The organism is Brakhagea baltica, from assembly GCF_052161605.1.
In the GTDB taxonomy this organism is placed as follows: domain Bacteria; phylum Planctomycetota; class Planctomycetia; order Pirellulales; family Pirellulaceae; genus JBKCUI01.
In genome coordinates, this window is sequence record NZ_CP197409.1 from 6,343,863 (window position 1) to 6,401,533 (window position 57,671).

The window sequence follows — 57,671 nt, forward strand, 5'->3', positions numbered from 1 at the left end:
AAGAGTTAAAAGAAGAAGAAATCGTCAACAAAGTAGGCGGTCGCTTCAAACTCTCGACTTTGATTCAAAAGCGGCTTGTCCAGCTCAATCGTGGCAGTCGTCCGCTCGTTGACTTCAATAGCGATGACAAAATGGAGATCGTGATTCATGAGATCTTGCAAGACAAGATCTACTTGACCACTTCTGGCGAGCTTAAGGTTATCGGCGAAGGGGCCGATCTCGGGGACTTGTTAGACCTGGATTCGGGCGACTTCTAGCTCCGAATCATCTCTCGGCCGTTATAGGTTATTCGAGTGGCACGCCCTGAGGAAACAAGGGCGTGTTGCTTCTCCGCAGGCTTCGATGCTCAGGATGTGCCAAGTCATAAATCTCCTAATTGTTTCCATCGTTTCGCCAGGCCACTAGCTGCTCGCCTTACCGAGGTTGGTGCTTTGATGGTATTGAATCTTTCCACCCACTACGCTCAAACCAATCAGATTCGGGCTTTCTTCCACTTTAGAGTCATGAGTATTCAAATTTTCATGCCCTTGGCAGATTGTTGACGCCCGCTTCCGAGGATAGATTGATCAGATGTAGTTCGGCAAGCAATTTTTGCTCTTTGCCGCATTTGTGTTTAAGGATGATGCTCTAGTGCATAACAAAGACATCATCGAATCTATTCCGTGGAGGTGTGTTATGAAGCTCTCTAAGATTTGTTTGTTGTCCATGTCGTTGATTGGGCTAGCTGTGGCCACAACGAACGAGGCGTTTGCTCAGCGTGGGGGCGGTATGCCAATGGGCCCGCAAGCGTATACTCGTTTTCAATTGGCGACTTTATCGGAAGTTCAGTCGGTTTTGGGGTTGTCCGATGATCAGAAGAGCGCCGCGTCTGATATGACAGCGAAAATGCGCGAAGAGCAGCGAGCTTCGATGCAAGGTGGTGGTGGTGGTGGCGGCGGTGGTGATCGACAAGCTGCCATGGCAAAAATGAACGAAATGCGTCAGAAGATGGACGGTGAATTTGCCGCCAAACTTGACGATAAGCAAAAGGTTCGAATGACGGGCATCATGTTTCAGGTGGTCGGTGCTGCAGCGCTGATGGACACTGAACTACAGGGTATGCTTGGAATTACCGAGGATCAAAAGAAAGGCTTTGCAGACGCTCAACGTAAGAGTCGCGAAGCATCGCGTGAGAGCATGCAAGGGCTGCGCGATATGTCGCCAGAAGAGCGAACCGAGATGATGGCCAAAATGCGTGCTGAGTCCGACAAGGCCTTGTTGGCGGTTCTAAACGAAGAGCAAAAAGCAAAGCTAGAAGAGATTAAGGGCTCTGAGCTCAAGGTCGACTTAGCACCACTGCGAGGTCGTGGCGGCCAAGGTGGTCCTGGCGGCGGACGACAACGACGTGACAACTAGATGAGCCCTTGAGTAGTGGGGTTTGCAGTCTTGCGGTTCCATTGACTTGTGTCAATGGACCGATGACCCAATGGTTAGCAACACTTGAACTCCCGACCCGCCCCATTTCTTTTAGACCATGTGTCGGGGACTCCCGTCGATCGGCTTGCGAAATTTCTCGCTCAATAGCACTTCTGAATATTCGAGATTCGTTTAACTTAAGTGGTTGAGTTGATCCCTGTTGGTCGGCAGCGTGTGTCACAGCTTGGGTTCAACTCGCACTTCATTACAAGAAGTAGCAGCTGTTTTGCAGTCTACTCCGCCGATGTTGTCGACCTAGATGAAACATGAATGCAGATAATGCCACAGAACATACGTTAAAGAGATACGCCGATGTCGTATGGACAGAGGAAATCGATTCGCTGTTGGGCAAGTGCACCGATCGTGAAATTGGTGAACGTTTTGGAATCGCCCCCCGGGCTGTGAGGCTACGCAGAAATCGCCTCGATATCAAATCTGAGGCTGTTTCGTGTTCTGATCCACCGCGATGGACCAAGAAACTAGACAAGCGGCTAGGCACGATGACTGACAATCAGCTGGCGTCAGAAATTGGAACGACTTCGTATCACGTTCGACAACGTCGGTCTGAATTAGGGATTCCAGCATACGTCGCGCCACCGTTACCGGAAGCGGAATTAAACAATCAAACCAAGCTGGTTCTTACAGAAGCCCGAAAAAAGAGACTGGGAAAGGTGCCCGACACGTTATTGGCAGAAGAGTGGGGGTGCAATCCTGGCACAGTGACCAAGCACCGAAACAAGCTCGGCATTCCACCTTTCCAAACCTGCAACGAAGCGGAATGGACCATAGGGATGCTGAATTTGCTCGGCGAGGTTCCTGACGCACATATTGCTAGAGAGTACGAAGTCTCACCGTTGGCAGTGAAAATAAAACGTATTGAGTTAGGAATACTGCCCTTCGGTAAAAAAGTTATGGATCCTGAACCTGAGTTTCCTAGAGGAGTGGTCCCGCTCATTGGCAAAATCACAGACAGTGAGATTGCAAAACAATTTAATGTCAGTCGATCTCGTCTCCGAATTTATCGCGCTTTGCATAAAATTCCGCTCGCGGAATACGTGCAAAAGCCCCTGCACGAATGGACCGCCGAAGAAGAAGCTATATTAGGGACGATGTCAGACGGAAACGTCGCGCGAAAACTAAACGTTCCCGTTACGCAGGTTCACTATCGACGTGTCACTTTAGGGATCGCCCCGTTCGATCGAAAAGCAAAAGTTCGATGGACAACAGACAAAACCGAGCAACTTGGCCAGCAGCCAGATCAGATCCTAGCCAGAAAGTGGAGTTATCCGATTCGCGTAGTGCGAGAAAAGCGAGAATCTTTAGGCATCTCCCCATTTAACAGCCAAGTTAGGCCTTGGACGCAGGACGAAATTGCCAAACTAGGAACCATGCACGATACCGATTTAGCGAAAGAGTTAGGAATATCGCAATCGGCTGTTATAAACAAACGCAATGAGCTTGGGATTTCACCGTTCAAGGCCAGTGGGCCATTTCCATGGAAGGAACGAGACCTCAATCGTCTCGGTAAAGTCCCTGACGATGAGCTCGCGTTAGAGCTTGGATTATCCTTTCAATATGTTAGTCAAAAGCGGTGTGAACTGGGTATTCCCCCATTTCGACGCAGCAAAAAACAATGGACCGCTGAAAGGCTCGCCAAACTGGGAGTTGTGCCCGATGCCGAGGTCGCAGCCGAACTTGGTATCGCTGAAACCATTGTGCGTCAAAAAAGGGAAGAGCTAAACATAGCTACCGTCTCCACCTAGACCCGTCTTGGATGTGGATTATGTAGGAAGGCAGGTAACAAGATCGCTTTTCTCATGCCCGAGTTCGATCAAACCCGAACACGCCTTAGGACGCTCGTTAATTCAATCAGACGAGTCTACTTTGTTAGTCTGCCACGAATGTATCTCCTCTAGCAAGGCTCGGTTTTCATCGTTGAAGTCTAAAGACTCGCTCTGCAAATCCCATTTCAACCGATCGGACAGTGTTGTGGTGATTTTTTCATCTAGTTTTCCGTGCTCCTTCAATCGAATGAGCCCTCGCAAAATCTCTGGATCGCAGTTTGCGAACGCGCTAGTGCTGAACATCGCCCGCAAATTTTCTTTCAAAGTGTCGAGGCATTGCTCTGAATACCAATCTGCCAAGTCTTCTTGTAGAAGGTAGGTCGTCTGCTCAATAGTCTTCAAATCGGCATACCCATAGGTCAATCTAGGGGGAGGAATCCAATGAGGTGGCAGGTCTTTTTCGCTTACGCTATGACTCCACTCGGCGAGTCCCCGGTAATTGGCAGATTTAAGCATCTGTTCGGCTTGCCACCTTTGGTACTGCTCCGCTTGCGTCCATGGAAGTAAAGGCAACCAAATTAGCACCGACAAAACACCGAGCGCATACGCAGTGGAGCTAACCCGGAACGAAGCTGACTGATCATCTTTCCGCAAACTCCAAACCCATCGTCTTTTCATGAACCACACTACGAGAAGACCAATCACCCAAACAGGTGAGCTCATAACGGCCGCGAAGGTGATTTGAAGCCGGGTCGCAACGATGATCTCTTCACTTTGTGGTACGCGAACTCCACCCATCACCACAAACAACGGTACGGGCAACATGAGAATGGCGATATAGCCCACGATCAAACTAAACACCATAGTCGGCATGAGAGCCTCCCAGTAACGACACCCATAAAGGATTTTCAACGATCGCAGCATCAGCGTCACTCGCCAAATCGATACGATTCCGAGTAAACACAAATTAGCTCGTACCGCATCCACCTCCCCTAACATGCGTTCCACAGGGATGGCATACAACCAAGCTAGCGGTGCGGTCATCCAATAGGCATTGAGTATCGCTCCGTAACTGGTAAGCAATCCAACCGTCCTTACACCTCGAATCCAGGCAGTAACCCAAACCAACAGAGTGAGCGCAAAAGAGCCGACTAGCGATGCAACGAGCGGTATGACCAAATACCACCAATCGGCCAGCAAGTACTCGCCATCGTACTCGCGTGCAAAGCCAGCTGACAACACGAAAAGGGCTCCCAGCCATCGCACATCGCGACTTTGCATCACATGCTTATGTGCATCCTCACGAAAGCACAGGAACCGAACTATGGTTGATATGGTTATCATTTCCATTGTACTCAGCCAGATTCCCCTAGAATTCGACTCATTGCTTTTTCTGATTGGAAAACGATGGATGATTCCGCCAAATCGCCAGTCGCCTTTTCTTTCGGGCCTGCGCGACATCCTCAGAAAATATGCCTTGGAGTGCCCGCCTAAAGCCCGCCTCTAAGTCACTCACGGTCAACTGATCCGGCTGGTAGACAACATCGAACAAGTTGAAATGTGACCAAGGCTTACTGAGCAATCTACCTTGCGATTGAAGCCTGCGATACAGTCCCGTTCCCGGAAACGGAGTCTGAAGCGTCAATTGAATCTCAGCTAGAGAACTGTTTCTTGCGAAATCGATCAAGTGGTCGATGGAAGAGGGTGTCTCTCCATCGGCTCCTAGGATGAAACAGCCGTTGACGACGATCCCGGCATCTTGGATGGCATCAATCGCGGCCATGATCCGAGTCAATTGACTTTCCTTTTTTCCCATCCCATGATAACCAAAGGCTAACGATTCGATTCCGATAAGCACTTGTACACATCCCGATTTTGCCAATCGTTTCAGTAACTCGGGATCCTCACCGATGCGATAGTCGTTTTCGGTGAAGTAGCGTATCGATTGGGACTCGAGCGTTTCGAGTAGTAATTCCGCATCAGCTCTACCTGCCAAAGTGTTATCATCGGCGAGTTCAATCCAAGGACTGGCGTCTAGCTGCTTGATGGCGTCGAGCTCTTGATCAATGAGAGCCGGTGGTTTGTACCGTGGAGGCCCCAGCAATCGGCTTGCTCCGCAAAACTCACATGCCCATGGGCAGCCCCGCTGTGTTTGAACCGTCCATCGAGCCACTTGCCCCATGGGGACTAAATCAAAACGAGGCTTGGTAGCGTTTTGTAACGAAAATGGTTTCGCGCTTTTGTAAATGGGCTGCAATTCATCCGCCTCGATGTCGGACAGAATGCCAGGCCAAGAACTCTCTCCATCTCCCACACACACCGCATCGACATGCTTAAGGGCTTCGTCAGGCAAAGCTGTCGCGTGCAATCCTCCGAGCACCACCGGAACTCCGTTACGCCGAATCTCGCGAGCAAAGCTATAGGCTTCGTCAACAGACGCGGTTAAGGCACTCACGGCGACCAAGTCAGGAGAAGTATCCAGAACGTCTCGCACGAGATCGTCTGATCTGGCTGACGGATGGTAGCTGCAACTCCAATGCTCGGGTAGCATTCCGGCGAGCGTCAGTAGTCCCAACGAAGGAAGCTCGCTAATGGCACCAGCTCGTTCCCGAAATCCTGGAAGACTCATGCCAAAAGCCAGCATCTCTGGCTCCGCAACTCTTAAGCCGGTAAATGGGACCAACGCGACGTGTGGCATAGCATGCAGGCTGGAGAATGGAGACTAAAAACGGAAGTCGATTTGCGAGCGTCAAAGCCAATAGGTACTGCTGCCCGCACGAGGAATCGTTACGGTGTGTGTCCCCACCAATGTACTTCACGAGGAATCGTTACGGTGTGTGTCCCCACCAATGTACTTCAAAATTCGATGGATAGGATCACACCGCAAGAGATAAGAGTGACGCAAGAGTTATCTTGCAATCAATCGATCACGAAACCTCTCGCGTTTCTCTAATCTCTCGCGGTGTGAATATCTCAACGTGGGATTTAGCACGGACAGAATGGAAATACAGAAGATACCCCGGATAAACCGGGGCCGCATCGAAACGGTGTGTGTCCCCACGAACGTACTCTGTCCCCACGAACATACTCTTGTACGAACCACTTGGGCTGGTAGACTGCTTGTGTTAAAAGGATTTATGGTGAAACTTATTCCCGCCATTCGAACAGCGGGAGCAGTAAATGAGGTCAATCGAAAGCGATGTCCAGTAATCAATCAAAATTCGAAATGATTTTCGAATTAGTCGAACTCGGCGAAAGGGCGTTTGTTTTCAAGTTGAAGAAAAAAGATCCGCTGATTTCGTCAGCTGCGATCGAAGAAGCCGTTAGAGCTTGGTATCAAGAGCGACCTGGTGCAGAGTTTGGTGATGGAGTGGGCGAACCAGGGGATATCAGTAGGTTCAATCGATGCGACAACTCGAACAAGTAACGAGGGAGATAGTCGCATGGCTTTTGCGAAGTGGGAATCGGTATGCGTTAATCGGCGGCTTTGCTGTCTCGTTTAGAACCATCGAACGATTTACGAAGGACATAGATTTCGCAATCGCCGTTGAGAATGACCAACAGGCAGAGTCGTGTGTTCACGAACTCGCAGGTTTAGGGTTTCAAGTACAAACGTTACTTGAGCAAACCAAGCACGGAAGAATCGCTACGGTTCGTATGATCAAAGCGTCTCAAGGCAGCGTCTTCGTCGATCTTCTATTCGCTTCATCGGGCATTGAAGCGGAAATCGTAGCTGGTGCTGAATCCATTGAAGTCTTTGAAAACCTATATGTCGATGTTGCTTCACTCCCTGGACTTCTAGCTCTCAAAGTGCTTTCAGTTCATCCGGTCGATCGACCTCAGGATGTCATTGACATTCGGAATCTGCTCGGGGAAGCTAACCTCGAAGATCTAAGAGAAGCAAAGCGATTGCTACAACTCGTTACGGATCGCGGCTATCATCGAGGCAAGGATTTGCAGGCGGAGTTCGAACGTTATTGCAATCCTGTTCAATGAATTGTTGCACTATGCTTAGTCATTGCGAAAGGTCAAAATCTGACAGATTTGATGCTTATTGACTTGGCTTCTGCCATCTCGTAATGAGATATGGCGCCCCAGAAGATTGCTTGTGTTGACCGAAAGGTTTTAACAGTTTAAACATGCGTTCCTTCAGAACAATTCCGTTACAACTTCTCTTTCACCTGATCGGTTTGCTCGCTCGTCGGACGGATCAACTCAAAGTACTTGCGAATCGTTTGCCTATGGCCCATCGGGATCGATTCTGATTCGATAGCCGATTCGCTAAGACTCTCGAACTTTTGAATCTGTTCGCGGTAAGCTCGTAACGATTCTTCTTCTTGTGGATTCGATTTCTCCGTCTCGATATCCGATTCCCCTTGCCCCGACTCTTGCCCCTTGAGGTTCATCTTTTGATTCGCGGACAGGGCCAGCGTCTTATCGCCAGGAGTTTTGTCGCCGGAAGAACTTCCCGCTTTGTTGCCGGAGTTCTTCGCCTTGGATTCACTCTGGGATTGGCATTCTCCCTCACATTCGGATTTGCATTCCCCCAAGCACTGACATTGCTTCTTTAGCAAATCGCTGAGCTTCTTCTTGTTTGCAAGTTTCTTCGCCTCGCCACTGAGCCCCTTGGCTCCGTCGCTGAACTTGGATCGGTTGCCTTGGCTCAAGCCTTGTGTCATTTGTTCAGCAGCTTTGTCGATTTGGCTCTCGGGTTTCTTTTGTGACGCAGCACTATTCTCTTGCTGACTCCTAGCCTGTTCGAGCTTTTCCAAAATCGCTTTCTCGGTTTGACGGTCGAGGTCGGGCATTTCGAGTTTCGCTAACTGCTCGGCCGCTTTCTCCATGTCCCCCTTGGCAAGTGCATTGCCCGCTTGGGCCATTGCTGGAGACAACGCGAGTGCTTGTCCAAGCATCTCCATCTTTGCCATGGAGTCGGAGTCTTTGAGCTGCGTCTGCATTTCCATTAAAGAAGCCTCCATTTCGGAAAGCTTGGCCATCGCTTCTTTCGGATCCACTCCAGGCTCTTTCATTTCTTGAAGCAAACTTTGCAATTGCTGCAAGAGTTTCTCAAGCTCTGGATCCTGTTGCTCTTCTTGGATGGCTCGCAACTCTTGAAGGCTTTCGCTAACCTTGTCCGCTTGGCGATTGACCACTTCGTTTACAACAAGTGGTAAAACGGGGCTCTCGGACTGCATCGGCACGAGAAGAATGATGGCGGCACAAATATTAACAACTAGAGCGGTCGGGAACGATCGAGGCATTGCGATAGGTGCCACCTGGATCGGGTCGACACGCGACGCATGTTCCTCGGCATCTCGAAGCTGAAGCATCTGCACGGGATTTAGTTCGCGTCCTTGATTGGTCGAGCGTTGAAAATCCATCGCGGTTACAACTCGATCCTTCAGTCCGCAGCTCTGATCGATTTGTCTCGCGGCGGCATGCAATGATCGAAAACGAATGAGAGCGTAGAGTGCTCCGGCTAGCATTCCCGCAAGCGAGGCATAAGCCACCCAACTCCATGGATACAGACTCCCATCCATCCGTTTTACAAACGCCATGCCGCAGGCGATGACGCCACCGGCGAGCAAACCTGACGAGGCAGACTGCCAAAGCCATGAGAGCTGCTGCCGATTGCGAACGCTACGTACTCTTAACAATAGCTGCTCTGTAACGGCTGGCATGTTAGCGTCGAGCTTACCCATAATTGCTATCCTTCGGAAGAAAACGGACGGAAGTACAAACCGATGCTTAGCACAAAGAAGTATGGTCAAGCTAACATAACTTTTTCGAGAAAGCTATAGATTTAGTGAAATCTGCGCGGAAACGTGTTACATTAAGTGCTCCTTTTTTAAGGCGAACGCAGAAAATATTTCCCGTAGTGGACGAGGCAACGAGTCCTAGATTGCCGGGTAGTGGACGAGGCAACGAGTCCTAGATCGTGATGGCCTCGTTGCCTCGTCCACTACGTAAGATCGTCCCTACGTGGATTTCATCTGCTGATCGCCCCGTCCAAGATGAGACAAATGGAGCCCTACAAATGTCCGCTTATCGCTATATATCCTGGCTTAAACTCACGATAGGGATTGCCGTCCCGTTCTGTCTGGCCGGGTATCTTGTACTTTTCGCCATTCCGCCGAACCCTGTTTTCGCGGAACCTCTGCCTGCCAGCGTCCAAGACACGGACGATGATGCCCCCGATGACGACGAGATCACCGAAGAGGAACGCAGACAGGTAGAAGCGGTCGCCAGATTCGTGACCGTGCTGGAAAAGAACCCGCGTCGTGGGACCGCGTTTGATCGGGTTTACGGGCATCATGTTGAGTTCGGGACGTTGGATAAGTTCGTAGCGGATTTGAAGAAGCAAGCCAACGCTGCCAACGCAAAGGATGAGCACTGGATGATCCTCGGAATGCTCGAGTATCAACGTGGTAACGATGCTGATGCTGTCGAGGCCTTGACCAAAGCCGAATCAATTCGGACCAACGATCCGCTTCCCGCCTATTATCTCGGCCAAGCCCAAATACGCATCGGTGATGGCAATGCAGCGGTCGAGTCCTTTGAACGAGCTCTGCAACGCAAACCGCAACGAGCCGACCAACTCGAAATCTTTCAGCAACTCGGTCGACTTCATCAACGCGCGCAGCGAACAGACGAAGCAATGAAGGTTTGGAAGAGGCTAGAGGAACTCTATCCAGATGACGCGCGAGTTCTCGAACAGATTGCGATCACTCTCTCGGAAGAGAATCAGTTTGCTGAGGCGCTACCGCGATTCGAGAAGCTAGCTGCGATTACCAAGGACGATTACCGACGCACCAGCTTTGCGATCTCCGCCGCAGAAACGGTCGTCAAACAAGGGAACAAAACCGGCGGCATCGCTCGGTTGGAAAAATTGCTCGAGGACCTAAATCCCGAGGGTTGGCTCTACCGCGACGTGCGACGCAGAATCGATGATTGCTTTTTACGATCCGGCGATCAAGACGGATTGGTCGCTTACTATCAGTCTTGGCTAGAAACTCACCCGCAAGACATCGAGGCCATGAACCGCCTCGCACGCTTTCTTAAACAATCGGCTCGCAACCCGGAAGCCGCCGAGTGGCTGAACAAAGCCTTGACCCTAGCTCCGAAGCGGCCTGACATTCGCAAAACGTACATCGACCTCTTGGCCGAAGACAAACGCTTTGAAGAAGCTGCCAAGCAATTCGAGCAACTCATCAATGCTTCTCCGGGGAATACCGACTATCTCCGCGACTGGGGCAAGATGATCCTTCGCAACAAGGAGACGCCCGAGCCAGAACGACGAAAGAAAGCCCTGGCCATCTGGAATCGGATCTTGGAGCCGAACCCAAAAGATGCAGTGCTGGTATCGCAAGTAGCCGATCTTTGCCGACAAAACCAGATGCCGGAGGAAGCCGAGGGCCTCTACCGTCGCGCGATTGAGTTGGCACCTTCGGAGCCGCAGTACCGGGAGTATTTGGGGGAGTTTTTGCATATTCAAAAGCGAGCGGAAGAGGCGAGAGCCGTTTGGCAAGCGATCGCAGCGGGCGAAAGACGCAATGCCATTAACCTGGCTCGCTTAGCGGAGATTTACAATAGCTTCGGATTCAGCGACGAGGCTTGCGACAAGATCGCGGAATCGATCGAGTTGGATCCCAAGGAATTCACGCTGGTTCTAAAGGGAGCAGAGTACCACAACAAAGCGGCCCGTTTTGACGGTGCGTTAAAGCTGGTCGAACAAGCCGAGAAACTGGTTGCGAACGATGATGAGCGAGAGTCAGTTCTGAATACGCGAATTAACGTGCTTCAATCAAGTCAACAGCTCGACGCCGAAGCAGAAGCGATGGAGGCTAGGTTCCTAGCAGATGCCGAAACCACCTCGCGAGATTGGTATCGATTGGCTCGCTACCGAGAAAGTCAGCGTCAATGGGAGGAGGCCGCTTCAGCCATTGACAAAGCGATGGAAAAGGATCCTCAGTCGATTCTGGCATTCACAGCCGCCGCCCGCATAGCGGAGAACGCAGGAGACTTTGGTCGTGCAGCCGATTTGTTCCGCAAACTGACGCAGGTGGATCGTCGCTCAGTCAGCGACCACTGGACGAGTGTCACTCGTCTGGAAACGCAGATGGGACGCAAAGAGCAAGCGCTCGAGGCCGCTAAACAGTTGATTGTATCGGCACCCTCGAAGACAGAGAGCTACGAGTTTTACGCGCAGACCTGTTTCCGACTCGGCGAAACCGACGAAGGGTTGCAAGCTCTTCGAAAGGCAATCCGGATCAATCCGAATGAACCGAGCCTTATGATGGCCTTGGGAACAGCGTTGTCGGAACAGATGCGAACGGATGAGGCGATTGAACTCTATTGGCGGGCCTATGAAAAGTCTGAGGAACTGTCTGACAAATCCTCGATGGTCACCAAGCTCGTACCTTTATATTCGCAGCTCAATCAGATCGACAAACTCTTTGAGCGACTTGAGCGGGAGCGACAGGAAGAAGACAATCGACGTGGAGTTACGATATCGATCGCGCAAGCTTGGCAGACTTTGGGAGATATCGCGGAAGCTCGCAAGGAATTGGAAGGGCTGCTTAGTGAAAACACTCGTGACACAAATTTGCTGAACCAATTGGCGAAGCTTTGCCAAGATGATGCCGATATGGATGCCGCCATCAATTACCAGCGTCAACTGGTTGCCCTAGCACCAGGCGATGAAACCGAATCGCCTCTTGCCAGCATGCTGCTGCGAGCAGGTGAGATGGAGGAGGCTCGCGAGATTTATGCCAAGCTGATTATGTCGGAGGAGGATCCGGTTCGGCAGTTGCGATCGCTCGATGCTCTGTTGAACTCCGGCAACTACGATACCGCGTTGCGGGTCATGGAACCGATGCTGGAGAGGCAACGGGACGACTGGGAGCTTCTCTATCGGTACGGAGTTTGTTGGCAAGGCTTAAAGAACAACGAGGAAGCGAAATCACGTTTTGAACAAATCCTTGCACTACCACTGCCGCATGACACGCTCGGTCGAGCTGCTGCGGCCAAGATGAAGCAGGCTCAGGAGAAAGCTCGCTCGGACAATCTGCGTGGTATCGCGACGACGATGCCTGTGAGAGAGTCAGCGCTCCAGATGGCGAATAGGGCTGCTGTAGTTCGCACGGCGGTAGGATTGATTGTGGAGGATTACTATAGCAATTCCCCGCCAACAGTCTGGACTCCGGAATCATACGGATTGGCGCGCATGGCCGCTTTGGGATGGATGTTGCGTTTGGAACAAGAAGCATCGCTCAATTCTAAGAGAGAAGCTGCGGATGGTCCCGCAGGTAGTTCTGGGGACGGTACTAGTAACGCAATAGTAAGCTTTGCGGACTCGATCAAGGAGAGTGCTTTTGCAGAAGTCCCCTCGCCCCGAGCCGTCCTGGATTGGCTTTACATTTGTGTGCTCAAGAATGACTACCCATCGACTTTTGCATTGTCCAAGAAGATGGCAGCCAACGGCGATCTCGAGGAAAAGCGATTTTTCTTGCAATCCCTTCGGACCCGCGAAACAGTAGCCAACAACTCGCGATCCAACAGCAATACGCTTCCGAAACGCACACCGCTCAGCGATGCCGACTTGGAATTCATGCAGGTGTGCTTCGATAATGTGAATGCAAAGACCAAGGATCAGGATCTGGAAGCGTTGTATGGTCCGAATATCGCTTACGACAACAATGGCCAAGCTTACGTGCTAGTTGGCTCGGGCTATCAGCCCCTGCCCGGAGTTTTTCGCAATTCAGGCGGATTCCAAACGCTACTAATGGAGGAGTATCGCTTCGCAGGAAAGACGGAGCGAATCGAACAGATCATTCAAGAGCAGTTGAAGTCTGCAAAGACGGCCAGCGATTGGATCGCCGTGCTGACTACTCTCCGCAGCGAGGAACGTACAGACGAGATTCCGAACGCAATTGAAAAGTGGCGAGTGGCAGCACTGAAAGAGATTGCCGAACGGCCAGTAGTTGCCAATCGCGGCCGCAACACGCAATCGAAACCGCTCCCGTTATCGACGGCAGTAAATTTCTTACAACAGTGGATTGGCCAACTCGGTAGCGAAGAAGAAAACGAGAGGGTGCTTCAGTTGTTGGCAAACATACTGGAAATCGCGGAAGCAGAAAGCCAATTCCGGGTCAGAGTGGCAGCCGTTTCCTCGGTAGCGAACAATACTCAACTCAATTCCAATCCCTCTTCGAGCAACTTCAATATTCCTATTTACTACGGGAAGACCACCGAGGGCGTGCTCGTGACTTTTCCTCCTGCAACGACTGAGCTAGATACGACTACAATCACTTTGCTCCGACAAGTATTCGGCGTATTGCAGAAGAATAGCGTTAGCGAGGACATGCTTTTGAAGCTCCGGACGCTCGGTGAGTCAAAATGGGAAACCTCCGTCTTCTGGAAGTGGTGCTTGGCGGCAATTCACTGGTGGGGTGACGATCAAGATGGTGCTATGAACCTAGTGGCACGAATTATGGTGGATCGTCCGCAGGATGCTGCTATGCAGTTCCGTTGGATCTGGTTGTTAGAGTCCAGAAATGAGTTCGAAGATGCACTAGCCATCGTCAACCAGATCGCACCGCGAGATCAAAGCCGACTCATTCTTAGGGAGAGTGCGGCCTTGAGATTGGCAGAACGAGTCGGGGATACTGATCGAGCTAGACAGGCTGCCGAGCGATTATTCGGGCTTCGATTGACGAGCGACATGCAGATGCAGCTCGTTCCACAAATGCGGAGGTTGGGGATGGATGCACAAGCGGACGCGATAATGAGCAGGATGGAACGAACGTCGGCACGCCAACCATCGAGTCTGTTATCGCTAATGAATCTATATCAATCGCAGGGTAAAATCGAGAATGCAAACCAGACAGCGATGGCCATCTTGCGAAAAACGACGTCCCCGTACTCAGCAGCACGAAATACTGCCAATTCTTATTCTCCACGAATTCAAACTTCTGAGAACAGTCAACGGCAAGCAGCGGTGCAACAGCTTGTTCGGTCCGGTGCATTAAAGAAGTTATTGGAGCAACTCAAGGAGAAGCTTGATCGGTCACCCGATTCTGTTCATACATTGGAACAGCTTATCGAGTTTTCGATGGCCACTAACCAGAAACGCGATGCAGATGAGTATTTGGCCAAAGCGCTGAACTTGCGACCCGAATCGCATGTTCTACGGTGGAATTTGGCTAGCAATCTTTCCGCTATGGGGAAATACAGTGAGGCATGTGATCAGTACTTACGAATCATGGACGCTCAGCCCTCTTGGATTACCGACGAATACTATGAAGTGCAGCGAGCGTTCTCACAGGCAAAGAGACAAGGTGAGTTATTTGCCAAGCTTGCGTCCCAGGACCTGCGACGTTTCCGCAATTCATGGGGACTAATCAACATGGTCAGCAATGCCTTGCAGCAAAATCCAACTAATGCCGAAGGAATGATTGGTCTGATCGAGCGCATCCATGAATCGCAACCGAATTCTCGCTCGAACTTGATCCGAAACTTAGTCGACAATCCGTCGCTGCTAAGGAACGATCGCGTGTTCGAGCTGGTGAAACGCAGTGTCACTGCCGGGGCTACGTCGGGGGCTGCTTCGAATCCTTGGTCAGGTTTGGACCAAATTCTTAGCTACAGCGAGGATAGTGTTGAGGTTGTTTTTTCCAGTCTGATCAACATGGCTAGGAACAACCCTGCTCGAACCGCAGAAATCAGAAGCTCCATTGAGCTGCAAACGCAAAAGAATCCGAATTGGCTTGCGGGGCACATAATGCTGGGCCTATTGGAGATGAGTTTAAAGAACAAAGAAAATGGGCTAAACAGAATACAAACCCTGCTAGAGGACGAATCGACATGGACTGACATGCCTTATGAAGCATGTTGGTTCCTAGGGTTGCAATTAGCCTCTGATAACTCTGCCAAAGAACTTGCGATCCGTCTACTGAAAGAGGCCGACCTGCGTCAGGGCAGTCGTGGAATGAGCGATCTAACGTATTCTCCGATTTCCGCTTTGGCCAAATTAGTTAGCGATCGCGAGGTGGAGAAAAAATATGTCAAAGAGCGATTAGATGACATTCAAAAAAAGGCTGCTATTAGGATCGCATCCTACAACGATTCGGACTACGAAGTCTATCAGCGCGTTCAAGGTGGAATCGGGATGTCCAGGCTTTACCTTAACCTGGGTTATCCAGTCGACTCCTACTTGGCTGCTAAAGCTATAGAAAATGAGCTTGACTCCGGTGCATTAGAACGGTTCTATGGCGATACAATGTACATAAAATCGGAATGGTCAAGCGTACTTAGTCGAGCGACCAAAGCATTCTCAGACCAGACTCTACCCTTGGCACTGGACCGCCTTCTGCCTGAGAGCGGTCGCCTCGACCTAATGGTGAAGCTCGATAATCCTGCGGCTTCCAAAAATCCTGATGAGAAGTCGGCCTCTGTTCCAAAGATGCAAAGCGAGCTGATATCGGTTCTCAAACGTGCGGCAAAGAAACCTGAAACTCAATCTGTGATTGCGGATCGACTCGCCATTTTGGCGGAGAGTCGGCCCGGGGATATTGAGGTCCGCCTAACGAAAGCTCTATGGATGATAGAGCAGGATTGCGAAGGAGATGTGCTAGCCGAGGAATTATCGAAAATTCTCGAGTTGGCAAAACTCGAACCCATTGCTGAGGGTCGCCGACCCAACAATCGCCAACGCGAACAAGCGAAAACAGTGACTCGTATATGGTTGGTAGCTCGGGAGATCCTGAAGGATAACGCTAGTTCCAGTATATCCGAATCGGAATCGAAAGAAGTTGTACAGAATATCCGTCCCTATAGGTCTCATGCCTCATGTCGAGAATTGGCTTTGAAAGCTGCTGATCTCGCCGTGGAGGCGAGTGAAAGGATGTTAAACCGGGGTGAACAATGCGAGGTCCTTCTAGAGCTCGCGAGTGTGCAAGCGCAGCAAAATCTATTGGAACAAGCAACAAAAAATTGGAAGGAATTGCTCCACCGAGCAACATCTAACAACACAAAATCATCCATATCCCAAGGCGAAAGGACGGGGCCAGCGGATGTCGTCAAACCCGATTCCTCTGTAGAGTTCGTGCCTGCGTTGACCATATCGCAGTTTCGTATTGTCATGTCGGTTCATAATATGGCCGCAAAATATGGAGACATGGAGTTAGCAGCCAGAGCTTTGGGAATGTCGCTTCGCGGGGGGATGCCTGTTTCTGACCCCAACATGAGTCCGGTTGATTCTCAACGCTCTCCCGTGATCGTCCGTAGCGGTAATGACTCGACTAAGGAAGATCCGATCGAAAAGGAAGTTCAGAATACTCTGCAAGGTGCACTGGCTTTCTGGGATCAAATCGAAGATACGCCGGTGGATCTATTTGATGCGCTTCGATTGGTCGTGTTACCCGCCAATCGGCCGGAAGAGGTTCGCCTTTTCGTAAATGGAAAAGCAGTCGAAGAAGGTCGCGAAGAGTCGCTCGCATCCTCGCTCGTTCGAGTAGCAGCCAAGTCCAACAAACTTGACTTCCTGAGAAAGCAGGTAATGGGACGCATTGCGAGCGGGACTAATCTTCTTTCCAAAGACGTACTATTAGCGTTAATCGCAATCGAAAAAGGAGACCAAGCTACTGCAAAAAGTATCATTGAGCAGTTAATTGCAGAATCCGAAAAGCTTTACAACTCTACATCGATTCAGATTCGTGGCTTGTTAGCGTTGCGAGCTTGCGAAAAATCAGATCTTCGGAATGATGCGCTACCACTACTAAAGCGACTTGTTACATCCCAACTAACGTCGGCTACCTTGAACAATGATGACCTCTTCTCATCATCTCAACGTACAAAATCGCCACAGGCGGATTTAGTTGCTCGACTTAACAGGTATCTAATCGAAAGTGGGGATCTGCAAGGAGTGCAGCAAAACTTTGAATCAATCTTACAGTCGCGAACGCGTTCTCACTCGCGATATTCAAACGCTGGTTACGGAGCGTCGCTGTTGCGTGACGATCTGCGACGTATCGCGCAACGAACATCTGAGCTCGATTTACTCGACTACACGATGGATTTGATCGGAAGATCAGTAGATCTGCCAATCGACTATCAGTACAGAACGTCCCAGGTCGGTGTTGGCCGTGTGATGGAGTACTTGATTCGATCGCACAGATCGCTTGAATCTGCGGAGCGATATCAAGTATGGCGAGATTGGACGATGCCCAATTCGGATCGAGGATTCGTTCGAATGGTTTTTGATGTCGTCAGTCCCCTCCATGTGCCTGCTGCGATCACAGACCTTTCCCAAAGAGGGGCAGCGTTGGCCCGTCATGAAATCGAACCCGGCGTCCATTCGAATCTAACCGAACTGGTTGTTGCGGCCGTGGAAGCCAACCAACTGGTGAATCTGAAGAAGGAAGTCGAAAAGTTATCACAAGCATCCGATTCCGATTCTGCTTCTCAACTACTACTAGATCTAATCACGATTGAAGAGAAAAGAGATTCTGAGGTTGCAGAGCTCGTTAACAAGCGGATCCTGGATCATTATGAGCGTAAAAAGAATCCAGATCAGAGCCAATTAGCCATTTTGCTAAGTGATGGACATGCGATTCTGGCTAGCTACTGCCGAAAGCATGGCTACCTTCAAGAAGCTACCAAGCTCCGAAAATTGATAGGTGTAGATCAAACCTTTGTCGAGAATTTCAACGCCGATGACGAACATTGGATCCGTCAAATCCGCCCGAATAGAAACGCATCAGTTGCCGATCGATGGTATTCACCCCTGCCGGCTTCGACGGGGGGGGCGTGGCTTCGTTACCCAATAACAGGTGACTTCACGATTTCTTGGGATACACCTAAGACTGTTTCCACTTTTGAGTTTGCTAGTGCACGGCTCTCTCCGCAGAACGGTGTGTTAACTGACTCGAGCGGTTTACTTGCCTTCATCCCACGTTACTCAACTATCTCACGATCAGGTCGGATAGAGATTCAGGTAGAGAGTGGCGAATTTACCATCCGTATAGACGGTCTTGAAATTACCAAAGAGACGACCTGGGGCACGTCGCCGTGGCTCGCATTAGAAATCAGCAATGAGATCATGCCCTGGCGCAATCTTCGGATTGAGGGTAATCCGACGATTCCGTCGGAAGTGCGTCTCATTGCTGGGGATACTATGGAAGGATGGAGTTCGACGGCATTCAATGAATCTCAGAGAATACCGCGACGCACTACAGAGCGGATCGAGTTTGAGAAGCGAAATCCGCGATACTTTCGCAATCCAGGAGAGATCTCTTCCACTCAGCAACCACCGTTCGACTGGCTTGTTGAAGATGGTAATCTCAAGGCGAGAAAAACCTCGAAATCTGGTTCCACGCCGCAACAAAGCTGGTTGCAATATGGTCGACCACTCGCTTCAGGAGAAACATTTCGATACGAATTTTTTTCCAAAAAAGAGGAAATGGTCGCCCATCCCACGATCGGGAACGTTGCTTTGGTTTTGAAGCCCGACGGGCTGTACCTACATTACATCGATTCGGACAATGATGCGAACATTCTTTTTGGTTTGAATGCAGAAAGTATGTTTCAACTGAAACCAAGCAAAATGACCACCGACAGACTACCGATTCGCGAAGAGGAATGGAACCAAGTCTCACTTACCTATTCGGAGGGAAAAATCGACTTGATCATTAATGATGAGCTTGTGTACTCATTGCCTGTAGATACAGACATGTCGACTCAATTTGGCTTCTTCCGTTATAAGCATCAAGAGTGTTTGATTCGTAATGTCGTTCTTTCAGGGGCATGGCCTAGCAACGTCTCTGAGGAGTTAGTTGAAAGCTGGAATGCATCCAACAAACAACGCGTTGTCGCTGATGTCCAGGACCGCTCCGCACCTACTGTTTCGAATACCATTGCACCGATCGATTGGCGGAAAGCGGTTGAGATGGACAACGACGCGAGCGTCTTCGAACTTCTCGCATTGGTTTTACCCACGAATGGAAAATACCCACGGTTGAGTTTCGAAGTATTAGAGCTATCACCGACGAGCAGTTTAGCAGCCCCAGAAAGACTCCGAAATTTCGTACAGCTAGATTGTGTAGCGGTAGAGTTAGCTAAATTAGCTTACAAGCAAAACAGGACGGACGACGTCCTCCAAGCAATCGCCGAATTCCAGATTAGGAATCCGGGGGCAAAACGCGTGTTAGGTGCATTGCGTTGTTTATTAGCGATCGAGTCGTCGGATGAAAAGATCGCTCGACAGGGATTGGAAAGCTACATCCAAGAAATGCTGCAAGACGACGTAGATCTATTTCGTCATCTGGAACAAGCGGCCGACTTTGTGGTGGCATGGCGCGCTGCATCCCCCCCGAGCCTTCGTGGTCTAAGCAAAAAAATAGTAGAGCGAATCGAGGAACTCGATCGAGAGGAGCGATCACGAACCTCGAATCCAACACTAATAAAATGGGTGAAGCGTTTAGCCGGTGATCTGCAATTCATGGCTGATTCAGAATCGATAGTGGCCAAACATACTCCGACGAAGCAGTGGACTAAGCTCGATATTGGCAACTTGAGGCATGGCAACAACGGAGGGCGCAGCAATGAGTCTTCAACATGGGTAGTAACTCCTGGCAAGACGGTTCACTATGGTTCGGACCAATCGAGTCCCCTCATCTTTCAGTCGCCGCTGACTGGCCAATTTGAGATACTCGCAGAACGTACCACCTGGGATCGCCAAGAGATCGCCATCATGTACGCGATGCACGCGGCGGAACCCAAGTACGATTTGTCGAAGGTGTCGGTTTCGAGTCGATCAAATGTTGTGGACTGGGGCGATACTTTAGACGTTCCCGGATTCCGCGAGCGTGGACGAGCTCGCTTCCGAATCGTTGTCAACAAGAACGAGATTGTGACCTACACCAACGATGTGAAAATCTATGAACATGCGATGGCAGAGAGTTCTTCTCCATGGTTGATGCTAGAGGCCGCTTACCCTGATTTCCGTGGTGAAGTAGACAACCTCCGGATCGTTGGTACTCCCACCATCCCAGATGAGTTAATTCTGACCAGCCCCATTGGGTACGAGGCGTGGGATGGCAGCTTAGGTGGCCAATCGATCACCAACGATGAGGATCGAGGCGGAAATTGGATGTTTCGCAACGGGGAGGTGATTGGTAATGCCTACTCCAATTCCCCCAATTCCGAGAGTTACATTCGTTACTTAAGGCCAATGTTGGAAGATGGTGTCGTGGAGTATGAGTGCTGGTCTGACGAAAACACCGAGGTTCACCCTGCGATTGGTGGTCAAGCGTTCTTGCTGAACAAAGACGGTTTGAAGATTCATAGGATTGGATTTCTACCAGACAAGAATAGCAGTTTGCCCACTGGTGTCGCTCCCCCGGTCGAGTCTGCTTCGAAGCCGATTGAATGGAAATCGGGTCAATGGAACCGAGTCCGATTGGAACTCCAAGGAGACGAACTGTCGATTGCAGTCAACGATGAAGTCGTGGCAACGGTTTCCATCACTGATCCTCCAGAGAAACGCCACATCGGCATGTTGGGATTTGGAGGGACACAAGTCCGATTTAGAAACATGACCTATCGTGGCGAATGGCCCAAGTCACTGCCGCCGTTGTCGGAGCAGGTTTTGGCGCTGCCGGATGCGAAGCCATAAACAGTTGACCGGTCCCTTACCCTCCCCTCGCTTCGCTCGACCCTCCCAAAGGGAGGGTGAATTAGGGGGGGGCGACGCTGCGATTAAATTAATTCACCCTCCCTTTGGGAGGGTCGCTGAGGAGGAACGACGAAGCGGGGAGGGTACACAAAACATGTCAATACTTATCAAACCAATCAACCATTTCCAAGAAAGTTTCCAATGACCATCGATGATTCCTTGAAGCAGCAGCTTGACCAGTTCCGACAAGACTTCCAAACACTTCGTGCGGAAGTCTCCAAAGTTATCGTCGGTCAACTTGAGATTTTGGACGACACGCTTATCGCGCTCATTGCGGGAGGACATGTGCTCCTGGAAGGGGTTCCCGGACTGGGGAAAACTCTGACTGTTAGGACGCTTGCCGAAGCCATCGAACTAAAATTCCATCGCATTCAATTTACACCCGATCTCATGCCCGCAGATTTGATCGGGACGCAAGTTATTGCCGAAGGAGAAAACGGTCGCAAATTCTTCGAGTTTCAAAAAGGTCCTATTTTCGCGAATGTTCTGCTCGCCGATGAAATCAACCGCGCGACTCCCAAGACTCAATCCGCGCTGCTCGAAGCCATGCAAGAGCATTCCGTTACAGTCGCGGGGGTAACGCATAAATTGTCGGAGCCCTTCTTCGTCATGGCGACGCAAAACCCGCTAGAAATGGAAGGCACCTATCCTCTCCCCGAAGCCCAACTCGATCGCTTTTTCTGCAAACTGCTGGTCAAGTATCCGTCGATGAGTGATCTCGAGATGATTCTTGATCGCACGACTGAAACGACAAAGACGCAAGCATCGCCGGTCATTACGGGGGAACGCATTTTGGCGATGTCCCACCTCGCCCGCCAAATCCCGATCGCGCCAGAGATCAGACGGTATGGTATCGGAATCGTCATGGCAACCCACCCCGATCAGGCTCTTGCGACCAACGCTACCAAGAAGTACGTCCGCTATGGATCCAGTCCACGCGGTTTACAGTCTCTCATTCTGGGTGCCAAAATTCGAGCCATTCTCGATTCACGCTACCACGTTGCCCGCGAAGATCTACAACTCATGGCCAAACCGGTCCTCAGACATCGCATGATTCTCAATTTTGAGGGGCAAGCAGAGGGGATGACTTCCGATGAAGTCATCGATCAAATTCTTCCTAATATTCCCGACTCTGCGATCGCAGCATAACACGCCCCTGCACCTATGTTATTTCCACCAGACTTTTTGACGAAGCTCGAGTATCTCTCGATCATGTCAAAGCGGGTCTTTCGAGGCTCGCTCCTTGCACAACGCCGCTCCATGCAATTGGGCTCGGGGATCGAGTTTTCCGATCACCGCGAGTACGCGCTGGGAGACGATCTCCGTTATCTCGATTGGAATGTCTACGCACGGCATGGTGATCTATTGCTAAAGCGTTTTCAAGAAGAGCAGGATCTTCATGTCTATCTCATGGTGGACTGTTCTCGCAGCATGGGGTTCGGCAGCCCTCCCAAATTTGATCTTGCGCGGCAACTCACAGCGGCGTTAGCTTATATCGCCTTGGCCGATCTGGATCGCATCGCAGTAGTGGCATATGCGAACGATATCATCTCGGAGTTTCCTGTGACGAGAGGAAAGGCGAGAATACTCGCGCTCATGCGATATCTGGAATCCCTCTCCACTGTTGGCACCGATACAAATCTTTCTAAGGCAGTTCAAGGCTTGCTGCACCGAGGAACGCGAAACGGATTAGTGGTCGTGCTAAGCGATTTGTTCGACGCAAATGGCTATGCTCGAGGCTTTGACCAGTTGCGGTCCCGTCGATTCGAATCGCACGTATTACAATTGCACGATCCCAAGGAAGCAGATCCGAAATTGCTTGGTGATGCGGAACTGGAGGATGTCGAGAATGGCTCTATTCGCATGGTGACGATCAATGAAAAGATGCTCCGACGTTACAAACAGCTCTTTGAGGATCATCAAACCTCGATTCGAGACTACTGCCGCAACTACGGATTGAGCTGCACACAGTCCCCGTCAATCGTTCCGTTTGACGATCTGGTTATGAGTATGATGCGTTCCGCAGCGATGAGAGGTTAACATGACACTAGGCATGCCAATCGCTCTACTGCTCGCCGCGATCGCCATACCCGTGGTGGTTCTTTACATTTTGAAGGTTCGTTTGAGACGGGTCCCCGTCTCCACGAATCTATTCTGGAATCAAATATTCGAGGAAAAGCCACCAAAGTCCCTTTGGCAAAACCTCAGACACTGGCTTTCCTTACTCGCACAACTTCTGATTCTGGCGTTTCTCATATTGGCAATCGCCGATCCTATTCTGTCCTGGCAAAACGCGTCGGCGCGGCGCATTGTTCTGATTATGGACGTTTCGGCCAGCATGAAGGCTACTGACATTCAGCCGTCACGATTCGCAGCGGCCCAACAAGCGGCACAGCGAGTCTTGGATGGCGTGCGGGAGCGGGACAGCGTGGCGGTCCTGACGGCTGGAGCGAGACCGGAGGTCGTCCTCGGGATGGGGAATCACGTTCCGTCGCTCAGGCGCGCGATCGATGGTTTGGAACCGGTCGATAGTCATGCGTCTCTGGATGCAGCGATTGCCCTCGCTAAGCAGCTAATCGGCGACTCGCCAAACGGTCAGGTGTTGGTTTTCACAGATCAGACAGATCAGACAGATCAGACAGATCAGACAGATCAGACAGATCAGACAGATCAGACAGATCCATCGCGGGACTCAGTCCAGTACCGCTCCTTTGGGACGAACGCTGGCAATGTGGGAATTACGCAATTTCAAACGCGTCGCAGCATGGTCGATGCGGTCGGTTATGAGATTCTCGTCCACGTGATGAACGCGTCAGACCAACCGGTGAACTGCCGCCTTGAGATTGAACTAGGAGAACGCCCCGTCGATATCTTGCCACTCAAACTCCAGCCGAATGAAACGTGGTCTCGGACTCTTGAGAAAACCTCGCTCGAGGGAGGTGTCTTGAAAGCCACCCTGGCAAAATTCGATGATGTTGCTGACGATGGAATTTCGACTGCTAATCAACTATCCGTTGACGATCACGCTTGGGCGATTCTTCCATCTCGAACGATCCAACCCGTTCTCATCGTCTCACCCGGCAATCTGTTTTTACAAAAAGTATTCGAAGCCAATCCGTTGGTTTCCGTAAGTGTCACAAAGGAGCTTCCTGCCGAGTGGCCAGCGAATTCAATCATCGTTCTCCACAAGTTAATACCGACAGATCTGCCTCCGAATCCCTTGTTGATCATCGATCCCGAATCCGATTGCAGTTTGTTCAAAGTCGATGGGCTCATCGATAGTCCGCTTGTGACGGAGCAAGACAAAGACTCTCCGCTGATGACCCACGTCCGCTTGGACAACGTTCTGTTCCCCAACACCAAGAAGGTAAGCTTTTTGAGTGAGGGGGTAAAATCGCTAGCTTCATCGGTTGAGGGGGATTCGATTTTTTCTTTGGTGCAGAACGGGGACAGGAGAACGATTGTATTAGGGGTGAACCTCGAAGAGAGCGATCTGGCCTTTCGAACGGTTTTTCCTATCCTCGCCAGCAATGCGATCGCATGGTTTTCCAATCAAAGTGGCGAGTTAAGCTTGTCACTCTCCGGTGGGAGTACGGCTAGCATCGGTGTAGGCACGCAGACCGGTTCCGATTCCGATGCCGACTCCATTTCCAATTCCGAGGAACCATCGCACTTGTGGCTCGTATCACCACGTGGTTTGGTAGAGCGACAGTCAGGTAAGACGATCGGGCCGCTCAAGCAGATTGGTGTATGGGAATTGTACGAATGGAAAGCCGATTCCGATGCCTACTCGAAGAATCAGAAACTCGGGGAGGGGGGGCCATCGCAGGAAACTCTCGGTCGCGAAGGCAAGCTAGCCGAACGATTCGCCGTAAACTTAAGCAGCCCCAGCGAAACCGACCTTAGAAACCCGGATGAAACTAGCCAAACCTCGACACAGGCTGTGGTCTCATCCTGGCTATCCTATCCCATCTGGTTCTACTTGGCTTTGTGCATAGGCCTTTTGTTAGTCATCGAGTGGGGAATGTATCAAAGAAGGGTGCTCGCCTAATGTCCGATGTGATACCGATCGAATTCATACGCCCTTGGTTGCTCCTGCTCATCGTCCCTACTTTGTTAGTGATCTATTGGTTTTATCGCGTCAGTTTGGCCGATTTTTCAAGATCCCAGCGAATCGCATCGTTGGTAGTACGTGGGCTGATGATCGGAGCGGTTGTGCTCGCCATAGCAGGTCTACATTGGCTTCGAACGACCGAAGAGGCTTTTGTTGTTGTGCTCGCTGATGAGAGTCAGAGTGTCAGCGACGATGGCTCCGAGGCGACCAAGCGTTTTGTGGATGCTATTCTCAAGGAACCGGGGTCGCATCGCGTCGCCGTGCTGCCTTTTGCGTCGACCCCCGGTGCGATTAGCGATGGCAAGATATGGCTAAAGCAGCAAGATGCCGTGTCCACCGGAAAAAGCGAAGAGGTATCGCTCGGAGATGATTCGCTCGACAAAGGGAAACCAAAGACCGAGTCCGAACAATCGAATGCACCGAATCCAATCTCGCTTGTAGAAAATGAATTGGAAGTGCCGATTCCCTCATCGGATTCGGCTGAGAAAAATTATCGTCGCGATACCGACATTGCGGCTGCCATCCAATCCGCTTCGGGGTATGTCCCTCCAGGGTATGTCCCTCATATCGTATTGCTTTCGGATGGAAACGAAACGCTAGGTGATGGTCTTTCCATTGCGGGGCAAAGCCGGATTCCCATATCTACCGTTCCCTTGCCGACCCCGACCGATCCAGAGGTGCAAGTCGCCGAGGTAAACGTCCCGGCTGAGGTGCGCGAGGGAGAACCATTCATGGTCGAGGTGGTTGTGCAATCCAATCATGATGACGAGGGAGTCATCGATGTTTACCGAGGCGATCACAAGGTGCTCAGCGAACGAAAAAAGATCAAGACTGGTGAGAATCGCTTTCGATTTCAACAGTCGGTCGACCGGGAAAGATTGGCCGTGTTCCAAGCACGCATCTCCGATTTAGCGAGTGATACGTTGTTGGATAACAATACCACAGCCGGGCTTGTTTACGCATCGGGTAAACCTCGCGTTCTTGTGATTGAAAGCGATCCAAGCTTGATTCGCGAGTTCGCCTACGCTCTCGAGGACGAAGGTATCCAGGTTGATGTTAGGCCCCCGCAAGGCATGCCGGAAACGTTGGCGGATTTACAAAACTATGAAACGCTTATCCTTTCCAATGTGCCAGCGACCGCTCTCACACAGCAACAGATGCAGCTCGCCAGGACGTGGGTCCAGGAGCTCGGCGGCGGCTTTATTATGCTCGGTGGAGAGCAATCCTTTGGTCTAGGTGGATACTACAAATCGACTTTGGAGGACATACTGCCCGTAAGAAGCGACTTCGAAAAGGAAAAAGAGAAGCCGTCGCTGGGGATCATGCTCGTCATCGATCGGTCTGGCTCCATGGAAGGGGATCGGATTGAAATGGCCAAGTCGGCAGCCAAGGCAGCAGTCGAATTACTGGGGAAGCGTGACCAGGTTGGCGTGTTGGCATTCGATCACGAAACCTACGTGGTGAGCGAGATGCAATCTGCTGCTAATAAGTCGAAAATCATCGACGATATTTTGCGGATCGAATCGGCGGGAGGAACAAATATGTATCCCGCCATGGAACAAGCCTTCGAGATTTTGCAACGAACACAGACGCGGCTCAAGCACGCCATCTTTTTGACGGATGGTATTTCCAATCCCGGTGACTTTGAGGGAATCACCCAACAGATGGTTTCAGCCAAGATGACTGTATCCACGGTTGCTGTGGGGGATGGTTCCGATACCGAGATGCTAGAGCAGATTGCCAAGGTCGGAAAGGGACGATACTACTTCACGGCGGATCCGGCCCAAGTGCCTCAGATCTTCGCTAAGGAAACGGTTACGGCTAGCAAGTCTGCCATCGATGAGCAGCCTTTTGTGCCACAAGTCATACGAGCCACGATGGCATTGTCGGACATCGATATGGATACTGCCCCTTTTCTTCTGGGGTATGTCATGACTCGTCCCAAGCCCACCAGCGAAGTGATCCTGGCTACCGAGAAGGGGGATCCACTCCTCGCTTGGTGGCGTTACGGGTTAGGGATGTCGGTCGCGTTTACTTCGGATGCGAAGTCACGTTGGGCTGCGGAATGGATGACTTGGTCGGGTTATGGGAAATTTTGGACGCAGGTGGTCAGACAGACCATGCGAAAGAGTGACGGGAGAGGCATATCCATCGCGGTGGACCGCAGAGGAAATGATTCGAGCTGGTCGATCGATGTCGCCAACGAATTAGGCGGTTTCTTGAATCAAGCCGAAGTGGAATTGAGCGTCATCGGCCCACAGATGAAACGAGAGACCAGAAAGATCGAGCAAGCAGCCCCTGGACGCTATGCTACGTCCATCCAAGTTTCTGATCCAGGAGCATACCACGTCGACATTGCCGTCAAACAGGATGGTCAAGTTACTTATAGGCAATCGCGAGGTTTGATCCGAGGTTATAGTGACGAGTTACGAATTCGCCCCACCAATGAAGAGTGGTTAAGGGAGTTGGCAACCGTATCTGGTGGTCGTTATCAAGTCGAGTCGGCATCCTTGCTTCAAGGAGATGGCCGCACAGCAACACGTCCGCAACCGCTTTGGCCGTGGCTACTCGCTTTTGCTTGCACTATGTTAGTCATCGATGTGGCACTCCGTCGCTTGACTTTGCTTTAGAGGTACGGTTTAGCATTTCAATAGTCTGTACCATGCTGATTCTCGGGCCTGTATACTTGAGCGATAACGTTTGGTTTAGTATGCAGTTTCGCGCCGTTTGAATCGCTTCGGCGACTTTGTGAATCCAAAGGAGTATTCTATGAAAACGAGAACAATGACTCTCGCTCTGTCGGTTCTAGCCGCCACCGTCTCGGGCCAGTCGGCTTATGCAGATAACTGGGGGCATTGGCGCGGCGTCGACGGTAATGGTGTGGCAGTAAACGTCGATCCACCCACCGAGTTCGGTCCATCGAAGAATCTTAAATGGCGCGTCCCCATTCCTGGTCGCAGCTCTGGCTCGCCGGTTGTTTGGGGGAATCAAGTTTTTATCGTTACCGCTGCTCCGATTTCAGGGGAACGATCCAAGCTAAGTTTTCGCGTGTATTGTTTTGATCGCGAGACAGGCAAACCGGTTTGGGAGAAGACTGCCATTGAGGCCGTACCGCATGACCCAACGCATTCGACGAACACCTTTGCTTCCGCGTCTCCGTGCACCGATGGAGAGCACGTCTATGCCCACTTCGGTTCACAAGGACTCTTCTGCTACACCATGCAAGGTGATTTGGTCTGGTCGAAACAATTTGGAAAAATGCGAATTCGCAATGGCTTCGGAGAGGGAAGCTCACCAACAATTGTGGACGACATGATCATCGTGCCGTGGGATCACGAGTCGGGATCCAAACTTTTTGCACTTAATAAGCTAACTGGTGAAACGGTTTGGGAAGCGAAGCGGGACGAACCAACTTGTTGGGCGACGCCGTTGATTGCTACCGATGCGAAGGGTCGTCGTCAGATTGTTATGAACGGGCAAACGGCGGCTCGCGGATACGATTTGAAGACGGGTGAAGAGCTTTGGAAGTGTGGCGGCCAGACTCAGAGACCATGCGCGTCGGCCGTTGCCAAAGATGGGATCGCTTATGTCGCGAGTGGCTTTCGCGGTTCTTTCGCGGGTGCCTTTGATATGGCGGGCAAGGGAGATCTTAAGGGGACGCAGTACGTCAAGTGGACTGCTAATCGGAACACGCCGGACGTCGCCTCTCCTGCTCTATCGGGGAATCGCATGTATTACTACAAAGAAAAGACAGGGCTTCTTACGTGTGTAGATATTCTAACTGGCAGAGAGCTCTTCTCGGCAGCTCGTATCCCGGGAGTGAATAGCACTTACGCCTCTCCTGTGGTGGCCAACGGATACGTTTACTTGACCGATCGACAGGGTAAGATTACGGTGATCAAAGATTCAGACTCGGTCGAGGTTGTAGCTACGAATGAGCTCGAAGAGGGGGTTGATGCCACGCCTGCGTTTGTTGACAACGAGCTCTTCATTCGCAGTGACAGTGCACTGTACTGTTTTTCTAAATGATTAACTTTGTTGAGATTGCGATAAGCTGGCAATATTAAGCCGGTTTGGATGCCGCTCTCTGAGAGGCGGAGGTCGTGTCCCAACTCCACACACCCTTTTTTTCTCAGGATGTGCCACCCAGCACATTTCCCGAGGGATTGTTGCTGCCATCTCGTCAGGCCAACCTCCCCTCCCCACGTCTTATCAGTGGGAAGGGGCTAGTTAAGTCACTCCTTAGCAACTATTTACTGACCAACTTATCTGGTGCAGATGCATTCGGACCGGTCACGTCGAACCGATCTAGGTTCATCACCTTGGTCCACGCTGCTACGAAATCCTTAACGAATTTCTCTTCTGCATCGGCACTGGCATAGACCTCGGCGATCGCTCGCAATTGCGAATTCGAACCGAACACCAAGTCGACTCGACTGCCTGCCCATCGGAGCTTACCTGTCGAACGATCTTTTCCTTCGAAAACACCCTCCAGTCTTTCGGATGGTTGCCATTCGATGTTGTCATCAATGAGATTCACGAAGAAGTCATTGGTCAACACTTCAGGACGGTCCGTTAGAACACCTAAGCGATTATGCCCGTGGTTTGCTTTGAGAGCACGCAATCCACCAACCAAGACCGTCATTTCAGGAGCAGACAAAGTCAGCAGGTGAGCACGGTCTACAAGCATTTGCTCTGGGGGTGTCCCTACGCTGGAGCTCTTGTAATTGCGGAAACCATCTGCCGACGGTTCTAGAACCGCAAAGGAGCTCACGTCGGTCATCTCCTGAGACGCATCGGTGCGGCCGGGAACAAACGGAACCTCAACGACATGACCAGCCTTGGCAGCAGCGGCTTCTACAGCTGCGTTGCCTGCGAGCACGATAAGGTCAGCCATCGAAATCTTTTTACCTCCCTTGGCGGTCTTATTGAACTCTGCTTGGACAGCTTCCAGAGCACCTAGGACTGATGCGAGCTGCTCGGGTTGGTTGACTTCCCAATCCTTTTGAGGAGCCAATTGCAGTCTTGCACCGTTCGCTCCACCTCGATTATCAGTACCTCGGAACGTCGATGCAGACGCCCAAGCTGCTGATACTAAGTGGGAGATTGGCAATCCTTTTGCCAGAACCTTCCCCTTGAGATCTGCAATGTCTTCTGCTGTAACCAGCGGGTGATCGACTGCTGGAACGGGATCTTGCCACAACTGAGCTTCTGGCACCAACGGACCGAGCAAACGGCTGATTGGGCCCATATCGCGGTGCGTCAGCTTGTACCAAGCCTTGGCAAACGCATCTGCAAATTCCTCTGGATTCTCGTGGAATCGCTTCGAAATCTTGCCGTAGGCAGGATCCATCTTCAAGGCGAGATCGGTTGTGAACATCATCGGTGCATGAGTTTTGTCCGCGACGTGAGCATCAGGAACAGTTCCCTGCGCGGACTCTTCCTCTGGTGTCCATTGCCATGCCCCGGCTGGGCTCTTGACGAGCTTCCAATTGTAACCGAAGAGATTGTCAAAGTAGCCGTTTGACCACGAGGTGGGGGTTGATGTCCACGCACCCTCAAGTCCACTGGTAATGGTATCCTCGGCATTTCCTTTACCGTAGGTGTTTTTCCATCCCATGCCTTGCAGCTCGATCGGTGCACCTTCTGGTTCTGGTCCGACAGTGCCTTCCGGAGATGCGGCACCGTGAGCTTTGCCGAACGTATGACCTCCAGCGATAAGAGCGACGGTTTCTTCGTCGTTCATTGCCATACGAGCAAAGGTTTCTCGGATATCACGGGCGGCAGCTAGTGGGTCAGGTTTGCCGTTCGGGCCTTCGGGATTGACGTAAATTAGCCCCATTTGGACAGCAGCTAGCGGCCCTTCTAGCTGTCGATCTCCGCTGTATCGTTTATCACCAAGCCATTCACTTTCTGGTCCCCAATAAATATCTTCTTGTGGCTCCCAAACGTCGGCTCGGCCACCCGCAAACCCAAAGGTCTCGAATCCCATCGACTCAAGAGCACAGTTGCCGGTCAGAACCATCAAGTCAGCCCAAGATATCTTGTTCCCGTACTTCTGCTTGATGGGCCAAAGCAATCGTCTGGCCTTGTCTAGGTTTGCGTTGTCGGGCCAGCTATTGAGGGGAGCAAAACGTTGCAAACCATACCTAGCTCCACCGCGACCGTCTGTAACGCGATAGGTACCGGCGCTGTGCCAAGCCATGCGAATAAAGAGTGGTCCGTAATGACCATAATCGGCTGGCCACCAATCCTGCGAGTCGGTCATCAAATCGATGATATCTTTTTTAATCGCGTCGAGGTCGAGCTTTTGAAACTCATCGGCGTAGTTGAAATCCGCTCCCATCGGATTACTCATCGGGGAGTTCTGATGCAGAATTCTCAAATTGAGTTGATTTGGCCACCAATCTTTGTTGGTATACATTCCCGATGCTGTGTTTGAGGTGGCGTCAGAAGGGGATGAGAAGCTCGTTAGAGCTGTGAGACCTTGCAATGCTCCGGTTATCGGACATTTGGCCCCTGAGGATGTTCCAGCGTTGTTAGCGTGTGCTCCGTTCCCCGAACCAATCACGGGGCAGCTGGCCGCATCTCCCGATTGTCCGTACGATGACGAGACGCTAAGACCAAAAACCGTGCCACAGGCGATAGCGGAAATCATGGCCAACCGGGCCTTGCGTGTCGCGAGACCAATGCCGGTCAGGTACCGACCCACGCCGGAGGACTTTCTTTGCGAACCTGTCATGTGTTGAACCCTTTTCATTCTTTTCTCCTCTAACCTAAACTTCAAAACGATCCAGTTGAATTTCTGTGGAAACGTCCCGTTCTATGGGATCACATTTATTCTGGACGATAAACGATAGGTCTGAAATAGCCTATTGTCCAATGCATGCAACGCATTGTATTTATGCGTCTAGTGCATAATAATGTTGCGTCTAGGGATAACTCGGCGAGAATTTCCCTATATTCAATGGACATTTGGTAGCCCTTGTTGGAAATTGAGGTTAACCGAACCTCCAAACATGAAGAATTTCTATGGAATTAGAGCAGCTTAAGCACTTTCTCAGCGTGGCGGAACTCGGCAATTTCACGAAAGCAGCGGTGCTGGTAGGTCTTTCCCAATCCGCCCTGAGTCGATCCATCCTCAGACTGGAGGAAGAGTTGGGACAGCCGCTATTTGACCGCCAAACTCGCAAAGTAGTTTTGACGGACGCTGGGAGGACTTTGGAGGGTAGAGCAAGGCAGATCGTGTCGGGTGTTGACGAATTGCGAGCGGAGATTTGCGATGATGGTCAGACCGGAAATGTACGGGTCGGTGCAATTCCTACTATCGCCCCTTATTTCCTACCGAAGCGATTGCAGACTTTTCAACGGTGCTTTCCTAGTGCCAAGCTCATTGTCCAAGAGGATACGACCGCGGAATTGACTCGCAAACTCTACGATGGTGCAATCGATTTAGCGATCGCAGCCTTGCCGTTTGACGGCAAATATTTGACAGTGGAAGAACTCTTTGAAGAGGAACTCAAACTGCTGGTTTCCACGTCTCACCCTTTGGAAAAGAAGATGTCCATCAAACCCACCGACTTGGAGGGGCAATCGTTTATTCTCATGGGTGAAGCTCATTGTTTAACGACAAATGTCGTTTCTTATTGCCATCAGAAAACCGTTTTTCCGTTATCAGTCGAACGCACGACCCAGATCGCGATGATCCAGGAACTGGTCTCCCTCAATCATGGCGTCAGTCTTATTCCCGCAATGGCGAGTGTCACGGATCATTCTAAAGATCGAGTTTACAAATCGTTTTCGTCGAGCAAGCCGACGCGCACCATCGTTATGGTTACCAATCCTTACCGCTTCCAGAGTAAACTCACGAGATCTTTTATACGAACTATACGTGAGTCGATTTAGTTCGGTGTTACTCGCCGTGGAAGTAGCGATTCAGAGCCGCCCTGCGATCGTTGCTTTTTACGTACTCCACGAGTGCGAACAGCTTCTTCTGGTCTCGTATTTTCTTTTGGCTTCGACTTTCTTCATCGGATAGTTCCCTAGGCAATTCCCCGTTGATCGAGACGTTGCTCAAGTCGTACTCGTCGGAAATGATTCCATAGCGATATAGCATCGATAACGCTGTTTCGAGGCGGCGATCATGCTTGTGCTTGGCAGTGAGACGTTCGCGCAGCCACTCAAGTCCGAACGCTCTTACTTGATCGGTGTCGTGTTTAAGAAAATCGTAGACCCGCTGATAGAAATCCGCTTCCGGATTGCTCCATTTGTTGAATTCCATTTGGGTTAGGAGATCGTCTTGGCTGTAGAGCAGTTGACAAAGGGATGGCTTTCCATCACGACCCGCTCTACCAATCTCTTGGTAATAAGACTCCAGAGATCCAGGAACCTCGGCATGGATAACATATCGAATATCCTCCTTGTCGATTCCCATGCCGAAAGCGTTGGTCGCCAGAACCAGTGGTACTTCCCCATCCATAAATCGCTCTTGGATTTCCGTGCGGATTCGTCGCGGCAGATCACCATGATAGACAACATGATCGCAACCAAGCCGACGGAGCTGCCTGCTCATCTCCTCGAGGGTTCGTATCAAAGTGAAGTAGACAATACCGGACTCGTTCGGCCAGCGGTTTGCAACTTTGAGAATCGCCGCTTGTTTTTCTTCCTCCCCCCAGACCTCCTCGACTTCGAGTTCTAAGTTAGGGCGATCGAATCCACAGTGAAACAGCTTGCATTGATACAGTGCATCGCCTCGTTCTAGCCCGAGTTGAAGGAGTATATCTGCCTGGACGTCCGGGGTGGCTGTTGCTGTGAGGGCTATCGTGGTGGGATTTCCGACATGGGAGCGGATCTCGCAAAGTCGAGAGTAGTCGGGCCGAAAATCGTGTCCCCATTCACTTATACAGTGGGCTTCGTCAACGACGAGAAGCTTCACCGAACGCTTCGATAGAACCTCGAGAAACTCAGGCTTTCGAAAGCGTTCTGGGGTGACATAGAGCATGCTGTACTTGCCAGTCGCAACCCCTTGGTAGCGGCGTTTTCGTTCTTTGGTGTCAAGCAGCGAGTTGATCATCGTGACTTCTAGCCCGCGGGAGATCAGTCCATCGACTTGATCCTTCATAAGGGCGACCAGCGGCGACAGAACCAGCGTAAGAGGTTTGGCTGATGAGTCTCGTTCTTGCTCCGCCAAGTGCAAAGCGGGAATTTGGAAGCAGATTGACTTCCCGCCCCCGGTCGGCATGAGCACCAGCGAATGCCCACCTGCGGCAGTTCGTTCGATAACCTCCTGTTGCGGAAAGCGAAACGAGGAATAGCCAAAGGCTTCCTGAAGAATTCGTAAGTAAGGATCCACTATCTTGACTAGGCCTGAATCGTAGAGCCGAGCAGCGCGGCGAATTGACGGATCCATTCGGGGTGAGCTGGCCACGCGGGAGCTGTAACCAAATTTCCCTCCGTATGAGCCGAGTCAAAATTGGCAGATGGGTCGACATAGGAACCACCAGCTAGATCGATATCGAACTTAACCGCCGGGTAACAGCTGCATGTTCTCCCTTTGAGAACTCCCGCAGCGGCCAGTATTTGGGGACCGTGGCAGATGGCCGCGATTGGTTTTGCATGTTGATCGAAATGCCGAACAATTTCCAGCACTCGATTGTCGAGTCGAAGATACTCGGGAGCACGCCCACCAGGCAAAACGAGCGCATCATAAGCATTCGGATCAACAGAATCGAAATCGGTGTTGAGAACGAACCGATGGCCGGGTTTTTCGGAGTAGGTTTGGTAGCCGTCGAAGTCGTGGATGGCGGTGGTTACATAATCTCCTGCTTTTTTGCCTGGGCAAACCGCATGACACGCATGCCCAATGAGCAAAAGCATTTGGTAGGGGACCATAACCTCGTAGTCTTCTACGAAATCACCAACGATAAACAATATTTTCTTCGAGCCAGCCATAATCGATTCTTTTTCGGTGAGGGTGTCACTCGTACAAAAGATGCACTCTGTCAACGTCTAGATTATGGTACACTCGGGAAGCTCCGCTAGGCCAAACAATCTCGACGTCCACGGGATCGGAATGTTCCCCAAGTCCGAAATGCACACTACGCCCATAAGACGACTGATAACCCCTACCGCTGAACACACCCGCTATGCGAGTTTGATCGCCAAAACGTACCTTGACCGATGCTCCAACCCCATCGCGGTTAGATTTAGTTCCGATGGTTCGAATTTGAATCCAGTGGTGCTCGTTACTGGAATCGTTGCGAAGAAGAGTAGGGCGACTATTGAAATTCAGAATGACAATATCAAGCTTACCATCGTTATCCAAATCGTCGACGCAAACGCCTCGGCTTACCTCGACGACTTGCATTCCCGGCCCGCTGTCTTTGGAAACATCAACGAATCGCTTCTGCGGAGTACCTCGAAACAGCAAATTTTTCGCGGCGAAACTTACGGTGTCGCTAAGGCTGTTGACTGTATCGATCAAGTGACCATTGGCGATGTACAGATCGACGATGGAATCATTGTCAAAATCAGCCATTGAGATCCCCCATTTGACATTTTTGTTTGCCAGACCAAGTCCAGCAAGAACTGCGACATCATCGAACAACCCATTTCCTTGCCCTTTATAGAGAACTGGGATTTCGTTTTCGAAGTTCGAGATAATGAGATCCATTCGCCCGTCGTTGTCATAATCGGCGCAGTCTACACCCATTGATGCCATAGTTGCACCTGCATAATTCATCGCGACCCCGGACAGGATCGCCTCTTCGGAAAAGACCTTATCACCTTGATTCAGGTAGAGCTGATTCACCATCGTGTCATTGCACACGAAGAAATCTTGGCGGCCATCTTCATCGAAGTCAAATGCTATGGTTCCCATCCCCGTTTTCGGGACTCCGGTAATTCCGCTTTCTTTTGTGATATCTCGAAAGCGACCATCACCAAGGTTATGGTAAAGGATATTGTCATCGGGGGGGTAATCTAGCGGTCCCGCACTGGCTTCGACTCCAAAAATGGTCCGGACAATCTTGGTTTTGATGTCGAACTTAACGTAATTTGCAACAAGCAGGTCCAAGTTGGAATCTTGATCAATATCGGCGAATGAGGCACCACCCGCTGTTCGGACGGTCGTGTTCGTAAAATCGGATTGATCAGGTTGAAAAGTCCCGTCACCACAATTCCAATACAATTGATTTTGACCATGATTGCAGACGAAAATATCGGGAAATCCATCGTTGTTAACGTCCGCAACTGCAACGCCAACACTATGTGCGGCATCTTGTAGCCCCGCGTGCTCGGTCACGTCCGAAAAACTCCATTTACCTCGATTGCGATACAATCGATTGCTCGGTGGTCTATCCTCCCATTGATCGAGAAATTCCTGTGGATATTCAAATCCATCCACCATACTTCCATTGAGAAAATAGATGTCGATTAGACCATCTTGATCAAAATCCAAAGTCGCTAGCCCAGAAGCGATCGTTTCGATTAGATAGTGCTTGTTCGTTCTCCCTGAGAAGTGTTCAAAATCGATTCCGCTGTGTTCGATCACATCAACAAAGAGAAGACCTTGTGCGTCGACCGCGTCTTTGAGTGGCCCTTGCGGAGCCCCCAAAGCGACGACTCCTGCGATCCAAACTACACAGAAAATAGCGAATGTCCGCATCGTGGATAAGGAATCAATGCAATGAACCGCATCGTCTTTTGTTCTTAGGTCGTGGTTTCTTTGCAGTACTTCTCGCATGGATCTCAAACTTGTTACATTCGCGTGGCTTTACTTAGTTTCTTTTTCGCGGGCTGCTCTGAGTTGCCCCAGTCTGGCTTGCAATTCATTGCTTAGAGGATCTAAGGCAATCGCCTTCTCGAGACTTTGTTCTGCCTCTAACAATTTACCCTGCATTGCCTGCGTATTTGCGAGAAAGGCAAGCGGGATTGCAGATGGATCTCTTGTTGTCCATGCAATGGCGACCTCCTCTGCCTCTCGTAGGTCCTCTCGATGCAATGCCAATAGGGAAACCAATTGCCTGTAGGCTTTTCCGTCTTGGGGAGCGAGTTCGATGACTCGGCGGTAATGTTGTTTTGCATCGTCTTTATGATTCAGTTTTTCTGCTAGAGCCGCTGCACCAAAGAAATAGTTCGCGTTTGCTGGTTCAAGCTCCATTAACTTCAAGGTGTATTGATATGCAGTTTGTAATTCGTTCTGCCGAATATGTTGCTCGATCAAGCTTTCAAGAACTTTCGTGTTGGATTGGTCGTACTGGTGCGCTCGCTGGAGTAGTTGCATGCATGCATCAAAGCGTTGAAAGCCTCGGTAGACGAGAGCCGCAATCCAATAGCGATTCGATATGTCCATTCGTTCGTTCTTCAGAAGTTGCTCGATCGGATCGTTTTCTCGGGCTGGTCTAGCGGCGACTTTATCTGCCAGTTCCTTTGCTTTCTTTCGTTCTCCTACGCGGACCAACGCGGTGATTAGCCCTTGCTCCGCTTTGGGATTTTCCTCCGATAGTTGCAGCGACCGTTCAAAGGCTAATCTGGCTTTTTGAAAATCAAGGCCTGCATTGCAAACCTGACCTAATCGCAGCCAAAATTCAGAATCATCGGCTTGAGACTCAAGAAAACTTTCCAGAGTTTTTGCTGCGAGTTCAACCTGCCCATCCTTTAAAAACGCATCGCTCAACTCTCTGACGCTGTCCCGGTAATTTGGGATAGTCTCCAAAGCCTTTTGAAACAAGCTGATTGCCTCCTTGTATTGAGAGTTTTTCATCGCGATTAGGCCAAGCCCATGATGTGCATACCCGTAATCAGGATTTAATTCGAGGCATCTCTTCCATGACTTCCTAGCTGCTTCCGTTTGGCCGATCAGTAATTGAACTCTAGCGCTAGCTTCATGGGCATCTGGAACATTCGGAAACTGTTCTACGAGAATGCTCATGACCTTAGTGGCTTCATCAATTAGGTCTGTTTTCTCAAAATTCTGCCAATTAGCCGATAGGCCAACGGAAACATCTGACGCCTCGTTCGCAATGGTCCCAAAGACTGGGCTATGTAGAGGATTCATCTCCATTTCGATTTGCACCGTCGATTTGTCCGTTTCGTTCGGGACAACCACTTCATCAATCGGGCGATTTTCACACCCGGTTTGTAGCAAAGTGATCGCGATAAACCAATGAACCACCGGAAAGATGGACAGTTTCCTACTACTCACGAGCGAAACAACCTGACTTCGCAACATGCGTAACTCTCAATTCAGCAAGCCTATGGAAACGCAATCGGGTGGCAAAAGAGCCACCCGATTGAGAGGAACGATTAATGAACCAAGGATTGTTAGCTCGGAGCGTGCCAAAAAGCTCAGCTTATTTGGACGTTAACACCAAATCGATATTATTCGCACCAGAATCGCTTACAGGGAATCGAATACCTGAACTTTCTTTCGATTTATATCGGGCTGGAACAAGATCCTTTGAAGCAGGTTGACGGACTTTTCCAGCGTCTTCTGGCGGGCCAGTGTAAGAGTTCCCGTAGGCAGCGTACATGTCTTCAAGACTCTGATTCGAACTCGAAGACGAGGCTGATTTCGCATCAGACTGTCGGTACGCATCGTAGGGACTCTGCCCCGCTTCGGTTTGGACCTTCATTACAGTGACCGTGTACATCCCCTTCATGGCTCCATCACCGGAAACGAAGGTCGTAAGCGAATACTTTCCCTCGTGATCGGAGGTGCCGACGGCGGGCTGTGTATCCGTTCCCATCTCTGGGATGAAAGTTATGGTCGCCCCGGGAACAGGTTGCCCGTCGAGCGACACGACACCGGAAACTTTATAAGTCGGTGGGTTCGACGGACCACAACCCAGCAACAATCCCAACCCTATAAGCAGCGCCAGCCCGAATAATGCATTACTATTTTTCATAAGCAGCTTTCTAATTCAAAAGGTAAGTTAGTAATCCGAAGGGCAAGATGCGGGCGATACCCGCATCTTGCCTCGGGTGGTTCCTAACATTAGTAATCAGAGCTCACCTGAAACCACTTCTCCACCAGATTTGGAGCCCAACGCTCCCCAAACACCATAGGGGCTGGGGCCAGTTTCCCCCCACATAGGAGAACCGATCGTTAGGTTGCCCGTGTCGATGTTGTTACTGATAAATCCAACAGATCCGTCGACTCTGGCTGCATTCACACCACCGGTGTGAGAACTGGTTGGTGGAAGAACCGCAGGGTCTCCGTCTCCCCATGTGACGACGTGTACACAGGAAGGAGCATTAGGTGGAAGAATCGTATTGAACGCTACATACGTTGGGTGACCATCATGCCAAAACTTTCCGCCGTTACCCTGGTGGACTGTGCCAGCAACTAAGAACTGACCGTCAGACACCTGCCGACAGGTGAGTGGATTTTGGAAAACGTTGGGCACTTGAGCAATCGTAGTCTGGTGTCTAACCGTCCTCGCCATTGTTCCCATGTTGCCTTCTGCACTAGGGTAGGGCTGCGAGGAGATCAGTCGTTCACTATACATGAGCGTATTGCTTGTTCCGTCCGTAATCGATCCATGTGCTGCGTGCCCTCGGTTCGAGAACATGCCGCGAACATTGTTATGGTTGTTAAGCTCCCATTGCCATCGCCCCATGCTATCACCCAAGGACATGGAATAAGAGTTCAACCCCCCATTGCCTATCGCCATCGGATCGGATGGGCATCGCATAAACGAGGGCGAGATTCGCCAGAAGTAATTGTTGTTCCAACCCTCCGGACCTCCAGGCGGTTGTGCAGGGAATCCTGGGTCGTTACCCCCACCCTCAATGTTCTGGAACTGATTGCCACCTTCGATAAAAGGCAGAACCGAGATAAAACCGCTTCGCCGATTCTTGTTGTTGAGATTCGGACCATCCGTACCACCTTGTCGATAAGGAAAACGCCTGAAGGCGCTTTCGTAGTTGATCGCCGCCAAGGCGATCTGTTTCAAATTGTTGGAGCATTGCATACGTCGAGCCGCTTCTCGAGCAGCCTGAACGGCGGGGAGCAACAACCCCACTAAGATTCCGATGATGGCGATAACCACCAAGAGTTCGACCAGCGTGAACGCAGGTCTGCGAGAACGATTCTTCATAAAGAGGACCCTCGTATAGAAAAGAAACTGGAAAGGATCCTACTATTGTGGGGTTTGAGGTGGTATTAGGCAATAGATTGTGGGGTAAAAATTTACTTTGCTGGGTTTTCAATTAAAAAAACCTCACCCCCAATGTGGGGGAATTCAACCGCTCGAGAATGCTGTTTTGGCCACACAATTTCAAGATTTCCCTTGATTTCTTGGGAATCTGGGAACCATGGGATCGCTAACCAGGAACTAGAACAGTAGCTTCCTCCCCCAGAAATTTCGTAGCTCTGCCACCCTCTGGACGTCTCCCACCGCAATTTTGTCCCGATTCCACTCCGATTGGACGTCACACCTATCGCCTTGATCCATTTAAAGGATGGGGAAGCGCTCGCGTTTCTCAGAAGCTCGAATCGATCGTTCTGATTGGATATCCCAAGATCAATGCGGCCATCCATGTCGAAATCTACCCAGGTCGCACCGCGCGATACCATTTTCCTTCGAAACCAATCCCCGCTGTACTCACTCAGGTCCCGCCAGCGCTGGTTCCGATAAGAGAATAGTTGCGCCTCCATCCTTTCCTCTGGATTGCTACCTGAATTATCGATATGACCATTCACAACAAACAAGTCCATGCACCCATCTTGATCCAGATCGGCCATCACAGTACCGAATCCGAGCTTGTCGATGGTCGGTGTGTGCAATCCACTCGGACCTGTAACGTCAAGAAATCCTGCTGCTCCTAGATTCTTGTAAAGCGTATTCGATTCTGACTGAAAATGTGTCGCGTAGATGTCTAGCCTTCCGTCAAAGTTATAGTCGTTGACAGCGAGTCCCATACTTGCCTGTGGCGCTCCACGTCGATCCGTGGCACATCCCAATTTCACCGCTACTTCTTCGAAATAGCCATCGCCTAAATTCCGAAAGAAAAAGTTGTTGCTAGCATCGTTCGCGACATACAAATCCGGCCATCCATCTTGATCAAAGTCTGCGGCTACCACACCCAACGCACGATTGTTAGTACCGAAACAGCCACGCTCTCGACTAACCTCGATGAACCCACCCTTGCCATCGTTCCAATACAACCGATCAGGAGATGGGGCAAAGGTGAGCGGATTGCAAACAATCGGGTTCCCCTGTTGATCAAAGCAATTTCTCGGGACAACGTTTTCGTACTCGACATAGTTGCAAACATACAGATCTAGGTTTCCATCCAAATCGATATCAACCCACGCAGCAGAGGAGCTCCAGCTGGGGCAGTCAACCCTGCACTCTTTGCCTATCTCTTCAAAGGTCCCATCACCTTGGTTCCGGAAGAAAAGATTTGCTCCCAAATTGGTAACGTAGATGTCGTCAAAACCGTCATTGTCAAAATCGGCAATCATCACTCCTTGACCATATTCTCTGGCAACAATACTCGCTTCCCTTGTGATGTTCCTAAAGTTTCCTCCTCGGTTCCGATACAGCTGATCCGACGGTTGCGTGGTCTTGTCTACTGCGATTCCGTCTCCACCTTGAACGAGATATAGGTCAACGAAACCATCTAAATCAAAATCTAGCCAACCGTGGCCACCGCCAAACGTTTCATGAAAGAACATGCTTCCGCTTGCTCCTGTTTCATAAACGAAATCGACTCCGACCGATTGAGCCACTTCGACAAACGGAATCCCTTTCCACTCGGTGTCGCGTCCGGCAAAAGATTCCTCAGTATTTGCCACGATGGTAGCTTGATTCGTAGGAAAATCGAGATCATGGCTTGGTTTTGCGTTCCCTACCTCGCGTGGGGGTGTTTTAACGTCTCTCGAGCATCCAGGTACGCCAAGGATTAGAGCATGGATAGCCAGCCATTTAGAGAACCGATACAGTCGCCAATGCGGTCGGCAAGTATCTTCTGGAAATTGCTTCATCGTCCACGCTCCTCAACGCGACCACGAATCACGTTGGCCGAATCCGGTAACCCGCAAACATCAAAATAACTCGCCAAATCGGTGTAGAAGGAACCCGGCAGGCTAAAGATACTTTCTGCTCGCTTAACCTGTTCATACAGGGTTCGTCCCGTTTGAACGTACCTCGCGAGCTGTTCCGCTTGATCGAGGTCTGTTCCTCGTTTCCGTATGAGGTTTAACCTTTCGGTCCGAGTTTGCCAATCAAGTGGTGCGATCTTAGCGGCCGTTTCGAAAGCCTTGCTGGCTTCTTCAAACCTGTCCCTCTCAGTGTCCAACCAGCCTTTAGAACGCCAATATCGATGGTCGTTTTCCAAGTAGGACTTTTTGGTATCGAGTAAGCTCTCTACTCGAATATCATCCCCCCTTTCGATTCCTCTTTCGATTTGTGTGAACAAGACTTCCGGGTTGTTCGGAAACCGCTCTTCGAGAAGTCTCAAATCATTTTCGCGTTGAAGCTCCGTAAACTCAGGCATCAACGCTAAAGCAAGGATAGCGGCTACATGAAAGTGTTCTTCATCGGGATATTTTTCCGCCCAAGATCTGTTGACTTGTGCAGCGTCTGCATACCGCAAGTGATCTAACGCAAACCAATAAGCATAGGTCTCGAGTGTTGCAGCGCCGTTTTTGATACCACGTTCAATTTCTCGCTTTAGCCTATTCGTCTGGCGACTCATTGACCAAAAATAGAGCAATCGGTGATGTGCCTCTGCATTGGAAGGATCAATCGATACAGCCCTTTCGCAGGAATCAATGGATGCCAGGGGGGCATCAAGTGCATTAAGCTCGATCTCCCCTTTTAATAGCCATGCCTCCAAAGTTCCCGGTTGTGGCATTTCAGCTAGATAAGCGTAGCATCTATCGATCCCGCCTCTTTGGTGAGCAGCTACCGCCGCATGCTCGAATGGGACAGGATTCAAAGGTTCTGCGATACCCCATTCCACCGCCAACTCCTCTAGTTCTTCCCATCTACCAAGTTCTCTCGCGACTCTGCATTGTTGCTCTAAACCGCGAATGTAATCGGACCTTCTCAGCGAGTAGATCGCGGAAAGTCCTCCGATTACGAGCAATGTCCAAAACGTCAAAAATAAAAGTGAGCGGTACCGCTTTCTGTCCTTCTTTCCGATCTCTTTACCTCGAAGCGATTTTGACAAATCCGATTGACTCCCATCTTCGATGTCAGGGGTCGAGTTATCGGTTACTCTTGGTTGTTTCATGACAATTGGGCCGATTAGGGATATGGCAGGCCGACTAAGGATATGGTGAGACGCGTCAAGGCACTTGGATTGCTATGTAGTCGCTATTCCTAGCGTACTCTTCCATGGTCGATATCTCAATCACCCATCCCCCCACCCTTTTAGGTTCCGTCGAATCCCCTGGTTGCCCAAAGACATTGCAAGCCTCACAATAAGTGTGGGGTGGAAACTGTCGCCGCCCATTGTCGGTCAGGCCCGTTAGTCCTGATCTCGAGAATTGTTAGACAAGTTTCGTGTAGGGGCGTGCCGCTTGAGGATTGCATTATTTCTGCTGGGGTTACTGATGATTTTCAGTACGCTGACCGTTTGTCTATACCTGAGTTATGGAAATAGGAGATTGCCGACTCAGCAGGAAATCCGCGATGCGATCACCCGAGGCGATATCGCTCGACTTCAAAATTACGCGGAACGAATCGTAAACCATTCTGAATCTACCGATGATCAATTGATGGAGATTGCAGAAGGATTGCAGCGAGTTGGATTGCTCGACGAGGCCACGGAGGCTTACTCTAAAGTCTCTACCTCGGAATCCAAGAAACGCGCAACATCTCGCTGGGCGATGGGTGAGATCTACTTTTATCAGGGATTGCTGACCGAAAGCCTAGCTGCGCTGAATGAATGCCTCGATCTAGATGTGTCGAACGATAAGGCACGCGAACGTCGCATTCAAATCCTACATGTCTCTGGACAACGCTGGAAAGCCTTGTCGGATGTCTGGTCCTTTACCGATCGAGACAATTGGGATTTTGATCGAATGCGATTCGTTGGCAATCATGCGAAACCAATTGAAGATCCAGAGTTTATAGAAAAGTGTCTAAAGCGTTCGCCAACGGATGTTCTCGCGAAATTGGGACAAGCTCGGATCGCTGTTCGAGAGGGCCGGTTTCAGGACGCCATTCGCACCCTGAGGAATGAGATTGTCCCGCATGCCCCTGATTTGGTCGAGGCCCATGTTCAACTAGGATTCGCGCTTTTGAGTTCGAGCACCGACGAATTGGTTCCCTGGAACGCAGGGCTTCCCCAAAAAGCTGATCAGCACCCAGACATTTGGTGGATACGCGGGAAACTGTCTCTAGAACAACAAGATGTTAACGGTGCAGTACGCTGTTTTAGTGAAGCCATCCGACTGGATCCGGATCATCATGCCTCGATGGTATCCATATCACAAGCATTGGCGTTGAAAGGGGAACAAGAGGCATCCAAGAAATTTCACGAACGTGCACACTTGCTGGAAAAGTTAATTGCACAATTAGACCAAGTGAATCCACAAACTAGCTATTTTCCTCCCGTTGAGCAAATGGCAATCCTGACAGCTCAAATCGGCAGATCGAGCGAAGCATGGGCTTGGACTCGAATGGGGCTCGTGCTCGATCCCAAATCGCCAACGCTACGCAAGCTGTACAACGAACTAAAAGAGCCGTTCGTCAAAAATGGAAATCGTTTACCTAGATACTCAGAAGCGAGCTATCTTATGACTGACACGTCCTACCGCGACCTGCCATTACCCTTGTTTTTCGAATCGAGGGGGGACCTGATGACCCAACAGAATCTAACCCCGAGCAGTCAGCCAGCTATTCCTAACCTGGCAGATAGTCTGGTCCTTATCGACTGCGGAGTCGATTTCTCCTATTTCTGTTCACGGCCAGAGCCAATTGTCGGGCGCCGCATGCACGAGTCGACCGGCGGAGGTGTCGGGGTTCTGGATTATGATCTTGATGGTTGGCCAGATATTTTTTTGTCGCAGGGGTGCGAATGGCCGACGAGAAAATCAGACACAAAGTACAGCGACGCGCTGTTCCGTAATTCTGGTAGAACCAATCACGAAAAAATTCACTTCACTGAGGTTACCGCATTAGCTGGAATCAAGGAGTCCGCTTTTGGACAAGGTGTCGCGGTCGGTGATGTAAATAGCGATGGTTTTCCCGATCTGTACATTGCAAACATCGGTATCAATCAACTTTGGCTCAACCAAGGAGATGGGACATTTCGTGATGGCAACGATTTGCTGCCCGAGTCAACCGACCAGTGGACAGTCAGCTCCGTAATAATCGATATCGACAACGATGGCTTTGCCGAGATTTACGATGCGAGATACGTTGCGGGGGAGGATGTGTACACCCGGCTATGCAATGTTGAGGGGCAACCGCGTACCTGCCCACCGACGATTTTTCAGGCATCAGCCGGTCGATGGTTAAGGCATGACGGCAAAGCAGGTTTTGAGGAGTTCTCCTCCAAAGCTTACGCTCAAGGCGTAAGGGAAGGCAACGCTCTGGGAGTGGTAGCATTTCGGTGGGACCAGTCGACTTTCCCATCGCTCTTCGTCGCCAATGATCAAGTCGCCAATCTTCTTTTGGTAGGAAAAACTTCGCTCTCTAAAGGTTCTGGCATAATGTTTGATGATGAGTCATTGATGCGTGGCATGGCATATGATTATCAGGGGAGAGCACAAGCATGTATGGGAGTAGCTTCTGGAGATATCAATGAGGATGGAAGGTTGGACTTTGTGGTGACCAATTTTCTCGGTGAGCACAATGCCGTCTATGTTCAAAATGATCTCGGCGGTTTCGATGACGTCGCGGCCAAGTGGGGGTTAGTGCAGCCATCACTACCGGTTCTGGGGTTTGGCACACAATTACTAGATATCGATAATAATACGCATCTGGATCTGATCGTGTTGAACGGGCATATCGACGACATGACCCACGCGAAGCGTCCCTTTAGAATGCCTGCTCAACTTTTCAAAAATGACGGTAGTGGTCGCTTTGTCGAACTCAAGCCGGACAAGCATCCGTTCTTCTCTCAGCCCGCACTGGGACGTGCTCTCGCGACCGGCGATTGGAATAGAGATGGAAAAATGGATTTTATTGCAACCGATCTTGAACAAAAACCTCGAATCGTTCAGAACCAAATATCTGGGGGAACCGCCGTCGTAATCGAGTTGGTCGGTACGCAATCACATCGTAATGCGATTGGTACTCAGATCGTTGGTTCTGTTGGAGAGAAAAGGATTTATCGGCAATTGGTATCCGGTGACGGATACATGTGCTCCAACCAAAAAATGCTTCATTTCGGATTGAATCAAAGCGATCTACTAAGTTCTGTAGAGGTCACTTGGCCGTCAGGTTTAGTCGAGAACTATGGCGACTTAAGCCCTGATTCCCATTGGATTGCTATCGAAGGAATAGGAGTTTTTAGAAAGTAGCCTGCTGGTAACGGAACCATTTACTTTCCTAGTTTTAGCAGGCTGCCATTCCCAAGGCGATTTCGCGGGGCTTTTACGTTTGTTGTTCTACCGAGAATTTCTCGCAAGATCCGTTGCTCTAACTCAGTGTCGTTCTCCAGCCGAATCCAATCCAGAGTTACTGGGCCGCCCATCAGCTGATTGTCGACTCGAACCACTGTTCCGTCGTGACGCTGGGCAGCAGATCCCTCCGACGACATTAAGGAGCGGTTCACGTCCTCGAGCTCCTTCAATACCTCGACATACACATCGAATCCTGACTCTGATGGAACGACGCGAACGGTCGCAATCCGGCGAATCGTTTGAAGGGAACTCTCCCAAAGTTGAACTCCAATGCCAGCATCTTTTCGCCATGGCTCAAGTGCTGTTGCACCGATCTGTGGCCATGTCTCCAGCTTGCCTTCTAACCAGTGCGTGGGCTCAATGGTCGGACGTTGCTCGCTCTTGATTCGGAAATAATCATCCACTACGTCAACGATTTGATTCCAAACGAACTCGCTATCCCGGACCGGTAGCGAGATCGGATTCGCCAACCAAGTCGACTTATCCAACGGGACTGGTGTTAAACCCCACCTGTTGGCAAGGGGTGAGCTGCATCCGATTGCGGCCATGGAAATGCATGCCACCGCGAGGCCGGCGGCGACATTTTTCTTGACGATGAATCGCAACGGAATCGACTACGGGTTGGAAGTTGCTGGCTTAGATACGGGCTCGATATCTTTCAGCGAACGGCCCAGCCGCTTGCGAGTGGCAGTCGATCCGCCGGTCGCCCGTTTTGGGCTGGCAGATCCGGGGCCGCTAGAATCGACGCCAATAGAGTCGGGGCTTTCCAGCAAAGCTGAGGAACGATTCGCATCGATTGCCAGCAATGCAGGATGTAGTTTCTCAGAACTATCAGGAGAACCAATGGATTCGAGGGCATCCGAAACCCCCAAAAGTACCGATTGCCTGACTCCTTCCCGAATCCAGCCAAAAAGTCCTAGATTGCTCGACATCCTCTGTCTCCTTAACGAGGTTAGGGCTACTTCTCTACAAAGCTCTTGTAGCAAAGGAGCAAAAACCTCGCTATATCGATTCGAGCGAGGACCGCCTACTGCTGAGGGAGCTTGGACAATTGCTCTTGGACCTTGGCTTCCTGCCCCTGGATTTTGCCAGCAATCTCGCGAGCGGTCGCAATCGCTAGCTCGCCAACTCCATCGCTTTTTGCCAGCGATACCGCTAGTTCCAGCGTCTCGAGTCTTGGATTTCGCTTTAATGCATCCAAAACCAGCTTCTTCTCGTCCGGTTGCTTGGCGATCGTTAATCCAACCTTGGCCATTTCCAATCGCTCGTCTGAGCTCATGTCAAACTGACGCGCAATTCGCAAGTAAGCCCGGACCGTTCGAACTTGGTAGCGATCGGCTGGCAAACTCTTAGCCAAATCCAATAACACTGGAGCCGCATCGGCTGTCATCCAATTGCCAAGTGCCTTGGTCGCAGCATCTTTAACCGATTCCTCGGTGCTCGTTGCCGCTTCACCTACGGTCTTCAATGCCTGCGTCCCTCCAACAGCCCCGAGAATCTCCAATGCCTTAACCTTCTGAGCCGTTGAGCCATTCGCATAGGCCGTTGTGATTGAGGTCGCACAGCGATCGCGATCTGGCATTCTTACCGCGGCTGTCATTAAGGCCTTGTAGGCATAGTCCGTATCCGCTTCGAAATTGGGTGTCAGAAACTGACCGATCAAAACCGAGAGTTTATCCTCGCTCAGGGTATCTCCCAGAGCCGAAAACGCTGCGATGCGAACTCCGGGGTCCGAATTATCCAAGGCTTTGATAATACTCTCTTCGGCAGAAATCCCCCGCAACCCGACGACTTGAATGGCCATCATGAGCTCCGGTCCACTCAAATCTTCCAGACGGCCAGCGAGTGCCGTCCCAACCGCCTCGTCAGGAACCTGTGCCAAGGAATTCACCGCAGCATTGATCATCTCTTCGTCCGCAGAAGCTCCAAATGCTAAAAGTGGATCGATACAATCGGCGTCTCCAACTTTACCCAACGCATCGATAGCTGCCAGTTTGACCAGCTTCGATGAGGCACCCAAGGCCTTGACGATCGCTTCACGGTTTACCGTAGCGGGTCTGTCCGCCATAGCGGTCAGCAAAAGTGCTGCGCGTTGTTCCGGAATACTACCGAGTAATCTTGCCAAAGCATTGTCGACGCCGGGTGCATCAAGTTCACGAGCAACGCGAAGCCCCAATTGAAAACGGTAAATCTCGGACGCTTGAAGTTCCTCGGCTAGCATCGGGATTCCATCGGCTTTCCGAGCGAGAATCGATCCGCGAGTGGCTTCGATGATTCTTTGTTGAGGCACCTTGGCGGTTCGGACTGCCTCATATAGTCGAATGGCTTGCGGTAGTTTGTCCTGCGACACGCTCGACTCCGCACAGAGTATTAAACCTTCTGCGACGGCGGATCGGACCGATTCGCGACTATCTCCCAAGTGTTGCGCTAGGAGTTTCATGGCTTCGTCTGTTGCGATATGTCCCAAAGCGACTGCGGCAGCGGCTGCAACGTCGGCGTCCGTGTTCGTCAAATGTTTTGCCAGGACATCGGTCGAGGAAACATCGCGACGAACACCGATGGAGTTTATCACTCCAATCAGAATGCGTCCTTCCAGCGACGATGCCGCTTTGCGAAGTGCTTCTGCTGAAGCAGGCCCAGGAATGGCCTCAAGTGTGATACGTGCCCAGGAAGAAAGCTTTTCGTCGGCTAGCAGCGGAGCAACCCCGGGTACACACGCCTCGGATCCATAAACAGCAAGCCGTTTGCATGCTATCGCTTTGTCTCCCAGCGAGCTATCGCCCACGATGACGGCGACGAGATCTTTCTCCGTAGTAAGTTTGTCGACTTGAGCGAAGATCGTTCCCGAGCTGATAACGCTCGACAGGACCAGCCCAAGCAGGTAGCGTTTGAGTGATTTTCGGATATTCATATTTTGATTTGGATTGGGATCGAATAGGTTTCAGGAAAAACGCCTTATGGCTTTAACAACGCACGGAGACCTAGAGCCGCCATGGTTCGCGCAGGGCTTCTGAACGCAAACGGTTCGCCTCGTCGTCACCGATGAATCGATGAGTTGCGTTGTCATACTTGACCGTTCGATCCAGGAAGATAGCGATGTTGGCAGAGTGGCATGCAATGTGAGCATTGCAGGCAGCTTGTGCGTTTCCTTTGGGTTCACCTCTCGTTTTGATGCAATCTAGGAAGTCCCTGACGTGGAACGTTGCAGGGTAGCCTCCGATTTCTTCGATCTTTCGACCTGCCAGTAGGGTAGGGGAACTCAAGACCATTTTGCCGCTGTCGCCGGCTTCGACCCAGCCATCTTCCCCTTCGAAGCGAACGGGGCAGGAGCCGAGCGGAATCCAGCCTTGCTCTCGGAATACGAGTTCTGTCCCGTTTTCGTACTTAGCAACTAGTTCACCGTTGGCAGGAGGGTTGTACTCGACGGGTGGCAGCGCATCGTCGACCGCCCATTGGCACAGATCGACGCAGTGCGAGCCCCATTCGAGTACACCACCGCCGACCAAACCGCCTCCCTTTTCGAATTCGAAACCATTGAGGAAAGCTTTGTTGAATGGTCGCCATGCAGCTGGCCCGAGATAGGTATCCCAATCGATCGACTCCTTTGGTGGTTCTGGCTCTTCGGGTAGCCAGCCACTCGTTTTGGCGGTCATGCCCATCGGGTGAGCATAGACTCGCTTCAACTTTCCGAGCTTACCTGTGCGTGCCAAATAGCAGGCAAAGGCGAAGTGGGGTAGATTGCGGCGTTGCGTTCCGGCTTGATAAACTCGCGCGGTTCGTCGGATGGTGTCCGCGAGAATGAGGCTCTGCTCGATGTTTTTCGTACAAGGCTTCTCGCAGTATATGTCCTTGCCCGCTTTGGCGGCATTGATCGACATGGTGCCGTGCCAATTAGGACCCGTTGCAATAAGTACCGCGTCGATGTAGCTGCGATCGAGCAATTCACGGTAGTCGCGAAACATGTCACAGTTTTGATTGCCGTAGAGTTCGTCGACCCGTTTTTTTACGAGTTGCCGTCTCGATTCCTTAATATCGCAAACCGCTGCAAACTGAACATCTTTCTGTTCCAGAAAACAGCCTAAATCATAGAGGCCGCGATTGCCGATCCCGATCCCGCCAAGAACGATTCGCTCGCTGGGAGGGGTTGTTCCGTCGCGGCCTAGGGCAGAGGCGGGGATGATAGTGGGGGCCATGGCGACCGCAGTACCGATAGCAGATTTTTTGAGGAACTGTCGGCGTTCCAGCTTTGGGATGCTCTTTGACATAGAAGGGATCTCTGAGGCATATAAGGAGGGTGGGGAGCTGCACGCGAACGGGGCTCATCGGTTGGCCTAGCGAACTAGGACAAAAATGGGAGGCCGTTTGCGGTAGAAATGCTAACGTCAGGGCCGGTTAAGGCCTAGCCGTCTACCCTATAGCATAAGAGGGGCGAGAGTGCTGCACAAGCAGCCCGGAGCGAGAATGATCAGCTAGTTGGGCGGGAGCGCATTCTTAGCAGGAATTTTAGCGGATTTTAAAGAGGCCTGAGTTCAGCAAACTTGTTTGGTGGGGCTGGCCGTCCAAAATAAAAACCTTGTGCGAGCTGGAACCCCAGCTCCAGGCAAACTTGTGCTTCGGCTTCGGATTCGATCCCTTCGGCGAGTGGAACGACGTTCAGATCCAGGACGACCTGGACGATAGATCGGAGCAGTTTGACTCGTTCTGGGGGGCCTTTGTCGATGTCGCGTATGAGCCCCATATCGAATTTCATGACGTCTGGTGCTGCGTTGCCGAGCTCCACGAGTCGATTCTGTCCCGCGCCGAAGTCATCGTAGGCAATGCGTACATTGAGATCGCGAAGTCCCTTGCGTAATTCGATCATCTGAGGCACGCTGGTGATTGCGGCTTCGTGAACCTCGAGAGTAATGGGAGTGTCGGCCGTCATTTCCCGAACGCTTCGCATCGATTCAAGCAGTTCCGGTTTGTTGAGCTCGTTGGGGTGGGTGTTAACGAATATATGGCTGCCTTTAGGTAGAGATAGCGACTCGCGAATTCCTTCCCAACGCAGCATTTGGCTTAGTTCTATCTCCATATTGAGTTTAGCAGCAGCTCCGAACATAGCTGCACTGGTCTCCAGTCCGAACATCCGGCTTCTGGCCAGCACCTCATATCCGATTGTTCGAGCCCCATCCATGGTGACGATCGGTTGAAAGAATGGTGTTACCAAACGCTTTTCCATCATGCGATCGAACTGTACCAAGGCAAGGGCTTGGTCGCACACATCCTCGGCAATAGTATTCGCCGATGTGGCGTGATCGTCACAACGAACGCGAAATGCGATGTCAGCGAATTGCAGCACATCGTCAGGCTTGACGGCGACCATGTCGCGTACTCGTTGGCCATTCACAAACGTGCCGTTCGTGCTTTGCCGATCGATCAGCACCAAACCGCCATCCCGAATCGATAAATCTGCATGATGGCTGGATACCGTACGCGACTGCAACTGCAGGCTACATCCAGCCTTGCGGCCAATAGAAAAGGGAACGGGATAAATTACCGTCAGCGAATCGATTTCCGATTGACCTATTTTTTCAAGCAACCAAACCAACTTAGAGTCACTGGAGAGGCTTCTCCTGCTCTGAGTCGATACTGGGCGGTTGCAAAGTCCAGCGTCAACAATCATTTTTCTCGTTTATTCCTAATTGGTACTTTTTCGGGGCGCTATCGTACCATTTCTTTCATAAGAATTGCCTGGATAGCACAATCGGTTTTGCCGATCGGCGAAGCTTAGAACACGGATCGTGATGGTGCATGAAAAATTGGAATCTTCCGCACGTTTTTTCTCGAGCTCAATTCCAGTACGCCAATCAATCGATGTTTACCACGCTAATTCGTTTTCCAAATCGAAGCGATCTGGAGGGCTAGTTAGGAGATCAACGATTCTACCGTTTACGCCGGAACGACCCAGAGTATCAATTATGCAAACAAGCTTTAGTCAAGACACCTCGAGCTTAGGAGGAGAAGCGTTACCGGCCATATTAAATGATGATGCATTCTGGCCCGTAGAGCCAAAATCGCTCGAGGAGAGCGGTGTTTCCGAAATGGTGCTGGAGTCATTGGTTCTGCAGACATTGCTTGCAGCTGGAACCTTGTCGGGCAGAGCACTCACCGACCGTGTGCGACTCCCTTTTCGCATCATAGAAGAGATGTTAGCAAAGTTACGGGTTAGACAAATGGTGGCTCATGCTCGCCCCGCTCCTCTCAACGACTTTTACTACAGTCTTACAGAAGTAGGCCAGAAGCGGGCACTGCATTACCAAAGTGTCGCATCTTACACCGGGCCAGCCCCAGTCCCATTGATGGACTATGTTTTGAGCGTCGAGGCACAGGCTAGTACCTATGAACCGATAAAACGCAACCAGCTGATCGCCTCATTTGGGAATGTTACCTATGAAAACGCATGGCTTGATTTTCTCGGGCCAGCGGTCAATAGTAACTCAGGCATCTTCTTGTATGGGCCTCCTGGAAATGGCAAAACGACCCTCGCGAAGTGCCTCGCATCGTGCAGAGGCGAGGATATTTGGATTCCTCATGCCATCATCGATGATGGTGTGATCATCAATTTCTTCGATAGTGCCTATCATCAAGAATCCAAGAACTCCGTCAGTCACACTGGAATTGTGGCGGATCAAGAGCATGATCGACGTTGGGTGCGAGTCAAACGGCCGACTGTTGTCGTGGGAGGTGAATTGACGCTGGAGCATCTGGAGATTCGGCACGACCCACGCAGCAATACGTGCGAGGCCCCTCTCCAACTGAAGAGCAACTGCGGCTGTTTGCTGATCGACGACTTTGGACGACAACGATTGGCACCATCCGAGCTGCTGAACCGATGGATCATACCGCTTGAGAATCGCGTTGATTATTTGTCGCTGTCTACAGGAAAAAAGATCTGCGTTCCCTTCGAGCAGATCATCCTGTTTTCAACCAACCTTCAGCCTGAATCGTTGGTGGACGAAGCGTTTCTTCGTCGAGTGCCTTTTAAGATCAGCGTCGGGGATCCTAGTCTCGAAGAGTTCATGGAGATCTTTCGACGTACATGCCAAACCTACGACATTGCTTGGAGACCTCAAATAGTCGAAGAGTTTATTCTCAAGACTTACAAGCGATTGGGACGAAATCTCAGACGCTGCCATCCTCGTGATCTGGTCCACCAGATTAGTTGCTTATGTGCTTATAGAGGCGAAAAGGTGGAGCTCCGAAGTGATTTTCTTGAGATCGCGAGCAAGAACTATTTCGGGAATCAGCCCATCCTTCGAGAGCCCAATAGCATGTCACCACAACATGTGCGACCAGGTGTGACCAATAACAGGACTGAGGTCAATGCTCAACAAGGCAACCTTCCCTCGCAACCGATGCCAATTTCGAGCAGGACAAGCCCTATTGTCCCAATTCCATCGCAGCCCAAAAGCGTCCAAGGTTCCCGCCCAATAACGGAAAGCATGCGGACCAATCCAATGCAAAGCGGGTCTACAGCCTCTGTGCCACGCACTAACTCTCACTAAGAGTGCCCCCAAAATGAATACGCTAGCTGCGAAGTTGCAATCTGGTTTCGAACCAATACCTGGGTACTTTCTTCGGGACAGGCTCGGGTCGGGTGGCTATGGTGAGGTATGGTCAGCGGACGCGCCGGGAGGATTGAAAAAAGCGATCAAGTTCGTATACGGAAATATCGAAGGTGATCGGGCATCGAGCGAGCTGAAATCTCTGCAACGCATTCGACAGGTTAACCACCCATTTATTTTGTCGCTTGAACGAATCGAGATCATCGAAGGTCAGTTGATCATCGTTTCGGAACTCGCGCAGTGTTCACTGCATGATCGCTACGCTGAGTTTAGGAAAAAGCAGATTGTTGGTATACCACGGGATCGCCTGCTAACCTACTTGGCAGATGCTGCTGATGGTTTGGACTTTCTTTGCCAGAAGCATGACCTGCAACACTTGGACGTAAAGCCCGGAAATCTGTTGCTATTATCGGATCGCATCAAGGTTGCCGATTTTGGCTTGGTAAAGGATTTGCAATCGGCCACGCAATCGATGTTAGCCGGCATGACTCCAACGTATGCTGCACCGGAGATGTTTGATGGTCGGCCGGGACGGTTTAGCGATCAGTACTCTCTCGCCATACTTTATCAGGAGATGCTCACTGGCGAACTGCCTTTTCGAGGCCGAACCACCGCACAACTTGCCAATGAACATTTAAATCGAGCCCCCGACCTGAATTCGCTACCCGCGTCTGATCGAGCTGTCGTTGCCAAAGCACTGGCCAAGCGTCCGCAGCAACGTTATTCAGATTGCCGCGAGCTGATCAATGCCTTGATAGAGGCTCCTAGACATGAGCAATCGAAAGGTGATGATCTGGTTCAAGTCCGCGGGTGGTCCCCCAACACAGGCAGCACCAGCAAAGTTCCCAAACAGTCCGCTCATCGTAGAACATCGACTGCCCGGCGAATCAGTATGGATATGCGAAGTCCCTCGCAAGCGGGCCTCCATGCCATGGCGTCTCGCAATGCTGAACAAACGAGAAAGCCAGAGTCTAGGGTCGAGTTGTCAGAACTGGTTAGAGAGCAGGGACATGGAGCTCAAGGGGCGTCGAAAAGCGTTGATCTAATCATCGGAATCGGTGGGAAAGGCAACGAGGTTCTATCGTATTTGCACAGTCTCGATACAAAGACAACCAGTAAAGATAAAAGCTATGCTTTCCTGGCAATTGACACGGATCATTCTGCGCTAGAATCGCTAGTGGATCGCAGCCGTGAAACCTATCTTGATTACGGTTCTATCATACACATCCCAATAAAAAGCCCCCACTATTATCGCTCGGAGACGGAGCCGTTCGCACAATTAAGTCGTCGTTGGGTTTACAATATTCCTCGGTCTCAACTTACGGACGGCGTTCGGCCTCTGGGGATGCTCGCTCTCTTGGATCACGCACGGTTCTGCCAAGATAAGATAGTCGCAAAAATCGAAGACATCTTTGAAGCTGCGATGAACGACAAGACCTCAGTAAAAAAGCTTCGAATTCAGATCGTCGCATCTGCATCTGGGGGGACGGGCAGCGCCATCGCTTCGGAGGTGGGATTCATGGCGCGTCACATTGCTGAGTCACTTGATTTCCCTGTCGAGATTAGCTTGACATTGATGTGCGCATCCCCCAATCCGCTAGCGAATGCAGACCTGTCATCTGCATCGGCGATAGGTTGCCTGCTCGAGATCAATCACTATTTCCGAACGAATGGATTGCATCCTGCCTTGCCAGGTTTGGATGAAAACGTAGCCAGTAAACCACCATTCGACCGCGTATGTCTGCTCTACTGCGGACAAGCAGGCCGACGAGAGGACGGGTTTCATTCCGTACGCGAGGCTGCCCTCACACTTATGCATGGTGTCGATCTGCTCATCCAGCAATCGAATTTGGAGGCATCAGCCAGCGAAGAAGATTGCTATCCGTGGCTTTCGACTGTTTCGACTAATGTTTTTGACATGTCCTACATCCTCGATCCGAGGCGCGCCAACTTGACGCTGGTGTTGGACATCATTCTCAATTGGGTGCAACGACTCGATCATTACGTTGAGGTGAACAAGTCCCCGGTACCAGTCGCTCAGCTCTCAACCAAAATGGGAGAAAAAATCGAGTATCTGGTCAATGATTTGCTTCGAGAATCTGGTTGGAACGCTCAAGCCTGGGTTCGTTCTTGCATGGCAACTGCGTCATCCATAAATGAGCAGTCCGAGAAGCCAATTGCAGATCCCTCACTGGATCGATTCGGAATAGGTTTGATTGAAGAGATAAATACAATCTGCAATTCGCTGGGAATAGATCCGCATCGTACCAACACTGCCTTTGCATCGATGTTGCACGAGGGGCTTAGTAATCTACACATCCATCTATGTGATAAATGGTTAACCCATCCACAACAATGGGGGCTGATTCCATCGCTGTTAGAGTACCTAGCTGCCAAACTGAAGATACAGATCAATTCGCTCTTCACTGTAGCTCAGAAATTAGCAAACCAACACGACAGCATTATTGAACAAGCGGAAACGCAGGATACGGATTTGACAGAAGAGGCAGACAGGCTCTCTCGACTATTTATCGAGTCACAGTTTCATGCATTAGCAGGTAAACTGCTTGGGTGTATCGTCGACTCGCTTACCGGCTATCGAACGAAGTGGTGCGATTTTTCGACAAGCTTTGCCAGAGAGTTGCTGGGATTTGTTAATAGACTCTGCGAGCAGGACTTGGGAATACCCCTCGAGTCGTACATGAAGGACAAGCCCGCATCTCGGGTAGATCGACATGCCAAAACCGCCAACACGTGGCTGAACAGCCTTTTGGTAGACCGATGGAATCGATTTAGTAAGCTCGGATCTTGGCATCCAAGCTCAGATCGGTGGCCTCAAGGCTTGGAGAATGATTCTTCGGCTTCGACCAGCGACCTGCTGACAATGGTGATCGATCTTCTCGAAAGCGAATTGAAATCGGATGGACCCAAGCAAGAGGATCCAAAAACCGAACCGGAATTGCACTCCGCAATTTTGCAGGATCTGGCTCTTGAGGACCTCACTAGCACAACTCCCCACTATTCCGAGATACTTGACCTCGCCAAGGGAACAGATAGAGAAGTAGCCGTCATCGAAGAACTATACAAACGTCTACGCGAAGCTTCTCCTTATTTCGTGGAATTCGGTGGTAAGTCGCGACAGATTCTGCAATTGCCAGCCTACATGTGGCATCAGATTCCGCTTGCTACTCGTGATGCCATTCGCAATAAATGCGAAATTCAACACGTGGAGCACTTGACCGAACCGATTCTGATCTCGATCGGTACGAATTTGGACCTAGAGAACCTTTTGGAACGTCTCTTTCTTCCGACTACAGAGACGTGGAATCTCGTCCCACGCATTCTGTCGAGGGTTGATATAGATTGGATTCCGTTTACTTCGTCAGACTGA

The 57,671-nt window shown here is 50.8% G+C and carries 33 protein-coding genes (2 of these 33 cut by a window edge); 16 read left to right on the forward strand and 17 right to left on the reverse strand.

Annotation, left to right across the window (positions count from 1 at the left end):
• A protein-coding gene (gene gmk, locus SH449x_RS24840; protein ID WP_482378770.1) for a guanylate kinase crosses the window boundary here: on the forward strand, window positions 1–9 show its 3' end. It extends 588 nt beyond the left edge of the window; 9 of the gene's 597 nt are visible here — the last part of the coding sequence; its start codon lies off the left edge, out of view; it ends in the stop codon at window positions 7–9.
• Window positions 1–257: the 3' portion of a DNA-directed RNA polymerase subunit omega gene (locus SH449x_RS24845; protein WP_482378771.1), read on the forward strand. Its footprint begins 7 nt before the window's first position; 257 of the gene's 264 nt are visible here — the last part of the coding sequence; the start codon falls outside the window, past its left edge; its stop codon occupies window positions 255–257. The genes gmk and SH449x_RS24845 overlap by 16 nt, the downstream gene beginning before the upstream one ends.
• 418 nt (window positions 258–675) lie before the next feature.
• Window positions 676–1,395: a hypothetical protein gene (locus SH449x_RS24850; RefSeq protein WP_482378772.1), complete on the forward strand. Its 720-nt coding sequence runs from the start codon at window positions 676–678 to the stop codon at window positions 1,393–1,395.
• Window positions 1,396–1,721: 326 nt separating this feature from the next.
• Window positions 1,722–3,218 carry a hypothetical protein gene (locus SH449x_RS24855; RefSeq protein WP_482378773.1) on the forward strand — a complete coding sequence of 499 codons (1,497 nt, stop codon included), beginning with the start codon at window positions 1,722–1,724 and terminating at the stop codon, window positions 3,216–3,218.
• A 102-nt stretch (window positions 3,219–3,320) separates the two neighbouring features.
• On the opposite strand, the gene SH449x_RS24860 is transcribed toward SH449x_RS24855, so the two are convergent.
• Window positions 3,321–4,583: a hypothetical protein gene (locus SH449x_RS24860; RefSeq protein ID WP_482378774.1), complete on the reverse strand. Its 1,263-nt coding sequence runs from the start codon at window positions 4,581–4,583 to the stop codon at window positions 3,321–3,323.
• Window positions 4,584–4,620: 37 nt separating this feature from the next.
• Window positions 4,621–5,937: a B12-binding domain-containing radical SAM protein gene (locus tag SH449x_RS24865; protein WP_482378775.1), complete on the reverse strand. Its 1,317-nt coding sequence runs from the start codon at window positions 5,935–5,937 to the stop codon at window positions 4,621–4,623.
• Window positions 5,938–6,438: 501 nt separating this feature from the next.
• On the opposite strand from SH449x_RS24865, the gene SH449x_RS24870 reads away from it, so the two are divergent.
• Window positions 6,439–6,666, forward strand: a complete 228-nt coding sequence (locus tag SH449x_RS24870; RefSeq protein ID WP_482378776.1) for a hypothetical protein — start codon at window positions 6,439–6,441, stop codon at window positions 6,664–6,666.
• The gene (locus SH449x_RS24875; protein ID WP_482378777.1) at window positions 6,645–7,235 is read left to right on the forward strand and encodes a nucleotidyl transferase AbiEii/AbiGii toxin family protein; all 591 of its coding nucleotides are present in this window, start codon (window positions 6,645–6,647) and stop codon (window positions 7,233–7,235) included. The genes SH449x_RS24870 and SH449x_RS24875 overlap by 22 nt, the downstream gene beginning before the upstream one ends.
• 167 nt (window positions 7,236–7,402) lie before the next feature.
• On the opposite strand, the gene SH449x_RS24880 is transcribed toward SH449x_RS24875, so the two are convergent.
• On the reverse strand, window positions 7,403–8,941 hold the full coding sequence (locus SH449x_RS24880) for a hypothetical protein (protein WP_482378778.1): 1,539 nt from the start codon (window positions 8,939–8,941) through the stop codon (window positions 7,403–7,405).
• A 335-nt stretch (window positions 8,942–9,276) separates the two neighbouring features.
• Here SH449x_RS24880 and SH449x_RS24885 point away from each other — a divergent pair, with 335 nt between their 5' ends.
• From SH449x_RS24885 to SH449x_RS24910, 6 genes are all read left to right on the forward strand, one after another.
• Window positions 9,277–20,913: a DUF1583 domain-containing protein gene (locus SH449x_RS24885; protein WP_482378779.1), complete on the forward strand. Its 11,637-nt coding sequence runs from the start codon at window positions 9,277–9,279 to the stop codon at window positions 20,911–20,913.
• A 201-nt stretch (window positions 20,914–21,114) separates the two neighbouring features.
• Window positions 21,115–22,122: an AAA family ATPase gene (locus SH449x_RS24890; protein WP_482378780.1), complete on the forward strand. Its 1,008-nt coding sequence runs from the start codon at window positions 21,115–21,117 to the stop codon at window positions 22,120–22,122.
• Between the two features lie 15 nt (window positions 22,123–22,137).
• Complete coding sequence (locus SH449x_RS24895) at window positions 22,138–23,013, forward strand: DUF58 domain-containing protein (protein WP_482378781.1); 876 nt, start codon at window positions 22,138–22,140, stop codon at window positions 23,011–23,013.
• A 1-nt stretch (window position 23,014) separates the two neighbouring features.
• Window positions 23,015–25,024, forward strand: coding sequence for a vWA domain-containing protein (locus SH449x_RS24900; protein WP_482378782.1), 2,010 nt, complete (start codon window positions 23,015–23,017; stop codon window positions 25,022–25,024).
• Window positions 25,024–27,717, forward strand: coding sequence for a VWA domain-containing protein (locus SH449x_RS24905; RefSeq protein ID WP_482378783.1), 2,694 nt, complete (start codon window positions 25,024–25,026; stop codon window positions 27,715–27,717). Before SH449x_RS24900 ends, SH449x_RS24905 begins: the two co-directional genes overlap by 1 nt.
• Window positions 27,718–27,856: 139 nt before the next feature.
• On the forward strand, window positions 27,857–29,116 hold the full coding sequence (locus tag SH449x_RS24910; protein ID WP_482378784.1) for an outer membrane protein assembly factor BamB family protein: 1,260 nt from the start codon (window positions 27,857–27,859) through the stop codon (window positions 29,114–29,116).
• Between the two features lie 220 nt (window positions 29,117–29,336).
• Here SH449x_RS24910 and katG read toward each other — a convergent pair whose 3' ends face one another.
• A complete protein-coding gene (gene katG / locus SH449x_RS24915) occupies window positions 29,337–31,847 on the reverse strand; it encodes a catalase/peroxidase HPI (protein ID WP_482378785.1) in 2,511 nt (836 codons plus the stop codon).
• Window positions 31,848–32,119: 272 nt separating this feature from the next.
• On the opposite strand from katG, the gene SH449x_RS24920 reads away from it, so the two are divergent.
• A complete protein-coding gene (locus SH449x_RS24920) occupies window positions 32,120–32,992 on the forward strand; it encodes a LysR family transcriptional regulator (protein WP_482378786.1) in 873 nt (290 codons plus the stop codon).
• A 7-nt stretch (window positions 32,993–32,999) separates the two neighbouring features.
• Here the strand turns inward: SH449x_RS24920 and SH449x_RS24925 are convergent, their stop codons facing one another.
• The 8 genes from SH449x_RS24925 to SH449x_RS24960 all read right to left on the reverse strand — a co-directional run bounded on the left by SH449x_RS24925 (window position 33,000) and on the right by SH449x_RS24960 (window position 43,333).
• Window positions 33,000–34,496: a RecQ family ATP-dependent DNA helicase gene (locus tag SH449x_RS24925; RefSeq protein ID WP_482378787.1), complete on the reverse strand. Its 1,497-nt coding sequence runs from the start codon at window positions 34,494–34,496 to the stop codon at window positions 33,000–33,002.
• On the reverse strand, window positions 34,448–35,038 hold the full coding sequence (locus SH449x_RS24930; protein ID WP_482378788.1) for a DJ-1/PfpI family protein: 591 nt from the start codon (window positions 35,036–35,038) through the stop codon (window positions 34,448–34,450). The genes SH449x_RS24925 and SH449x_RS24930 overlap by 49 nt, the downstream gene beginning before the upstream one ends.
• A 25-nt stretch (window positions 35,039–35,063) precedes the next feature.
• Complete coding sequence (locus SH449x_RS24935; RefSeq protein ID WP_482378789.1) at window positions 35,064–36,830, reverse strand: CRTAC1 family protein; 1,767 nt, start codon at window positions 36,828–36,830, stop codon at window positions 35,064–35,066.
• A 30-nt stretch (window positions 36,831–36,860) separates the two neighbouring features.
• Window positions 36,861–38,291, reverse strand: a complete 1,431-nt coding sequence (locus tag SH449x_RS24940; protein WP_482378790.1) for a tetratricopeptide repeat protein — start codon at window positions 38,289–38,291, stop codon at window positions 36,861–36,863.
• Between the two features lie 148 nt (window positions 38,292–38,439).
• Complete coding sequence (locus tag SH449x_RS24945) at window positions 38,440–38,994, reverse strand: carboxypeptidase-like regulatory domain-containing protein (protein WP_482378791.1); 555 nt, start codon at window positions 38,992–38,994, stop codon at window positions 38,440–38,442.
• 96 nt (window positions 38,995–39,090) lie between these two features.
• A complete protein-coding gene (locus SH449x_RS24950; RefSeq protein WP_482378792.1) occupies window positions 39,091–40,188 on the reverse strand; it encodes a DUF1559 family PulG-like putative transporter in 1,098 nt (365 codons plus the stop codon).
• Between the two features lie 92 nt (window positions 40,189–40,280).
• Window positions 40,281–42,080 (reverse strand): FG-GAP repeat domain-containing protein, encoded by a 1,800-nt coding sequence (locus SH449x_RS24955; protein ID WP_482378793.1) that lies wholly within the window; start codon window positions 42,078–42,080, stop codon window positions 40,281–40,283.
• Complete coding sequence (locus SH449x_RS24960; protein WP_482378794.1) at window positions 42,077–43,333, reverse strand: hypothetical protein; 1,257 nt, start codon at window positions 43,331–43,333, stop codon at window positions 42,077–42,079. Before SH449x_RS24960 ends, SH449x_RS24955 begins: the two co-directional genes overlap by 4 nt.
• 322 nt (window positions 43,334–43,655) lie before the next feature.
• Between SH449x_RS24960 and SH449x_RS24965 the strand changes: the two genes are divergently transcribed.
• Window positions 43,656–46,574, forward strand: a complete 2,919-nt coding sequence (locus SH449x_RS24965) for a CRTAC1 family protein (protein WP_482378795.1) — start codon at window positions 43,656–43,658, stop codon at window positions 46,572–46,574.
• A gap of 20 nt (window positions 46,575–46,594) precedes the next feature.
• Here SH449x_RS24965 and SH449x_RS24970 read toward each other — a convergent pair whose 3' ends face one another.
• The 5 genes from SH449x_RS24970 to SH449x_RS24990 all read right to left on the reverse strand — a co-directional run bounded on the left by SH449x_RS24970 (window position 46,595) and on the right by SH449x_RS24990 (window position 52,338).
• Window positions 46,595–47,281 carry a hypothetical protein gene (locus SH449x_RS24970; protein WP_482378796.1) on the reverse strand — a complete coding sequence of 229 codons (687 nt, stop codon included), beginning with the start codon at window positions 47,279–47,281 and terminating at the stop codon, window positions 46,595–46,597.
• A 9-nt stretch (window positions 47,282–47,290) separates the two neighbouring features.
• The gene (locus SH449x_RS24975; protein ID WP_482378797.1) at window positions 47,291–47,608 is read right to left on the reverse strand and encodes a hypothetical protein; all 318 of its coding nucleotides are present in this window, start codon (window positions 47,606–47,608) and stop codon (window positions 47,291–47,293) included.
• A 95-nt stretch (window positions 47,609–47,703) separates the two neighbouring features.
• A complete protein-coding gene (locus tag SH449x_RS24980) occupies window positions 47,704–49,587 on the reverse strand; it encodes a HEAT repeat domain-containing protein (RefSeq protein ID WP_482378798.1) in 1,884 nt (627 codons plus the stop codon).
• A 70-nt stretch (window positions 49,588–49,657) separates the two neighbouring features.
• Entirely contained in the window at window positions 49,658–50,941 is a 1,284-nt protein-coding gene (locus SH449x_RS24985; RefSeq protein ID WP_482378799.1) for a Gfo/Idh/MocA family protein, read from the reverse strand.
• Window positions 50,942–51,189: 248 nt separating this feature from the next.
• Entirely contained in the window at window positions 51,190–52,338 is a 1,149-nt protein-coding gene (locus tag SH449x_RS24990) for an EAL domain-containing protein (RefSeq protein ID WP_482378800.1), read from the reverse strand.
• A gap of 295 nt (window positions 52,339–52,633) precedes the next feature.
• Between SH449x_RS24990 and SH449x_RS24995 the strand changes: the two genes are divergently transcribed.
• Together SH449x_RS24995 and SH449x_RS25000 are read left to right on the forward strand one after the other, a co-directional pair.
• Window positions 52,634–54,220, forward strand: coding sequence for an ATP-binding protein (locus SH449x_RS24995; RefSeq protein WP_482378801.1), 1,587 nt, complete (start codon window positions 52,634–52,636; stop codon window positions 54,218–54,220).
• A 13-nt stretch (window positions 54,221–54,233) separates the two neighbouring features.
• Window positions 54,234–57,671 carry a protein kinase domain-containing protein gene (locus SH449x_RS25000; protein WP_482378802.1) on the forward strand — a complete coding sequence of 1,146 codons (3,438 nt, stop codon included), beginning with the start codon at window positions 54,234–54,236 and terminating at the stop codon, window positions 57,669–57,671.

What these genes read in the sequence shown, in the direction of transcription:
- SH449x_RS24850 (WP_482378772.1), top strand. Translation starts at nt 676, where the DNA reads ATGAAGCTCTCTAAGATTTGTTTGTTGTCCATGTCGTTGATTGGGCTA.
- SH449x_RS24855 (WP_482378773.1), top strand. Translation starts at nt 1,722, where the DNA reads ATGAATGCAGATAATGCCACAGAACATACGTTAAAGAGATACGCCGAT.
- SH449x_RS24860 (WP_482378774.1), bottom strand. Translation starts at nt 4,583, where the DNA reads ATGATAACCATATCAACCATAGTTCGGTTCCTGTGCTTTCGTGAGGAT.
- SH449x_RS24865 (WP_482378775.1), bottom strand. Translation starts at nt 5,937, where the DNA reads ATGCCACACGTCGCGTTGGTCCCATTTACCGGCTTAAGAGTTGCGGAG.
- SH449x_RS24870 (WP_482378776.1), top strand. Translation starts at nt 6,439, where the DNA reads ATGTCCAGTAATCAATCAAAATTCGAAATGATTTTCGAATTAGTCGAA.
- SH449x_RS24875 (WP_482378777.1), top strand. Translation starts at nt 6,645, where the DNA reads ATGCGACAACTCGAACAAGTAACGAGGGAGATAGTCGCATGGCTTTTG.
- SH449x_RS24880 (WP_482378778.1), bottom strand. Translation starts at nt 8,941, where the DNA reads ATGGGTAAGCTCGACGCTAACATGCCAGCCGTTACAGAGCAGCTATTG.
- SH449x_RS24885 (WP_482378779.1), top strand. Translation starts at nt 9,277, where the DNA reads ATGTCCGCTTATCGCTATATATCCTGGCTTAAACTCACGATAGGGATT.
- SH449x_RS24890 (WP_482378780.1), top strand. Translation starts at nt 21,115, where the DNA reads ATGACCATCGATGATTCCTTGAAGCAGCAGCTTGACCAGTTCCGACAA.
- SH449x_RS24895 (WP_482378781.1), top strand. Translation starts at nt 22,138, where the DNA reads ATGTTATTTCCACCAGACTTTTTGACGAAGCTCGAGTATCTCTCGATC.
- SH449x_RS24900 (WP_482378782.1), top strand. Translation starts at nt 23,015, where the DNA reads ATGACACTAGGCATGCCAATCGCTCTACTGCTCGCCGCGATCGCCATA.
- SH449x_RS24905 (WP_482378783.1), top strand. Translation starts at nt 25,024, where the DNA reads ATGTCCGATGTGATACCGATCGAATTCATACGCCCTTGGTTGCTCCTG.
- SH449x_RS24910 (WP_482378784.1), top strand. Translation starts at nt 27,857, where the DNA reads ATGAAAACGAGAACAATGACTCTCGCTCTGTCGGTTCTAGCCGCCACC.
- katG (WP_482378785.1), bottom strand. Translation starts at nt 31,847, where the DNA reads ATGAAAAGGGTTCAACACATGACAGGTTCGCAAAGAAAGTCCTCCGGC.
- SH449x_RS24920 (WP_482378786.1), top strand. Translation starts at nt 32,120, where the DNA reads ATGGAATTAGAGCAGCTTAAGCACTTTCTCAGCGTGGCGGAACTCGGC.
- SH449x_RS24925 (WP_482378787.1), bottom strand. Translation starts at nt 34,496, where the DNA reads ATGGATCCGTCAATTCGCCGCGCTGCTCGGCTCTACGATTCAGGCCTA.
- SH449x_RS24930 (WP_482378788.1), bottom strand. Translation starts at nt 35,038, where the DNA reads ATGGCTGGCTCGAAGAAAATATTGTTTATCGTTGGTGATTTCGTAGAA.
- SH449x_RS24935 (WP_482378789.1), bottom strand. Translation starts at nt 36,830, where the DNA reads ATGCGAGAAGTACTGCAAAGAAACCACGACCTAAGAACAAAAGACGAT.
- SH449x_RS24945 (WP_482378791.1), bottom strand. Translation starts at nt 38,994, where the DNA reads ATGAAAAATAGTAATGCATTATTCGGGCTGGCGCTGCTTATAGGGTTG.
- SH449x_RS24950 (WP_482378792.1), bottom strand. Translation starts at nt 40,188, where the DNA reads ATGAAGAATCGTTCTCGCAGACCTGCGTTCACGCTGGTCGAACTCTTG.
- SH449x_RS24955 (WP_482378793.1), bottom strand. Translation starts at nt 42,080, where the DNA reads ATGAAGCAATTTCCAGAAGATACTTGCCGACCGCATTGGCGACTGTAT.
- SH449x_RS24960 (WP_482378794.1), bottom strand. Translation starts at nt 43,333, where the DNA reads ATGAAACAACCAAGAGTAACCGATAACTCGACCCCTGACATCGAAGAT.
- SH449x_RS24965 (WP_482378795.1), top strand. Translation starts at nt 43,656, where the DNA reads ATGATTTTCAGTACGCTGACCGTTTGTCTATACCTGAGTTATGGAAAT.
- SH449x_RS24975 (WP_482378797.1), bottom strand. Translation starts at nt 47,608, where the DNA reads ATGTCGAGCAATCTAGGACTTTTTGGCTGGATTCGGGAAGGAGTCAGG.
- SH449x_RS24980 (WP_482378798.1), bottom strand. Translation starts at nt 49,587, where the DNA reads ATGAATATCCGAAAATCACTCAAACGCTACCTGCTTGGGCTGGTCCTG.
- SH449x_RS24985 (WP_482378799.1), bottom strand. Translation starts at nt 50,941, where the DNA reads ATGTCAAAGAGCATCCCAAAGCTGGAACGCCGACAGTTCCTCAAAAAA.
- SH449x_RS24990 (WP_482378800.1), bottom strand. Translation starts at nt 52,338, where the DNA reads ATGATTGTTGACGCTGGACTTTGCAACCGCCCAGTATCGACTCAGAGC.
- SH449x_RS24995 (WP_482378801.1), top strand. Translation starts at nt 52,634, where the DNA reads ATGCAAACAAGCTTTAGTCAAGACACCTCGAGCTTAGGAGGAGAAGCG.
- SH449x_RS25000 (WP_482378802.1), top strand. Translation starts at nt 54,234, where the DNA reads ATGAATACGCTAGCTGCGAAGTTGCAATCTGGTTTCGAACCAATACCT.